The organism is Streptomyces sp. NPDC002092 (assembly GCF_053593775.1).
This window is the reverse complement of record NZ_JBSFDG010000013.1, coordinates 57,672-115,342: the sequence shown is the minus strand read 5'-3', so window position 1 is coordinate 115,342 and position 57,671 is coordinate 57,672. Positions and strand designations below refer to the sequence as shown.

The window sequence follows — 57,671 nt, the reverse complement described above, 5'->3', positions numbered from 1 at the left end:
CCTGCCCCGGTGCGCGGACCCCCCATCCTTGCACGGGTGGGCCCCCATGACGCCACCTGCCCGACGCGCGCATGTCACCAATGCCCCTTCTGTTCCCCGCAGATCACCCGGATCGGGGAGATTGCGTGTTCACGGGTGTACAGCCCCGCCGGAGCAGAGATCCTTGTGCCCGCACGGTGACAAGAAGACGGCGCGTCACGGGGGAAGTGCGAACAGTGGAACGTGTCCCGACCAGCGGTCCCGTCCCGGGACCCGAGAGATCCGCAATCGCCCTGGAACTCCTGGTCCACGGCGTGGGCGGCACCACGCCCCAGGAGATGCTCGGTGATCCGCGCACGGTGCGGATCACCGGCGACGACACGGCTGCCGTCTTCCGGCGCGCCGAGGACGTCGACGCGGAGAGCAGACCCGAGGCCTACCGCGGCAGACCGGTGCCGGAGGCCTACGTCTGGTGCAATCTCACCTCCGGCAACAGCGCGCGGGCCCTGTGGCTGCTGCTCCTGCCGTTCATGGTGGTCAACCTCGCCCACTGGATGCGGCCCACCGCGCGCGGCCACCGACGCACGGTCCGCCTGTACGGCCTGCTCGTACGCCTGGCGGGCCTGACACTGACGGTGCTGCTGGTCGCGGCCGCCTGCGAGGTCGCCCTTGACCTGGCGGTCTGGCAGTGCGCGGGCACGCGCGCGTGCGCCGAGCGGCACTCCTGGCTGGGCTTCCTCTCGCCCGAGGCGTCGCAGAACGGCTGGTGGAGCAGGCCCGGACGGCGACTCGCCGTCGCGGCCCTGGTGCCCGCAGCGCTCACCGCCCTGCTCTGGTACCTCTCCCACCGCACCTGGAGCGCGTACGAGTCCCAGCAGCCCATCGACCGCCGGCCCGAACCCGACGAGGACACCGGCCACACCGCGCTGGGCCGGCCCGGCTTCTGGTACGGCCGCCGGCTGGTCGCCCGGCTGCGTGCCGCGCACACTGCGGCGGGCCTGCTGACGGTGGCCGCGGCGGTCGCATCCTCCGCGGCCCGCTTCGACCGCAGGCCCGGCGGCCCGGCGGCACTCGACACCGTGGGCCGGCTCCTGGAGACCGCGCTCGTCGCCACCGCCGTGGTCGTGGTGTGGGTGGTCTGCCGCCGGGGACGCACCGAGAACCGCGTCGACCAGGAACTCGACGAGCATCTCGTACGACGCCTGCCGCTGACCGCGCTCCTCCTGCTGCTGCTGTGCGCGGTGTACGCCGGCTGGGAGCGCCCGGGCTGGCGGTCGGCCGGTCTGCTCCCCGGCGGCGGCACCACCTTCGGCGCCCTCGCCCTGGTCCAGGGGTTACTGGTGATCGCCCTCGCGCTGGTCGCCCACCTGCTGTACCGCAGCCACCCCGATGCCCGGACCGTGCTGCGCGGCCAGGGCGGACCCGCCGTCGCCATGCTGGCCTGCGCCCTGGGCGGGGTGATGTCCGGTGGTGTCTCCCAGCGGGTGTCCGACTGGCTGGACGGCACCGGCACCTCCATCGACGGCCCGCCGGTCCTGCTGACCTGGCAGGCGTCCGTGATCCCCGTGCTGCTCCTCGTCCTGTTCGTGTTCTGCGCCGGGCTGGGCCGGCGGGCCTGGCTGCTGCGCCGCACCGAACTGGGCACCGTCGAGCTCGACTACCCCGGCGAACCCAAGGACACGGCGCGCACCCGACGCATCGCGACCACCCGCGCGCTGGCCGCACTCACCGACCGCGGACCCCTCGTCGTCGCCGTCACCTCCGCCACGACCCTGCTGCTGGGCGCCGGAGCCCTCCTGGGTGCGAAGATCACCGAACAGGCGCCCGGTGAGGCCGCCCAGCACGCCTTCGCCTTCGTGCACGGCGCCGCACAGACCGCCCAGGCGCTGGGCTCCTGGCTGATCGGCCTGGGTTTCATACTCTTCGTCACCTGGGGCAGGCGCGCCTACAAGGACGCCTCCGCCCGGCGCACCATCGGCATCCTGTGGGACGTCGGCACCTTCTGGCCGCGCGCCGCCCACCCCTTCGCCCCGCCCTGCTACGCGGAGCGCGCGGTGCCGGACCTGACCTGGCGGATGGCGACCTGGACGCGCGCCACCGGCGGCCGCCTCGTCCTCTCCGGGCACTCCCAGGGCAGCGTGCTCGCGGCCGCCGCGGCCTGGCAGCTGAAGCCGTCCGTCCGCAGTCGGGTCGCCCTGCTGACCTACGGCTCCCCGCTCGAGCGCCTCTACGGCCGCTGGTTCCCGGCCCACTTCGGCCCCGCCGCCCTCAGCTCCCTGCACCACGACGTCGACTGCTGGCGCAACCTCTACCGGCTCACCGACCCGATCGGTGGCCCGGTCCGGCTGTCCGGGGACTGCGGCCCCGAAGTGGACCGCGCACCCCTGAAGGACCCCCTCGCCTACGGCCGCACCGCACAGCACCCGCTGCCCGCCCCGATCCTCGGTCACGGCGACTACCAGGCCGATCCGGCCTTCGCCGAGGAGCGGGAACGGCTCCTGTCCCGCCTGCGCTCGGAGCTACCCGGGCCACGCCCCGGGCCGGTACCTCAGGGGGACTCGGGCAGATCCTCGGCGTAGAGCAGGGTCAGATCGTCCGTGCTCGGCTCGTCGACCTGGGCGACCCGGCCCGCATGCCGCTCCACCATCGCCTCGAAGGTCTGGCGTGCGGTCCGGCCGTTGCCGAACGCCGGGCCCTTCGGGAGTGCCGTGAAGTACTTCAGCAGCGCCTGAGCGGTGCCCGGCGCCAGCCGGTACTCGTGCTCGTCGGCCTGCTGCTCGACGATCCTGAGCAGTTCGTCGGGCTCGTAGTCGCTGAAGGTGATGGTCCGTGAGAAACGGGACGCCACACCGGGGTTGACCGAGAGGAACCGCTCCATCTCGGCCGTGTAGCCCGCGACGATCACCACGACTGCGTCCCGGTGGTCCTCCATCAGTTTCACCAGCGTGTCGATGGCCTCCTTGCCGAAGTCCCGGCCCGAGTCCTCCGGTGACAGCGCGTACGCCTCGTCGATGAACAGCACACCGCCGCGCGCCCTGTCGAAGGCCTCCTGGGTTCGGATCGCCGTCGAGCCGATGTGCTCGCCGACCAGGTCGACCCGTGACACCTCGACGAGATGCCCCTTCTCCAGCACACCGAGCGAGGCGAGGATCTCGCCGTACAGCCGGGCCACGGTCGTCTTGCCGGTGCCGGGGGAGCCGGTGAAGACCAGATGCCGCTTGACGGAGGCCGCCTTGAGGCCGGCCTGCTGCCGGCGCCGGCCCACCTCGATCATGTCGGTGAGCGCCCGCACCTCGCGCTTGACGCTCTCCAGACCCACCAGCGCGTCCAGTTCACCCAGCACGGCCTTCGGCGTCCGTGCCGACTGCTCGGGCTGCGCGGCGGCCAGCAGGGGCTCCTGCTCGGTGCTGCGCTGCCCCGGGATCGCGCCCAGCAGGCCCGGTGACTGAGCGGTCTGCTGTACGGCGGTCTCACGGGCCGCGGGCGACCTGAGGCCTGCGCTCTCGTCGCTGGTGCAGTCCTCGACGACCGGGCCCGAACCGGGGGCCGTTTCGCCGCCGTCCGCGAACTCGTAGCCGCCGCGCGCGCACCGCTCCGTGCGGCACTTGCGCAGCGTCGTACGGCTGCCGTCGATGACATGGAAGCCGTAGCCGCCGCTGCCGGTCACCCGGCAGCCCACGAAGCTGCCCCGGCCGCCCGCCGACACGTAGAAGCCCGCCTCGGCGGGGGAGTCGATCGTGCAGCGCTCGATGGTGGGATCCGCGCCCTTGGTGACGATCACGCCGGTCTGGGTGGCGTCGATGGTGCAGTTGCTCAGGGTGCCGCCGCTGCCGTGGTCTCGGAACCAGGCGCCGGTCGCGGCGTCCCGGATGCGGCAGTCGTCGAGCTGCGCGGTCGCGCCGTCGCTCACCGACACCGCCGTGTTGCGGACCTGGGTCAGGTCGCTGTCGACGACGTCCGCGCGCGAGCCGCGGTCCAGGACGAACAGGGCGTCCGGCACGTCGTGCACCCGGCAGGACTCCAGCACGGCGGTGGCGCCGTCGCTGACCCACACCGCCGGGTAGTCACCCGTGCTGTCGAAGATCTCGCACTGGTTGGCGTCCACGCGCGTGCCCGGATCCCACACCGACAGGCCGTTGCGCCCGAACTGACGCACCGTCGTGCGAGTCAGGGTGAGCACGGAGCGCGAGCGCAGATCGACCGCGTTCTCCGGGATGTCGTGGATGCGGCAGTCGGCGAGGGTGAGCACCGCGTCCGTGTCCAGCGTGACACCGTCCGCGGTGGTGCGGTGCACATCGCAGTCCGTCAGGTGCGCGGTGGCCCGGCCGGTGACCTGGACGCCGCTGCCCCGCACCTCGTACACCTCGCAACCCACCGCTTCCAACGCGGAGTTCTCCCCGGTCGCCGACAACCCCGCGCCCGAGGCGTGATGGATCCGGCACCGCTCCAGGCGCGGGTGCGCACCGCCGCGGACGGCGACCCCCGACTGACCGGCGGCGACGACCTCGCATTCCTCGAACACCCCGCCCCCGCCGTCGAGTACGGCGATGCCGATGCCGGCCGGGTTGTCCACGGTGCACCGTCGCACGGTGGGACGCGCGCCTGCGCGCACCTCTATTCCGGCCGCGGAGCGGGTGATGATCCGAACGTCCAGCAGTTCCGGAGTGCCCTCCTCGACCAGCAGGGCGGGCACCGAGGCGTCCTGCCCCTCCACATGCAGGTCCTGGACCACCGCCGAGGCACGCACGGTCAGCGGCACCCCGTCCACCGGTGCGATCCGCACCGAACCGGGGGAGCCCTCGGGCCCCCGCAACGTCACCGACCGCTGGACCACGAGGTTCTCCCGGTAGGTACCGGGCGCGACGGTGAGGACGTCACCGTCGGCTGCGGCCTCCAGGGCGGCGGCGAGCGATGCGTACTCACCCGTGCGGCGTCGCCACCGCGATGTGCCGGTGTGCGTCACCTGGACCGTGCCCTGTGCCATGGCGTTGCTGTGCCCCCACCTCGTGGTACGCGGGTTGATGCCGATTGCGTTCGGCCGGTCCACCGTAGCGTGCGCGCGGGCGGTGGGTTGACCAGAGCCGTAAGGCCGTCAGCTGCCCGTGCCGGTCCTGCCCCAGTCCGGGCCCGCGCGGTCCCAGGCCTGGTCCCAACGGGCGTACCGGCGACGGACCATGCGCCAGACGATCAGCCGCCGGGCGCCCTCGATGGCACCCGCGGAGAATATGGCGGCACCGAACCCGGCGAGCACCGCATGGGTCGTCGCCGTCGTGGAGTCCAGGGGACGGGCCACCATCTGGCCGTGCTGGTCCGTCCATATCTTGAAGTGGTCGCCGTGGTGCGGGGACTTGAGCTGGGCCAGGGCCGCGCCGTGGTGGCGGGAGCCGTCCGGTGCGGTCCAGTCGGCGACGACGCGGCTGCGCAGGTCCCGCGCCGAGGCCGTTTCCGGGTCGGTGTCCAGGGGGGAGCGGTCCAGTTTGCGCACCACGGTGGCCGTCACCAGGTGGCGGGCCGTGCGCTGGTCGCGGACCGACTGCTGCAGGGCGTCCTCGGCGATGCCGCCGACGAGGGAACCGACCACGGGCGCGACGGCCAGGATCAGCAGCAGCGCCAGCAGCGCCACCCACGCCTCGATCAGATCGCTCGTGCGCCGCAGCGGATTGTGCCGCCAGCGCCAGAGTCCGCCGATTGCTCGCACTGTCCTGCACCCCCTTCCCGCTCCGTGATAACCCCCGATGGAGCCGTTCACCCGCGGGCCCGGTCAAAGAGAGATCGAAATCACCTGTCTCCGGGGCCTCTCATGAACTTCTCACGAAAACTCAACGCCCAGGCCCCCGACGGGGGTTCCCGCGCACCGGTCCTCGTCCGGATCTTTCTCCACGGGCCGCCGCGCAGCCGTCCGAGAGTCGTCTGCTGGAGAGTCGGCTAGGCGAGGACGGTCACCGGATCGCCGACCCGGATCGTGCCGGGGGAGAGGGGAACCAGGTTCTGGCCGAAGGCCAGCTTGCCGTCGATGCGGCGGTGGCGTCCCAGCGTGGCCAGGGGCTCCTTGCCCTGCACAGCGCTGTTCTGGTCGGTGGTGGTCACCACACAGCGCCCGCAGATCTTGGCGACGCGGAAGGTGACCTCGCCGATCGCGATGCGGGACCAGTCGTCCTCGGCCCAGGCGGCGGTGCCGGCCACCACCACGTTCGGCCGGAAGCGGTTCATCGGCAGAGGCCCCTCGGCCGAACGGGCACCTTGGGCGATCAGGGAGTTGAGAGCCTCGAGCGAGGCGACGGTGGTGAGCAGCAGCGGGTAGCCGTCGGCGAAGCTGACGGTCTCGCCCGGCTGTGCGTACTCCGGGTCGAGCGGCCGGCGCGTGGCCGGGTCGTCCATGTGCACCAGGCGCGCACCAATGCCGAGATACGCGCTGCACCAGGCGTGCGCGGCCGCCTCCGCGGCGGGCACTCCCTCGACCTTGTCGCCGAAGATCTCCACCGGAACCGTGCCCACCGCACGGGGTACCGGCACGGTCAGCGGGTCCATGCCTGGCGCGGACAGACGAACACCGCCGCCGGGCAGGAGCTCGGCGGCGGCCAGCGCGAGGCGCGGCTGCTGACGTTGTGTGACGACCTTTCCCCCGTCGTCGATCAGCACCCAGCGCCGGTCTCCGGCCAGCCCCCAGGGCTCCACGACGGCTTCCCGGGGCGCCAGGCCCCGGAACGCCTTCACCGGATGGACGTGAATCGACTGCAGCAGCGCGTTCCCCATCAGGCCATCCTGCCAGGTGGCAGTGACGACCGGGGAGGAGCGGTCAGTAGCCGCGGTACTGCTGCTGGTTGTTGTACGGGTCCTGATACGGAGCCGGGGCGGGCCGGGCGGCCGCGGGGCGCATCGCCTCGTAGCCCGTGCCGGCCGCCATCGGCCGTTGTGGCTGCGGCGGCTGCGGGCCGGGATAGCCGCGCGCCGCCGTGGCCTGCTGGGGGATGTAGGCCGCGGGCGCCTGTTGCAGCGGAGCCGGCTGCTGCGCCTGCGGATAGCCGTAGGAGGGCTGGGAGGGGCCCGCCGGAAGGGCGGGCAGGGCCGACGGCAGGGCCGGCAGGTAGCTGCCCGGCGCGTCGTACGCGGCGGGGACCCGGATCGGAGCGATCTGCGGGGTGCCCCGCTCGGCGACGAGTCGGTCGTAGATCGGGGTGTCCGGGAAGGCGGAGTAGTAACCGCCGCCGAAGGTGGAGCGGGGGGAGGTCATGGCTCATAAGTTAAGCCCTCGATGTGCTAGTTGGGGAGACCGATAAGAGGGTTGTTTTGAGTGTTCGCAGTGACGCGGGATCCCCAATGCGAGCGAACTTGGCAAAAAAGGGCGTCGAACGAGGTACAGGTCCTGTAAAGGCCAAGCTCCGAGCGGGTTACCGGCGGGTCGGTCTCCGCTCTTCCTGTGCTCCTCGTGGCAGTTCGCCGCCCCCGGGGGAATAGGTTGTGCGGGTAGAGAACCGGAAGAGCCGCCGGGGCCACGGACTGGCGCAGTGACACGTGATGGGGGCGGACATGTCAATGCCGAAAGGATCGAATACCCCGGTGCCGACGACGGCGCTGCGGGTGGAATTGGGCTGGGGTTCCGGCCCTGGTGTGCCGGACGCGGACGCCTCGGCCCTTCTGCTGGTGGGCGGCAAGGTCCGCTCCGACGGCGACTTCGTCTTCTACAACCAGCCCGCGCACGCCTCCGGGGCGGTCCGGCACGAGGGCAAGCGGGACGGCGGCGGCCGCATCGTCGACACCCTCCTCGTCGACCTCGCGCGCGTGGAGCCCGCCGTCGAGACGATCGTCCTCGCCGCCTCCGCGGACGGCGGCACGTTCGGGCAGGTCCCCGACCTGTACATCGAGGTCCGCGATGCCGCCCAGGGTGGTGTGGTGGCCCGCTTCGACAGTACGGGTGCGAGCGTGGAAACCGCTTTCGTACTCGGGGAGTTCTACCGCCGCCAGGGCGCCTGGAAGTTCCGCGCAGTGGGCCAGGGATACAGCAGTGGACTGGAGGGCCTGGCGACGGACTTCGGGATCACGGTGGACGAACCGCAGCACACCGCCCCAGCGCCCCAGGTCGCGGCGCCGATGACCGCGCCGCCCGTCGCGCCGCCGGCGACCATGCCGCCGCCCACCGCGCCGCCGGTCTCCATGCCGCGGCCGGTCGCACCCCCGACGCAGCCGGTCCGTTTGAGCAAGGTGACGCTCACCAAGGCGGCCCCGGCGGTCTCGCTGGCCAAACAGGGCGGCACCTCGGGCGCCATGCGCGTGAACCTCAACTGGCAGGTGCGCAAGCAGTTCTCGGGATGGGGCAGCAAGCGCGGCCACGCGGTGGCCATGCATGCGGACCTCGACCTCGACCTGTGCGCTCTGTACGAACTCACCGACGGCAGCAAGGGCGTCGTCCAGGCCCTGGGCAACGCCTTCGGCTCCCTGCAGCGGCCGCCGTACATCCATCTCGACGGCGACGACCGCACCGGTGCCCTCGCGAGCGGCGAGAACCTCACGATCAACCTGGACCACAAAGAGTCCTTCAGGCGGATTCTGGTCTTCGTGACCATCTACGAGGGCGCTCGTTCCTTCGCCGACCTGCACGCCACGGTCACCCTCCAGCCCCAGCACGGCGCCGCGATCGACTTCTCGCTCGACGAGTGCACGGTCCCCTCGACGGTGTGCGCCCTCGCCCTGATCACCAACACGGGCAGCGACCTGGTCGTCCAGCGCGAGGCCCGCTACCTGGTGCCCGAACGCGGGGTGAGCCCCCAGCGGACCGTCGACTACGCCTACGGCTGGGGCATGAACTGGACTCCCGGCAGGAAGTGAGCGCCCTGGCGATCAGTGAGCGCAGGACGGTTTGTCCGGTGGCGTGCTTGTGCCAGATCGCGGCGGTCAGCGCGAGGACGCGTTGTCTGACGCGGGCTGTGGCCCCTACGGGTGTGTGCCGTTCGAGGTCAAGCTGTCCCTGAGGGTCGCGTTGATCGATCGATGACCTGCCGCAGCGCCTTGAACAGGACTGCGCCAGGTCGTTCCCCTTCACCTTTACGGGCCGGTCGCAGCAGCTCCTTCGAACTAGTCTCCGCGGGCACCCCTTGGACCACACCGCCTGGAGGAATCAGTGTCATACCCGCAACCGCTCACCCCCGAGGAGAAGCTCGCCGACGCGAAGAAGCTGCTGAACCTCCCGCGTATCGTCGTGATCTGCGGCTCCACCCGGTTCATGACCGAGATGACCGAGGCCGATCTGCGGGAGACCGAAGCCGGCAGGGTCGTCGTCAAGCCCGGTTGCGACATGAAGTCGCCGCATGAACTTTGGCCCGATCCTGTCGAGTCCGCGGCGCTGAAGGTTCGACTCGACGATCTGCACCGCGCGAAGATCCGGCTCGCTGATGAGGTGCTCGTAGTCGGCGACTACATAGGAGACAGCACCCGAGCCGAAATCGCCTACGCCCGGTCGCTGGGCAAGCCCGTGCGGTTCACGCACCCCGAAGTCGATCCCGACGCCTGACCCCACCCCCGTACCCTCCGCAGGCACCGTTTGGAATTGATCATCTAGAGAGAGCGCTCGTCCGCGACGGCGTCCGGGCGGGCGTACGTGCGGCCCTTCCAGGCCGCGCCGCGTCCCTTGTAGTGCTGCACCGCGGAGTCGACCGTCATGAGGAGATAGAGGAACGCGGTGAACGGCAGCAGCGGAGCCAGCCACAGCGGCTGGCAGTAATAACGGAGCATCGGAAGGTACGTCCCCGTCATCACCAGCCAGGCGGCGCCGCCGACCAGTTCGGCTGTCCCATTCCCGGCGGCCAGACCTGCGGCGAGAGCCGCGGGGGGCACCAGATAGACCAGAACCAGTCCGGCGACCGTCCCGAGCAGCAACAGCGGGTTGTGCCGCAACTGCGCGTACGCGCTGCGTGAGACCATCCGCCACAGGTCGTGCAGCCGCGCATAGGGCCGCACGCTGTCCACCCGCCCGGCCAGCCCGAGCCAGATGCGTCCACCGCTGCCCTTGACCGCACGCGCGAGCGCCACGTCGTCGATGACGGCGTGCCGGATCGCGTCCGGGATCCGCGCCCGCTCGGCCGCCTCGGTGCGCAGCAGCACGCAGCCGCCCGCGGCGGCCGCCGTCCGCGTCCCCTTCCTGCCGATCCGGCGGAACGGGTACAGCTGCGCGAAGAAATAGACGAAGGCCGGCACCACGACGCGCTCCCACAGGCTCTCCACCCGCAGCCGGGCCATCTGCGACACGACGTCGAAGCCGCCGCTGCGCGCGGCGGCGACCAGCTCACGCAGGCTGTCCGGCGCGTGCGCGATGTCCGCGTCCGTCAGCAGCAGATATTCGGGCCCACGCGCGCGTGCCAGGTCGATGCCGTGCCGCACGGCCCACAGCTTGCCCGTCCAGCCCGCGGGCGGTTCGCCGGGCGAGGCGACGGTCAGCGGCAGCCCGCCGTGCATGTCCGCCAGTTCCCGGGCCAGCTCCCCGGTGCCGTCCGAGCTGCCGTCGTCGACCAGGAAGATCTCCGCCCGCCCCGGATACTCCTGGGCGAGCAGCGACGGCAGGCTCGCGGGCAGCACGGTGGCCTCGTCACGCGCGGGGACGACGACGCACACGGACGGCCACTCGTCGAGTTCACGGCGGGGCGGCAGCCTGACGTCCGTGCGCCAGAAGAACCCCTGACAGAGCAGCAGCCACAGCCAGGCGGCGAGTGATACGGCGGCGATCCACACGATGGCGCTCACCCGCGCAGTCTGCCCCACCCGACCTGACCGTAAGGGCCCATCGTCTATCGTGGCCGGGTGAAGATCGCGCTCATGGACTCCGGAATCGGTCTGCTTCCCGCCGCCGCCGTTGCGCGCCGTCTGCGGCCCGACGCGGATCTCGTCCTGTCGTGGGACCCCGACGGGATGCCCTGGGGGCCGCGCACACCGCAGGACATCACGGAGCGCGCCCTGGACGTCGCCGGGGCTGCTGCGGCGCACAAGCCCGACGTTCTGATCGTCGCCTGCAACACCGCGTCCGTGCATTCCCTTCCGGCGCTGCGCGCCCGTTTCGAGCCGGAGCTGCCGATCATCGGCACCGTGCCCGCGATCAAGCCCGCCGCCGCGGGCGGCGGCCCCGTCGCCATCTGGGCGACCCCCGCCACCACGGGCAGCCCCTACCAGCGAGGTCTCATCACCGAGTTCGCTGCGGGTGTGGACGTCACCGAAGTGCCCTGTCCCGGACTTGCGGACGCAGTGCACCACGCTGACGAGGCAGCCATCGAGGCCGCCGTCGCCGGGGCCGCCGCACGCACCCCGGACGACATCACGACCCTCGTCCTCGGCTGCACCAACTACGAACTGGTCGCCGAGCGCATTCGCGCCGCCGTGCAGCAGCCCGGCCGGCCACCGCTCATCCTGCACGGCACCGCCGGCGCGGTCGTCGCCCAGGGCCTGCGCCGGATCGGCGAGCAGCCCGCCCCCGAGGCCCCCGCCGTCGGCACCCTCACGGTGCTGCTCAGCGGCCGCGAGGCCGAACTGCCGGAGACCGCGCTGACGTATGAAGAGGGACGTTTCCTCAAGGCGGTCAGTCCCGCGCGGTGACCGAAAGCCGCGAAACGGACGGCCGCGGCCCGCGATCAGTCCTGTCGCCATGGTCACAGTCCGCGACTCGGTGCCCGCGCAGCGAAACCTGAGTAACCTCGTAGCCATGAGGGACCACCCCCACGGCGAGAAGGCCAAGCACCCCGACGTCTGGACCGGGCACGCCACCAAGCGGGTCCAGTGGCTGCCGGCGCTGGCCGGTGCGGCCGTCATGGCGCTCGGCGTCGAGCTGGCCGTCGACTCCGCCTGGACGTCGGGCACCGCCCCGCTCGTCATGGCCGTCGTCGGCTGCATCGCCGCCGGGCTGCTCGTCCTCTTCGGCACGCTCGCGTTCCTGCACGTCGATCTGAAGCTCGACACGGAGTGCCTCGAGGTGCGCTGCGGCCACATCGGGGTGCCGCGCCGCCGCATTCCGCTCTCCCATGTCGCCGGCGCCGAGTTCGCGGAGCATGTCACCCCGCGCCACTGGGGCGGCTGGGGCTACCGCTGGCGGCCCGAGAAGGGCACTGCGGTGGTCGTGCGGCGCGGCGAGGGTGTCGTGCTGCGCCTGTGGGACGGCCACACGTTCACGGTCACCGTGGACAACGCCGAGACCGCAGTACGGGTCATCAAGGACCGGCTGCGTCCGGGCACGACCGGCGCACTGCACTGAGCAGTTCCGTCACGGTGTGAGCCGGTCGCGGCGCGGGCGTACGCCAACCGCCTGCTGAGGTGGCTCGTCGGCGAGCGGCCGGGCCGTGGCCAGCCCCGCGAGAAGACCCGCGCCGACCGACACGGCGGTGAAGCTGAGCGCGTTGCCGACCGCGGCGATCGCCGCGAGTCCCGTCAGGGCCGCTCCCGCAGTGAGCACCACCGGCGTGGGCCGCGGAGAGCGCCACAGCCCATGCAGCACCCAGCAGAACGACGCCCCCAGCAGGACCACCCCGACGACGCCCTGCTCCGACGCCTGCTGCAGCAGCGCCGAGTGCGGCTTGCCGCCCGAGAGCAGGGTCCCGCTCGCCGTCGTGCTCAGTTCACCGAAACGCTCCGGGCCCACGCCCAGCGCCGCGTTGCGGTGCACCATGTGCAGGGCGTCCTGCCACAACTGGACCCGGTGCTGGGTGAGCGGGCCGTCCAGAGACGTGGTCAGTCCCGCGGGCAGCGAATTTCCGGCGACGGCCCAGGTCAGGCCGGTGACCAGGGCCGCGGTCAGGGCGAGTCCGGCGATGCCCGCACCGCGGCTGTGCATACGGCCGGCCGCCAGCGAGCACAGCAACACGGCGCTGCAGACGACGAAACCGCTGATCGAGCCCAGGAAGGCCGCGGTCACGGTGATGCCGGCCGCCAGCGCACCCATGGCGAACCGCCCGGCGGGCGAGCCGGCGGCCCAGGCCGCGCAGCACGCAGCACCCACGCACAAGGTCAGCAGAGCGGCAGTGGCACCCGCGTGTCCGAGCGGCGCCACGATCTGCGGCCCGGGGGCAAGGTGCGGCACGGCGACCGCCAGCCCCAGCCCGGCCAGCGCCCCGGCACACGGCGCGGCCACCGGCAACAAGGCTCCGCAGATCCGCCCGGCGGCATACCCGGCCGCCACGGCCAGCACCGCGAGCAGCACACCCTCCGGGCGGCCGTCATGCACGGTCGCCGTGAGCAGCGACCAGGTGGCGCACGCCCCGAGCACCGCCACACCCACCGCGTCGGAAACGTTTCGTCTCTCGCCGGCCTCCCCTGGACCGGCTTCAGACGTCATCCCTGTGGAACCCACCCCGCCCCCCGAACCGGACCGAAGCCCCCCGACCTCGAACGACCCAGGCCGCCGAGGCCGTGACCGGCCGCGCGACTGTGGCTGGGCACACCGTAACTGCTGATGGACGTTTTGTGGATGAGTTGGACCGAGTTGCGCAGGAACGATACGGCTCCCGCTCGGACCGGCGCCCCGTGCCGCCCCCTGGACCGTGCTGTCCGTGTCAAAGTCACGCGCCGTACACTCCCGGAGTGACCGTCACCGCAACCTCCGTGGACGAGTCGGACCAGTTGCAGCCGCAGGGCGCCCCCGCATCGCGCGCGGCGCGCCTCGTACGCTTCGTTCCGGCCCTCGCCGCGGCGCTCTCCGGAGTGCTGCTCTACGTCAGTTTCCCGCCCCGCACCTTGTGGTGGCTGGCCGTTCCGGCCTTCGCCGTCTTCGGCTGGGTGCTGCGCGGCCGCACCTGGAAGGCGGGCCTGGGCCTCGGCTACCTCTTCGGCCTCGGCTTCCTGCTGCCGCTGCTGGTGTGGACCGGCGTGGAGGTCGGCCCCGTGCCCTGGCTGGCGCTGGTGGCGATCGAGGCGATCTTCGTCGCGCTGGTCGGCGCGGGTATCGCAGCGGTGTCCAAGCTGCCCGCCTGGCCGGTATGGGCGGCAGCGCTCTGGATAGCCGGCGAGGCGGCACGCGCGCGCGTGCCGTTCAACGGCTTCCCCTGGGGCAAGATCGCATTCGGTCAGGCCGACGGCGTCTTCCTGCCGCTGGCGGCGCTCGGAGGCACCCCGGTCCTCGGTTTCGCGGTCGTCCTGTGCGGCTTCGGCCTCTATGAGGTCGTACGCCTGGCCCTGGATACGCGGCGCACCCGGGCCGTCCAGCGGTCGGCCGCGGCCGTCGCCCTGCTGAGCGTGGCCGTCCCGGTGGTCGGCGCGGTCGCCGCCCGCTCGCTGGTCAGCGACAAGGCCGAGGACGGCTATGCGACCGTCGCCCTCATCCAGGGGAATGTGCCGCGCTCCGGGCTGGAGTTCAACGCCCAGCGGCGCGCCGTGCTCGACAACCACGCGCGCGAGACGATGCGCCTGGCCGCCGAGGTCAAGGCCGGCAAGACGCCCAAGCCCGACTTCGTGCTGTGGCCGGAGAACTCCTCCGACGTCGACCCCTTCGCCAACGCCGACGCGTACGCCGTCATCGACGGCGCGGCCAAGGCGATCGGCGTGCCCATCTCGGTCGGCGGCGTGGTCGGGCGGGACGGCAAACTGTGGAACGAGCAGATCCTGTGGGACCCCAAGAAGGGCCCCACCGACAGGTACGACAAGCGGCAGATCCAGCCGTTCGGCGAGTACCTGCCGTTGCGCTCCCTCATCGGCGCGATCAACAGCAACTGGACCTCGATGGTCCGCCAGGACTTCAGCCGGGGTACCAAGCCGGGTGTGTTCAGCATGGACCACGCCAAGGTCGGCCTGGTCACCTGCTACGAGGCCGCCTTCGACTGGGCCGTACGCTCCGAGGTCACCGACGGGGCGCAGCTGATCTCCGTGCCGAGCAACAACGCGACCTTCGACCGCAGCGAGATGACCTACCAGCAGCTCGCGATGTCGCGCGTGCGCGCCGTCGAACACAGCCGGACCGTGACCGTGCCGGTCACCAGCGGCGTCAGCGCGGTCATCATGCCGGACGGGAAGATCACCCAGAAGACCGGCATGTTCGTCCACGCCCACCTGGTGCAGAAGGTGCCGCTGCGCTCCTCGGAGACGCCCGCCACCCGGGTCGGAATCCTGCCGGAGATCGCCCTCGTGCTGGTCGCCGCGGGCGGCCTCGGCTGGGCGATCGGCGCCGGTCTGCGCGGGCGGCGCGCCCGGAACGTGTAGCCGTACGCCCGGCGCACGCTCCCTGAAGTGCGCCGGGACCGGGGCACCGGCCCCTTAGGGTCGGTGTCATGCCTACTCCTGACTTCATCCGCGAGATCCGGGCCTCCGCAGGCCACCAGCTGCTCTGGCTTCCCGGCGTGAGCGCCGTCGTCTTCGACGACGAGGGCAGAGTGCTGCTCGGGCAGCGTGCGGACAACCACCGGTGGGCGCTCATCTCCGGCATCCCGGAGCCTGGTGAGCAGCCCGCCGCGGCACTCGCGCGGGAGGTGGAGGAGGAGACCGGCGTCCGGGTCGCCGTCGAGCGGCTGATCACGGTCCGGACCGGACAGCAGGTCACCTACCCCAACGGCGACATCTGCCAGTTCATGGACCTGTGCTTTCGCTGCCGCGTCATTGACGGCGAGGCCCGGGTCAACGACGACGAGTCCCTGGCGGTCGGCTGGTTCGCGCTGGACGAGCTCCCCGCCATGACCGACTACCACTACTTCCGTATCAAGCAGGCCCTGTCCGACGAACCCACATGGTTCGAGCCCATGAGTTCCGAGTGAAGTATGGGCGCTGAGCACATGTGGGGAGGCGTGGCTGCTGCTTAGGGTCGAGACATGACCCCGCCCAGCGCCCTCCCGGCCCCGCACGCCCCCTCCCTCGACCTCGGCGGCCGCACCGCCCTCGTCACCGGCGCCGCCGGCGGCATCGGACGCGCCTGTGCGCTGCGTCTCGCGGCCGCCGGGGCGAAGGTGAGAGCGGTCGACCGGGACGCCGAGGGCCTGGACACGCTGGCCGAGCAGGCCCGGGGCCTCGCGGGCACGGTCGAAGCACACGTCCTGGACCTCACCGACCTCGACGCCGCCGAACTGGCCGCCGCGGGCACCGACGTGCTGGTCAACAACGCCGGGCTGCAGCTGGTGCGCCCCCTGGAGGAGTTTCCACCCGAGGTCTTCCACACGGTGCTCACCGTGATGCTGGAGGCACCGTTCCGGCTCATCCGCGGAGCGCTGCCCCACATGTACGGCCAGGGGTGGGGCCGCATCGTCAACGTGTCCTCCGTCCACGGACTGCGCGCCTCGGCCTACAAGTCGGCCTATGTGGCCGCCAAACACGGTCTCGAGGGCCTGTCAAAGACAGCCGCCCTCGAAGGAGCACCCCACGGCGTCACCTCGAACTGTGTGAACCCCGCCTATGTGCGCACCCCCCTGGTCGAGAAGCAGCTCGCCGACCAGGCGCAGGCCCACGGCATCCCTGCGGAGCGCGTCCTGGCAGAGGTGCTGCTGCAGGACAGCGCCGTCAAACGGCTCATCGAACCGGAGGAGGTCGCTGAGGCCGTGGCCTACCTGTGCAGCCCACAGGCCTCCTTCATCACCGGCACCTCGCTCGTCCTCGACGGCGGCTGGACCGCGCACTGACCGGGCAGGCACCAGTGCATCGGCAAGTTATCCACAGGGCTGACCAGGCGGCCTCGCAATGAGTGATCCTGTGGGCATGTCCCGCGATCACGCGCAGTCCGCCGAACGCACCGACGCCGAAGCCGCAGCCGGCGCCCTCGCCGGCGCCGAGACGCCGTTCCTTCAGCTGCTGGCCAGAGGCGCTTCCGCCGACGCCTACGAGCAGCCGGTGCTGCTGGCCCGCGCCGAGGGACGGCCCGCCGAGGAGATCGCCGCGCTCGAGCACGCCAAGCTGCTCGCGCTGCGCGTGCGCGCTGAACTGGAGGGGCGTCGCCGCCGGGAGGCCGAGCTGTCCGCGCTCTTCGAGACCGCCCACGACCTCGCGGGCCTACGGGACCTGGACGCCGTACTGCAAGCGATCGTGCAGCGCGCCCGCTCCCTGCTCGGCACCGACGTCGCCTACCTCAGCCTGAACGACCCGGAGCGCGGCGACACCTACATGCGGGTGACCGAGGGCTCGGTCGCCGCCCGCTTCCAGCAGCTGCGCCTGGGCATGGGGGAGGGGCTCGGCGGGCTCGTGGCCCAGACGGCCCGACCGTACGTCACGGACGACTACTTCAAGGACGACCGTTTCCAGCACACGATCGCGATCGATTCCGGTGTGCGCGATGAGGGCCTGGTCGCCATCCTCGGCGTGCCCCTGATGCTGGGCCACCACGTCATCGGTGTCCTGTTCGCGGCCGACCGGCGCGCCCGGGTCTTCGAACGGGAACAGATCGCGCTGCTCGGCTCGTTCGCCGCACTGGCCGCGGCCGCCATCGACACCGCCAACCTCCTCACCGAGACCCGCTCGGCCCTGGCCGGCCTGGAGCGCGCCAACGAGATCATCCGGGACCGCAGCGCCGTCATCGAGCGTGCCTCCGACATCCACGACCGGCTCGCGGAGCTGGTACTGCGCGGCGGCGGGGTCCACGACGTGGCCGCAGCCGTCTCCCAAGTCCTCGACGGCACGGTCGAGTTCACCGAGGCGGGCGATGCGCCGGAAACACCCCTGGAGGCGTCCCGGGCCGAAGGGCACGCCGTCCGGCACGAGGACGACTGGATCGCCGCCGTGGCCGCCGGCGGCGAACTGCTCGGTGCGCTCGTCCTGCGCGGCCACCCCGGCCTCGACCCCGTCGACCAACTCACCCTGGAACGGGCCGCGATGGTCACCTCGCTGCTGCTGCTCGCCAGACGCTCGGCCGCCGAGGCCGAACAGCGCGTGCGCGGCGAGCTGTTGGACGACCTCCTCGATGCCCGCGACCGCGACCCACGCCTGCTGCGTGAGCGCGCGTCCCGGGTGCACGCCGACCTCGACGCCACCCACGTGGTGCTCGCCGCGCGTCTCGACGGCGCCGCACCCGACGCCGACCAGGAGGCTGCCGCCCGCCGCCGCCTGTGGTCCGCCGCCTCGCATCTCGCCGCGACCCGGCACGGTCTGGCCGCCGCCCGCGACGGCGGCACCGTCCTGCTGTTGCCGCTGGCCCCCGGTGACACTGCCACCGACCTGGCCCGCCGCACCGCCCGCCAGCTGGGCACGGCGGTCCACGAGGCGGTCACGGTCGGCGCCTCCGCCGCCGTCCGGGACCTCGCCGCCCACCCCGACACCGCGGCCGCCGCCTACGCCGAGGGCCGACGCTGCCTGGACGCCCTGCGCCTGCTCGGCCGCCCCGGCGACGGGGCCGCGGCCGAGGACTTCGGCTTCCTCGGCCTGCTGCTCGCCGGGGACCGGGACATCGCCGGCTTCGTGGAGCGCACCATCGGCCAGGTCGTCGCCTACGACGAACGGCGCGGCACCGACCTCGTGCACACCCTCGACGCCTACTTCACGTGCGGCATGAGTCCGGCCCGCACCAAGGACGAACTGCACGTCCACGTCAACACGGTGGCGCAGCGTCTGGAGCGTGTCGGCCGCCTCCTGGGCGACGACTGGCAGGACCCCGCCCGCGCCCTGGAGATCCAACTCGCCCTGCGGCTGCACCGGTTGTCGGCACGCGCACAGCACTGACCCCCGTACGCGAGGCGTACGGGGGCGGGCTGACGGCAGGTCACACGGTGCGTGCGTCCGCCGCCGCTGTCGGCGCGGTCTCCGCGCCCGCGGACGCTTCGACGTCGGCCAGGTCCCGCTGACGGGTCTCCTTGGCGAGCCCCACCGCGAGGACCGTCAGAACGGCCGCGGCGATCACGTACAGGGCGATCGGGGTGGAGTTGCCGTAGTCCTCCAGCAGTGCAGTGGCGATCAGGGGCGCCGGGGCGCCCGCCGCGACCGAGGCGAACTGGGAGCCGATCGAGGCGCCCGAGTAGCGCATCCGGGTCGCGAACATCTCGGAGAAGAAGGCGGCTTGGGGGGCGTACATCGCACCGTGCAGCACCAGGCCCACGGTGACCGCGAGGATCAGATTGCCGAAACCGCCGGTGTCGATGAGCGAGAAGAACGGGAACATCCACACTCCGACCCCGACAGCGCCCAGCAGATACACCGGACGCCGTCCGACCCGGTCCGACAGCGCGCCCCAGGCCGGGATGACCGCGAAGTGCACCGCCGATGCGATCAGTACGGCGTTGAGCGCGGTCTGCTTCGAGACGCCGGCCGAAGTGGTGGCGTAGACGAGGATGAACGCGGTGATGACGTAGTAGCTGATGTTCTCGGCCATGCGCGCACCCATCGCGACCAGCACGTCCCGCCAGTGGTGGCGCAACACGGACACCAGCGGCAGCTTCTCCGCCTCCGCACTCCGGTCGGCCTTGCGGGCCTCGGCCTGCGCCAACGCCTGCTGGAAGACAGGCGATTCATCGACTGACAGACGAATCCACAAACCGACGATTACCAGCACCCCGGAAAGCAGGAACGGAATCCGCCAGCCCCAGGTCCCGAAGGCGTCGTCCGAAAGCACGGCCGTCAGCAGGGACAGCACACCGGTGGCCAGCAACTGCCCGGCGGGCGCTCCGGTCTGCGGCCACGAGGCCCAGAAACCGCGCCGCCGGGCATCCCCGTGCTCGGACACCAGCAACACGGCCCCGCCCCACTCGCCGCCCAGTGCAAAGCCCTGAATCAGACGCAGAGTTGTCAGCAGCACGGGCGCAGCGGCTCCGACCGTCGCGTGCGTCGGCAGCAACCCGATCGCGAACGTCGCCCCGCCCATCAGCAGCAGACTCAGTACCAGCAGTTTCTTGCGCCCGATCCGGTCGCCGTAGTGGCCGAAGACGAGTGCACCCAGTGGGCGGGCGGCGAACCCGACGGCGTACGTCAGGAAGGACAGCAGCGTGCCGACCAGGGGGTCGGAGTCCGGGAAGAACAGCTTGTTGAAGACGAGCGCGGCGGCGGAACCGTAGAGGAAGAAGTCGTACCACTCGATGGTCGTGCCGATGAGGCTGGCGGCGACGATGCGACGGAGGTTCGCGGGTGGTGGGGGAGCGGTGGTTGCGGAGGCCATGTGCGCCACTTCCTCGTGTGCGGTGGGGACGGGTACGTGTTCGCACACCGTAGAAACCTGCAGGTCAGGCGCACATGTGGTGGGGCAACATAGTTCGGGGCACGGCTATGCGTCGGACCACCATGCCCGTTCGCGGAGCGGCGGCTATCAAGCTTGGTGAGGGGCGAAATAGGTGCTGTCCGGGAAGCGTAGTTGGCGACCGGGTCGCGCTCTGAACCTATACGCGGCTCTCGGCCTGTCGTCTTGTAGCAGTTCCACACGGCGTGAGTGCCCGTAGCGATGAGCCTCTTGGTGCTGCTCCCCAGAGTGGGATGCGGTCCAGTGCTGCTTTGCCGCAGGCATCTCGGATTCTGATGCACTCGGAAGTACATGTACGAGGTGTCGCTTTGTCGGTCTGCTCTGGCTGAACCTGAGCACCGGTGTTCTGTCCCAGTGAGCCGTGCCCGGGTGACATTACGTGTGGCATGTCGCATACCACGTCAGTCGGCTCGCAGCACATCGAGTGCGGTGAGTGCCACGTGGAGCTCGGTGCGCTGGTCGCCCGATTCGAGGTCACGGTCGAGGAGACGCTCGATGGTGCGCAGGCGTTGGTACATGGTCTCGCGGGAGAGGCCGCTTTGGCGGGCGGCAGTCGTCTTGTTGCCAGCTGCGTCTAGGTAGTGGCGCAGGGTCCTCAGTAGATCGGTGCCGTGTTGAGTGTCGTGGTCGATGAGGCGCCGGAGCTGCCGTTCGGTGTAGTCCTGGATCCGGGCATCCTCACGGAGGGCGTACAGCAGGCGGCGCAGGCCGATGTCGGACAGCTCGTGGAAGGAGCGGTCCGGGGGGAGGGGCTGGTGGGGTGGGGTGGCCTCGGCGACGCGGGCGGCCTCGCGGAAGGACCGGGCGCTGTCGGTGAGGTCCGCGACCTCGGAGCCGACACTCACCACTGCTCCCGGGATCAGATCCAGTACCGTGCCGGACAGGCGGTTGACGACGGGACGCCAGGTCTGGGACGTGCGCAGGGCCAGCAGAATGCCGAAGCGGTCGGGGGCCAGTTGGCCGACGAGGGCCCGCACGCCTGCCGTCCTGAGCTCCTGCAGCAGACGGGACTCGGTCTCGGCTTTCCCCTTCCCGGCGCGCAGGTCCACCAAGACAGCGATGAAGTGGCTTCGATCCGTCGGCAGGCCCAGTGCGGAGCAGCGGGCGCGGGCGTCCTCCGCGGAGCGGTGGCGCTGTTCCACGAGGTCGAGCAGGGCGTTCCGGTGCGCCGTGCGTTCCCATGGAGTGGGGTGGATGAGGCGAGCGACGGTCAGTGCCATCGCGGTCCTCTCCAGCAGAGTGATGTCCTCCGGTCCGAACGCCGGTCCTTCGGTGCGCGGTGGGAGCATGGCCACGCGACCCCAGCGCTCGCCCTGGTACTCGATGGACGCCGTGAGCCAGCTCTCCGGGCCGCGTATCGCTGTGTTGTCGCCGGGCCCGGTCGCCCTGGAGCGCTCTTCCCAGTCGGTGAGTGCCTCCTCGACAGTCAGCCCGGACGGTTCGCAGATCAGGGCCTGGTGCACCAGGTTCTCCAGTACGACCGTGCGGCCGCTCATCTCCGCCGCCGCCCGCACCACGTCCTCCGGCCCGGCACCGCGGAGGGTCAGGGTGGTGAACGCCTCGTGGATGCGCTGAGTGCGGCGCATCGCCTCGGCCTGGTTGCCGAGCAGGAGGGCGTGCACGACCTGGGTGACCTCGAGGAAGTTGACATCCTTGGCGAGGGTGACGAGGGGCAGGCCGCGGCGGCGGCAGGCGTCGATGAGCGTGTCCGGCGGGCGGTGGAAGCGGCGTACGAGTTCGATGACCAGGGCCGCCGCCCCGATGTCGGCGAGTTCGTCGACGTACCGGCGCACGCCGGCCGCGTCCTGTGGCAGGGGCATGCCGGTGGTGAGGACGAGTTCGCCGCCCTTGAGGAAGGACGCGGGGTCGGTGAGTTCTGTGATGTGTACCCACCGGACCGGCCGGTCCAGGTGCGGCACGCCGGTGACGACCTGGGGCCGTCCGGCAGCCAGGACGGGAAGCGCGAGGACGTCGGCCACTGTGAGCGGACGGGTGGGCCTTTGGCCGGCCGGGTGGTTGTCACTCACGGTCCCTCCAAGGGGTCCTGCGCGAACTCGGCCCGGAGCCCGGGGGAATGCCCGGACACTGTGACAAGCGTCTCTGACCTGCGCAAGACCGGACCATGGGTGAGCGGTACCCAGTGTGCCACCGACGAGGCTGACACAACGTCCGGATGTCGCGTCCCGGCCGGACAGATCGAGTGTTGGCGTGGCCCTGCGCCGCCGAGATGCTCGGGGGGACTGCAGCAGAGCGAACACCGAGGCCGGGAGACGAACATGACCGCACTGTCGCCGCACCTTCGCCAGGCCACGCCCGTGGTGGCAGCCCGGGGCGAGGGCGTTCACCTGTACGACCAGGACGGCCGCCGCTATCTGGACTTCACTGCCGGCATCGGCGTCACCAGCACCGGGCACTGCCACCCCAAGGTCGTGGCGGCCGCCCAGGAGCAGGTGGGCACGCTGATCCACGGCCAGTACACGACGGTCCTGCACGAGCCGCTGCGGCGCCTGGTCGACAAGCTAGGCGAGGTGCTGCCGGCCGGTCTGGACAGCCTGTTCTTCACCAACTCCGGCAGCGAGGCGGTGGAAGCTGCGCTTCGGCTGGCCCGCCAGGCCACCGGCCGCCCCAACGTCATCGTCTGCCACGGCGGCTTCCACGGCCGTACGGTGGCCGCCGCCTCCATGACCACCTCCGGCACTCGCTTCCGCTCCGGGTTCTCTCCACTGATGAGCGGTGTGGTCGTCACCCCGTTCCCCACGGCCTACCGCTATGGCTGGGACGAGGACACCGCCACCCGCTTCGCCCTGCAGGAACTGGACTACACCCTCCAGACGATCTCCTCGCCCGCCGACACCGCCGCAATCATCGTCGAACCGGTGCTCGGCGAGGGAGGCTACGTCCCCGCGACTCGCGCCTTCATGGAGGGCCTGCGCGAGCGCGCGGACCGCCACGGCTTCCTCCTCATCCACGACGAGGTGCAGACCGGTGTCGGCCGCACCGGCCGCTTCTGGGGCCACGACCACTTCGGGGTCACCCCGGACATCGTCGTCACCGCCAAGGGCCTGGCCAGCGGCTTCCCACTGTCGGGCATCGCCGCCTCCGAGGAGCTGATGAGCAGGGCGTGGCCCGGCTCGCAGGGTGGCACGTACGGCGCCAACGCCGTCGCCTGCGCCGCGGCCTGCGCCACCCTGGACGTCGTACGCGACGAGAAGCTGGTCGAGAACGCCGAGGCCATGGGCAAGCGGCTGCGCCAGGGCTTGGAAGCGGTCGCCGACCGGACGCCGGGCATCGGCGACGTGCGCGGCCTCGGACTCATGCTGGCCACCGAGTTCGTCACCGAGGACGGCAGTCCCGACCCCGAGACCGCCGCCCGCGTGCAGCGCGCGGCGGTGGACCAGGGGCTGCTCCTGCTGCTGTGCGGCGCCTGGAACCAGGTCGTGCGCATGATCCCGGCACTGGTGATCGACGAGGCCGCCGTGGACGAGGGCCTGCAGGCGTGGGCCACCGCGGTCGAGGCCGGCACCTCGGGAGCGGCACGGCGATGACGGACACCGCCACGGCCCTGGAGCCGCTGGTCGCGCGGCTCGCCGAGAGCGCGCCCGGCCTGCGGGTGGAGACCGGCCCGGGTTCCATCGGCCTCTACGCCTACGACGCGTCCAACTACCGGGTCCCGCCGAGGGCCGTGGTCTTTCCCCGCAGCGCCGACGATGTCGTCGCGGTGCTGCGGGCCTGCCGCGACGCGCACGTCCCCGTCACCGCGCGGGGCGGCGGCACGAGCATGGCCGGCAACGCGGTCGGCCCTGGCGTCGTCCTGGACTTCTCCCGCTACATGAACCGGATCCTGGACATCGACCCGGTGGCGCGGACCGCGCGCGTCGAGGCCGGAGTGATCCTTGACGCGCTGCGGTCCGCGACCGCCCTGCACGGGCTCACCTTCGGCCCGGACCCGTCATCGCACAGCCGCTGCACCGTCGGTGGCATGATCGGCAACGACGCCTGCGGCAACCGGTCGGTGCGGCACGGACGCACCAGCATGCACATCGAGGCGCTGGAGATCGTGACGGCCGACAGCGTGCGCGCCGTCGCCGACCGCACCGGCCTGCGCGCCGTCGACCCGAACGACACGGAAGCCGTCCAGCGAGTCGCCCGCCTAGAAGCGGACGTACGCCGTCTGATCGAGGCCAACCTGGCGCCGATCCGCACCGAACTGGGCCGCATCCCGCGTCAGGTCTCCGGCTACCAGCTGCACCACTTGCTGCCCGAGCACGGCTTCGACATGGCTCGCGCGCTGGTGGGCACCGAGGGCTCCTGTGCGGTCGTCACCGCGGCGACGGTCCGCCTGGTGGCGACCGCACAGGCCTCCACGCTGCTCACCCTCGGGTACGACGACGTCGTCGATGCCGCCGAGGACGTCCCGGAGATCCTGTGCTGGAATCCCACCGCTGTGGAGGGTATGGACGAGGCGATCGTCGCCACCATGCGGGCCCGGCGTGGTCCGGACTCCGTCACCGGGCTGCCCGACGGGCGGGCCTGGCTGTACGTGGAGCTCGACGGCGAAGACCAGGGCGCGGTCGACGCCCGTGCGGGCGAACTGCTGGACGTGCTCAAAGCGCATGACCGGATGACCGGTGGTCGCGTCGTGCACAGCCCGGCCGAGCGGCGCTCGCTGTGGCGGGTCCGCGAGGACGGGGCCGGGCTCGCCGCCCGGCTCGTCGACGGCGGGGAGTCCTGGCCCGGCTGGGAGGATTCGGCCGTCGCGCCGGAGAATCTGGCCGCCTACCTGCGCGACTTCCGCAAGCTGCTGGCCGCGCACGGCTTGACCGGCGTGCTGTACGGGCACTTCGGCGCGGGTTGCGTGCACGTGCGCATCGACTTCGACCTCGCCACGGACACGGGCCGGACTGCCACCCGCCGCTTCCTCGCCGAAGCCGCCGCCCTCGTCGTCGAACACGGTGGAACCCTCTCGGGCGAACACGGCGACGGGCGGGCCCGCGGCGAGTTGCTGGAGGTCATGTACAGCCACCGGCTGATCCGGGCGTTCGCCGCCTTCAAGGAGATCTTCGACCCCGAGGGGCTGCTCAACCCGGGCGTCGTCGTGGCACCGGCCCGCCTCGACGCCGACCTCGCGCTGCACACGCCCTCGGACGTGGTGCCTGTCGAGACCCTCTTCTCCTTCCCGCACGACGACGAGGGCTTCGCGGGTGCGGTACGCCGCTGTGTCGGCGTCGGCCGCTGCCGCAGCGACGCGGGTGGCGTGATGTGTCCCAGCTACCGGGCCACGGGGGAGGAGAACGACTCGACCCGGGGCAGGGCCCGCCTCCTCCAGGAGATGGTGCGGGGCGGAACCGTCCAGGACGGCTGGCGCTCCACGGACGTACGGGACGCCCTCGACCTGTGCCTGTCCTGCAAGGCCTGCTCCAGAGACTGTCCCGTCGGCGTCGACATGGCCACGTACAAGGCGGAGTTCCTGCACCAGCACTACAAAGGCAGAGTCAGACCCCGTTCCCACTACTCCCTGGGCTGGCTGCCTCTCACATCGAGGCTCGTCGGATATGCGGCCCGCCCGGTGAACGCGCTGCTGCGCGGCCCCGCCGGCAAGCTGCTCGCGCGCCTCGGCGGCGTCACCACGAAGCGCCGGATCCCGGCCTTCGCCTCCCGGCACGCGCTGCGCCGTGCGCTGCGCACGGCGAGCACCGGCGAACCGGCGAAGACGCTTCTCTTCGTGGACAGCTTCACCCGCGCCTTCCGCCCTGAAGTGGCCGGGGCCGCAAGCCGCGTACTCGCCGACGCCGGCATTCCCTGCACGGCACAGGACGACCTCTGCTGCGGCCTGACCTGGGTCAGCACCGGACAGCTGTCCACCGCGCGCCGCATCATGGCCCGCACCGTAGCCCGCCTGGACAACGGCGACGAACGGCCCATCGTCGTGGCCGAACCCAGCTGCGCCGCGGCACTCAAGCGCGACGTGCCCGAACTCCTCGGCACCGACGCCGCCCGGCGCGTCGCGGTCCGGGTCCACACCCTCACCGGGGCCCTGACCGACCTCGCCGCACCCGGCTGGGCGCCACCGGAGCTGCCGGACAACGTCGTGCTGCAGACCCACTGCCACGAGTACGCCACCTTCAAGAGCCGCCACCCCCGCGACCTGCTCGGCCGCCTCGGCGTACGGAACGTAGACGAGGCCGAGGGTTGCTGCGGACTCGCCGGGAACTTCGGCTTCGAGGCGCAGCACTACGACACCTCGATGGCCGTCGCCGACCTGGCCCTGAAGCCACGCCTCGACGACCTCACTCAGCACACGCCGACGGTCGTCGTGGCCGACGGCTTCAGCTGCGCCACCCAGATCGACCACCTCGCCGGTCACCGAGGCATCCGCGCCCTGCACCTCGCGGAACTGCTCGACCCCGCCGCCGATCGACCCGGACAACCAGGAGAGAACTCATGACCGACACGCCCACGCAGTTGTTCATCGGCGGAGCCTGGGTGGACGCCGCGGACGGTGCCACCATGCCCGTCGACGACCCTGCCACCGGCGAGGTCCTCTGCCACGTGGCCGACGCCGGCCCGAAGGATGCCAAGCTGGCCGAGGAAGCTGCCGTGCAGGCGCAGGAGGAGTGGGCCCGTACGGCACCCCGCGTGCGCAGTGAGATCCTGCGCCGTGCCTACGAGATCATCGTCGAGCGCACCGACGAGCTCGCCCACCTGATGACGTCCGAGATGGGCAAGCCGTTGGCCGAGGCCAGGGGAGAGGTGGCGTACGCGGCGGAGTTCTTCCGCTGGTTCTCCGAGGAGGCGGTCCGTATCGACGGCGGCTGCGGAACTCTGCCGGACGGCCGCAACCGCATGCTGCTCTCCCGCCGTCCCGTCGGCCCGTGCCTGCTGATCACCCCGTGGAACTTCCCGCTGGCCATGGGCACCCGCAAGATCGGTCCGGCCGTCGCGGCCGGCTGCACGATGGTGCTCAAGCCGGCCCCGCAGACCCCTCTGTCCAGCCTGGCCCTCGCCGCGATCCTCAAGGAGGCCGGGCTGCCGGACGGCGTGCTGAACGTCGTCACCACCTCCCGTGCGGGGGAGGTGTGCGAACCGATGCTTCGTGGCGGGCGGATTCGCAAGCTGTCCTTCACCGGCTCCACGGCCGTCGGGCAGCTGCTCCTCGCCCAGAGTGCGCAGGCGGTCGTACGGACCTCGATGGAGCTGGGCGGGAACGCGCCGTTCGTCGTCTTCGAGGACGCCGACCTGGACAAGGCCGTGGACGGGGCGATGGTCGCCAAGATGCGCAACATGGGCGAGGCGTGCACGGCCGCGAACCGCTTCTTCGTACACCGTTCGGTGGCCGAGGAGTTCGGGCGTCGTCTTGCCGAGCGGATGGGCGCGCTGGTCGTCGGCCCCGGCACCCGGGACGGCGTCGACGTCGGCCCGCTCATCGACAGGACGGGACGCGCCAAGGTGGAGGAGCTCGTCGCCGACGCGGTCGAGCGCGGGGCGCGGCTGCTGGTGGGTGGCCGTACGCCGGAGGGCCCCGGCTGCTTCTACCCGCCGACCGTGCTGGCCGACGTCGATCCCGGCAGCCGCCTGATGGGCACGGAGATCTTCGGCCCGGTCGCCGCGATCCTCACCTTCGACGACGAGGACGAGGTGGTCCGCCGGGCCAACGACACCCCCTGGGGCCTGGTCGGCTACGTCTTCACCGAGGGCCTTGACCGTGCTCTGCGGGTGAGTGAGCGGCTGGAGGTGGGCATGGTCGGGCTGAACACGGGCCTCGTGTCCAACCCGGCTGCCCCCTTCGGCGGCGTCAAGCAGTCCGGGCTGGGCCGTGAGGGTGGCCGGGTGGGGATCGACGAGTTCCTGGAGTACCAGTACCTCGCGGTGCCCGTGAGCTGACGGCGGTCATGCCCTGACCGTGCCGCAGCACGCACCGCGACGGCCCTCTCCCGTGCCCGGTTTCCACGCCGCCGGGCACGGGGGGACGGCCGTCAGTCTCTCGAGCCCAAGGAAAGGAAGAACATGTCGTTCCTGAAGACCATCGACACCCATCCCTCCTTCGCGCCGCAGGCGTCCGGCCCGCTCCCGGAGCGTCTGGTCTCCGGCGACCCCGCGTTTTTGACCTGGCCCCAGGACATCGCCCGCGGGGAGATGATCCATACGGGAGTCTGGGAGGCGACCCCGGGCGCGACACGCTCGGTCAAGGGTGCGACGTTCGAGTTCTGCCACATCCTCGCCGGCGTCGTCGAACTCACCCCGGAAGGCGGCGAGCCGGTGGTCTACAAGGCGGGCGACAGCTTCGTCATGAAGCCGGGCTTCGTCGGCGTGTGGAAGACCATCGAAACCGTGCGCAAGATCTACGTGATCGTGAAGTGATGCCGACGCCCGAGGCCCGAGTCGCCGGGACCGTCGTCAGGCCAGGTGTCGGGCGGTGATCTCCGCCGCCGTCTCGGCGACCAGCCGGCCCAGCTCGGGCAGCCGGCCGGGCTCGAAGCGGGATTCGGGCAGGGATACGGCCACGGCGGCCAGCGGGGTGCCGTGCTCGTCGAGCACGGGTGCCGCGATCGCGCAGATGCCCTGCAGGTACTGGTTGTGGTTGACGGCGTAGCCACGCTCTCTCACAAGGCAGAGCTCGGAGCGCAGTTGCCCCGGGTCGGTGATGGTCTCCTCGCCGTAGCCCTCCAGCGTCCCCGCGGTGACCTCTGCGACCTCGGACTTGCCCAGATGGGCCAGGACGGCGTTCCCGGCGGCGGTGGCGTGCAGGGGTGAGGTGTCGCCGATGGTGTGGAAGGTGCGTACGGCGTGGTCGCAGTCGACGCGGTCGACGACGACCATGCACTGCAGGGCGTCCGGCACGGACAGGTGGATGGTTTCGTTCACCGCGTCCCGAAGGCGAACCATGGGTTCGCGGGCCGCGGCGAACAGGCTGGAGCCCTGGAGGGCGGCGGGGCGTACGGCCAGGACGCGGACGCCGATCTCCCAGCGGGTGGTGTCCTTGCGGTTCGCGCGCAGCCAACCCGCCTCGTTGAGGGTGACCAGGGTGCGCTGCAGGGTGGACTTCGGCAGTCCGAAGATCTTCGTCAACTCCCCGACGGTAACGGGCTGATGGCGGGCGACCGCCTCCAGAACCCGCAGCGACCTGGTGACGCTCTTCATCTCCATTCGATGCCCCTCAGACCTGTGGACGCCTGGTTCTCATGTCTCGGCTCCAGTACGGAGTCACGGCCATGAGTCGTGCCGGATATCAGCATAGCGTGCCATTATGTGGCACGCACTGGGTTTGGCCGATCAGTTGACCGGATGTGAGTACGTCGGGAGTCCCGATTCCCCGCGGCGATGGACAGCGGCAAGGTCGTGACCAGATCTGCCGTGCCGCGTGGTGCGGCTGCCCTGCGCCCGGCCTTCCCCGACCGGGCGCAGGGCGGTTGCTGCCCGGACACAAGGCTGAGGGCCGGTCCCCGCGCGCTGACGCGTGCGAGGCCGGTCCTCGGTCGACGGCGTGTGGGTCGTCGTCTGTCCCTTCAGGTGCCCAGCCGGCGCCGTGAAATCTCCGCGGCCGTGTCGGCGACGAGGTGGCCCCACTTGGGTGCGCTTGCGTCGTCGTAGCGCGCCTCGGGCATGGAGACGGCCACCGCCGCCAGCGGGGTGCCGTCCTCGTCGAGCACGGCGGCGGCGACGGCGCAGACGCCCGGCCGGAACTGGTTGCGGTTGATCGCGTAGCCGTCGGTGCGGATCCGGTCCAGCTCGGCGCGCAGCTCGTCGGGCTCGGTGGGGGTCGCGTCGCTGAACCGCTCCAGCCCGGCGGCGATGAGGTCGTCGACGTCCCGCCTCGGAAGGTGGGCGAGGATGGCGCGCCCCACGGCGGTGGCGTGCAGGGGTGAGGTGTCGCCGATGGTGTGGAAGGTGCGTACGGCGTGGTCGCAGTCGACGCGGTCGACGACGACCATGCAGTGCAGGGCGTCCGGCACGGAGAGGTGGATGGTCTCGTTCAGTGCGTCCCGGAGCCGGATCATGGGTTCGCGTGCGGCGGCGAACAGGCTGGAGCCCTGGAGTGCGGCGGGTCGTACGGCCAGGACGCGGGTGCCGATCTCCCAGCGGGTGGTGTCCTTGCGGTTGGCGCGCAGCCAGCCGGCCTCGGCCAGGGTGACCAGGGTGCGCTGGACGGTGGACTTCGGCAGCCCGAAGAGCTTCGTCAACTCCCCTACGGTCACGGGCTGATGCTGGGCAACCGCCTCCAGGACGCGCAGCGACCTGGTGACGCTCTTCATTTCCATCCGGTTTCCCCCTGTTAATCCTCGAAATTTCTGCTGGACACCCTCTTGACTCCCCTCCGAAGCCACTGTCATTCTCTGTGCCAGATTCTAGCACAGCATTCCACATAGTGGCACAGCCTTCGGAGAGATCCCCCGGAAGTGGGCCGGACTGCGAGACACGGCGGTTGCGAGCCGCAGGTCCACAAGGAGGATCTGGCTCCCGCCCAAACCATCTCGAATCGAACAGCCTCACGTCGAAGGCCCAGCATGCGCCTCGGCGATACGAAAGGAAAGTTCTGTGTCAGCTGCCAGGAAGCGCGTCGCGGTGGTCGGCGTCGGAACGATGGGCAGCCAGGCCGCCTGGCGGCTGGCGGCCCGCGGCGCCGAGGTCGTCGGCTACGACCGCTTCGCCCCCGGCCACGACCGCAGCGCCGCCGGCGGCGAGACCCGCATCTTCCGCAGCGCCCACTTCGAGGACTCCCGGTACGTTCCGCTGCTCAAGCACGCCGACTCCCTCTGGGAGGAGCTCCAGCAGGAGACCGGCCGCGAGCTGCGGCGCCTGACCGGATGCCTGCTCATGGGGCCGACCGACCACCAGCAGATGGCCACCGTCCTTCAGTCGATCGCCGACCACGACCTCGACCACGAGGTGCTGGACGCCGAGACGCTCGCCAAGCGATTCCCGCAGTACCGCATCGAGGACGGCGACGCTGCCGTACTCGACCGCCGCGCCGGCTTCATCCGCCCCGAACTGACGATCCAGACCGCTGCCCGCCGCGCCGAGCAGCTGGGTGCCGTCATCCACCGCTACACCACGGTCCGCGAGATCGTCCCCGTCGCGGGCGGCGTGGAGATCCGCACCGACGCCGGCAGCGAGCGCTTCGACACCGCCGTCGTCACCCCCGGCCCCTGGGTCAACGACCTGCTTCCCGACCTGCCGTGGGAGGTGGAAGTCCGCCGCCTCGTCAGCGCCTGGTACGTGCCCACCGCCCCCGACGCCTGGTTCGGCGAGGAGCGCCCGGCGTTCATCCGCACGGCACCCACCCACTGCTACGGCCTGCCCTCCCCGGACGGCATCTCGGTCAAGCTCGGACTCTCCCGCGCGCTGCACCGGCTCGCCGACGACCCCAACCAACTGGACCGCACCGTGCGTCCGGACGAACTGGAGGTCTTCTCCGAGCTGATCAGGCGTTACCTGCCCGACCTGCACCCGGACCCCACCCGCCTCTCCGTCTACATGGAGGGCTACACCGAGAGCAGCCGCCCGCTGGTCGGTCCGCTGCTCGGGGCCGACAACGTCATCCTGCTCGCCGGCTTCTCCGGTCACGGCTTCAAGCTTTCGCCCGCCTTCGGCGACATCGCCGCGGACCTCGCGCTGGACGGCGCCTCGCCCCAGCCCATCGACTTCCTCTCCACCGTGGGCCGTACGGAGGCATGACCATGCAGGACGCCACCCTCTCCGTCGGCTTCTTCCCGCCGTGGGCGGTATTGCCGTGGGCCTCGCTCGCCCTTCAGGCCCATGCCTCCCAGCCGATCGACTTCATCACCGCCAACGGCCGCACCCCGGCCTGAGCCCGAACGAGGAAAGCCATGACCCTGACCATCGGCCCGCTGCGCGCCGAGCCCGGCCAGAAGACCCGCGGGAGCCTGCCCGCCGACCTCGGCACCACGACGGTGGACGTTCCCCTGATCCTCGTCAACGGCGCCCGCCCCGGCCCCAGGGTCGTGATCACCGGTGGCGTCCACGGCGGCGAGTTCATCCCCGTCGACGCCACCACCCGCCTGGCCGGGCTGCTGGAACCGGACGAGGTCGCCGGCCAGCTGGTGATCTGCCCCGTGGCCAACCCCCCGGCCGTCTACGGAGGCCGGCTCAACATCTCCCCGCTGGACGGCGTGAACATCAACCGCGTCTTTCCCGGCGACAAGGACGGCGGTCCCACCGACCGGATGGCAGCCTGGCTGTTCGAGCATCTGATCGACGGCGCCGACGCCTACATCGACCTGCACAGCGGCGGCATCGACCAGCACCTGCTCGACTTCGTCGGCTACCGCCTGACGTCCGACGACGAACTGACCGCCAAGAACAAGGCGATGGCCCACGCGGTCGGATACGAGCGGGTCATCTTCGGCACCACCCCGGAGGGCGGCAACAGCCACGCCGCGGCGAACCGGCAGGGCATCCCCGCCATCCTCGTCGAGACCGGAAAGCTCGGCGACCGCAACCCCGCCACCGTGCACAGACTTCTCGACGCCCTGTACCGGCTCCTGCACCACCTCGGGCTCCTCGAGGCGCCGCAGCACTTGGCGTCGGTGACCGCGCAGCCACGCGACTGGATGTGGACGGGCGAGGTCGAGTCCGAGGTCGCAGGCCTCTGGTACCCGGACGCGGTCACCGGCGACGAGGTGACCGAGGGACAGACCATCGGCCGCATCATCGACCCGGTCGACGGAGCCGAGCACAAGATCGCCGCCGTCTCCAGCGGAACGATCATCTACCACATGAACGGGCTGTCCGTCCGCCCCGGCACGCACCTCGCCGCCATCGCCGCCCCGCACGACTGACGGGCCTCGTGCCCGCCCACTGAACCGCCCCCCATCCCACTGAGCTGGTCCCCCATCCGAGCGGCTCCCAGCACGCTTTCCCCTTTGAGTAAGGAGCAGTCCCATGCGAGTCAGCAGATACTTCAGCGTTCCGATGGTCACGACGGCTTTGGCCCTGGCGCTTGCCGCGTGCGGGGCCAGTGGCAGCCCGCAGAGTGTGGGGGCGAAGAGCACGGCGCAGGGCGGGGGTTCGGGTTCGTCGGCGGAGCACACCGATGACATCTCGGTGGGTGTGAAGCCGGACGCTGCGGCGGTGAAGCTGCTGCCCGCGGCGGTGAAGGCCAAGGGCACGCTCTCAGTGCCCATGGACCTGACCAGCCCGCCCACCACGTTCATGGCGTCGGACAACAAGACCCCGATCGGGTTCAACCCGGACATGGCACGGCTGATCGCTGCCAAGCTCGGGTTGAAGCTGCAGATCAACAACGTCAAGTTCGACACCATCATCACGGGTCTGCAGGCCGACCGGTACGACTTCACCGCGTCCACCATGGGTGCGACCACGGAGCGGCTGAAGGTGCTGGACATGGTCGACTACTTCAAGGCCGGCACCGGAGTGTCCGTCCCCTACGGCAATCCGCAGAAGCTGGGCACCCACACACTGTGCGGCCACCGCGTCGGTGTCCAGTCCGGCAGTACCGCGGAGCTGCAGTGGCTGCCCCAGCTGTCCAGGCAGGACTGTACGGGCAAGGGCAAGCCCGCCATCAAGGCGGTGACCCTGCCCAGCCTGAACGACGCTCTGACCCAGCTGGTCTCCAAGCGGATCGACGCGGTGATGAACGACTTCACCGGCCTTCAGTGGGCGGCCACGCAGCAGCCCAAGACGTTCCAGGTCCTCAACCCCCTGGTGGCCACGAAGACCGTGGCCGTCGCGCTGAAGAAGGACTCTGCGCTGACCCCCGCGGTGAAGGCCGCCATCCAGTCCATCGTCGACAGTCCCAAGTACGCCCAGGCGCTGGGCCGGTGGGGCTTCCAGGGTCTCGGGATCAAGACCGCGGCCATGGCCGTCCCGCAGGACTGACATGTCGACGGAAATGATCGAGACGACGACCAGGAGCCGACCGGTGTCACCACTGCTGGCCGAGGAGAAGAAGCGGATCACGCCGAAGCGTCCGCGCGACTACGTCGCCTGGGCCGTCGCGATCGTGATCGTCGCCGGCCTGGTGTGGACCGCGGTGACCAACGAGAACTACCACTGGCCGGTGGTGTTCAGCTACTTCACCACCCAGACCATCCTCAACGGCCTGCTGGTCACGCTCCTTCTGACCGTGGCCAGCATGGGTCTGGGCACGCTGCTGGGGCTGGTGCTGGCGGTGATGCGCATGTCGCCCCAGCGGCCCGTCGCCGGGCTGGCCCAGCTCTACATCACCTTCTTCCGCGGCACCCCGGTGCTCGTGCAGCTGGTCTTCTGGTTCAACATCGCGGCCCTGTACCCGCACCTGTCGGTCGGTATCCCGTTCACCGGCATCTCCACGCCGGTGGACGTGAACGCGATCATGACCCCGATGACCGCGGCCATCGTGGGCCTCACCCTGAACCAGGCCGCCTACATGTCGGAGATCATCCGCGGCGGGTTCGCCTCGGTTCCCCGCGGGCAGCACGAGGCCGCGGAGTCCCTGGGCATGTCGGGGCTCACCAAGCTCCGCCATGTGATCATCCCGCAGACCATGCCGGCGATCATCCCGGCCACCGGCAACCAGGTGATCGGCATGCTCAAGGAGACCTCGCTGGTGAGCGTGCTCGGCGTCGCCGACCTGCTGCAGAGCGCCCAGGCCATCTACGCCCGCAACTTCCAGACCATTCCGCTGCTGATCGTGGCCAGCTGCTGGTACCTGATCATGACGCTGGTGCTGAGCGTGCCGCAGTCCATGATCGAGCGCCGCTTCTCCCGCTCCACCCGCACGCGGCTCACCCCCGCCGCCACCCCGGCCGGCCCCGGGCCCGGGGCCGGGGGCGGGCAGCCCGTTCCCACCACGAGGGAGTCCCTGCTGTGAACCCGGACGGAACGATCGTCGCACGCAAGCTGTGCAAGAGCTTCGGACGTCACCAGGTCCTGCATGACATCGACCTGACCGTCAAGGCCGGGGAGATCTCCTGCATCATCGGACCCAGCGGATCCGGCAAATCCACCCTGCTGCGCTGTGTCAACGGCCTGGAGACCGTCGACCGCGGCGTCCTCAAAGTCAACGGAGAGGACTTCGGCTACGTCGAGAAAAACGACGCCTACCACGCCGTCCGCCCCAAACAGCTGGCCCAGCAGCGCGCCCGCATCGGCATGGTCTTCCAGCAGTTCAACCTCTTCCCCAACATGACCGCCGAAAGCAACGTCATGTCCGGACCCGTCCTGGTGCAGAAGAAGAACCGCGCCGCCTGCCGGGAACAGGCACAGGAACTGCTGGCCAGGGTCGGTCTGGAGGGGTGCGGGCACAAGTACCCCGCCCAGCTCTCCGGCGGCCAGCAGCAGCGCGTGGCCATCGCCCGCGCGCTCGCGATGGAACCCACCATCATGCTGTTCGACGAACCCACCAGCGCGCTGGACCCCGAACGCGTCGGCGAAGTCCTCGCCGTCATGCGCGACCTCGCCGGCAACGGAATGACCATGCTCCTGGTCACCCACGAGATGGCCTTCGCCCGCGAGGTCGCCGACGAGATCCTGTTCATGGACGACGGCATCGCCGTCGAACGCGGCGACGCCCGCGAACTACTGGCCAACCCACGCGAAAAACGAACCCAGGCGTTCCTCGAAAGAGTCCTCTAAACAGCCCCACAGACGGCAACGGATCCGGCAACTCGCCCGGCCCAGCCTCTCGCGCAGGCCAAAACCCCCGCCGACCCGGATCGCGCCGCAGTCCATCAGGGACCGCGCCGTCCTCGAGCGTATCGCCGCGATCGTCGCGGGCGTCCCGGCCCGCATTCGATCCACGTTTGAAAGGATCCCCATGTATTCCATCGGTCCGCTGACCGTCGTCCCCGGCGAGCGTGCCCACGGCCTCATCCCCGTCGGCACCAGCAGCTACGGCGTGGAACTCGGCATCCCGCTCATCGTCGTCAACGGTGCCCAGGACGGCCCCGTCCTGTGCGTGGACGCGGGCGTGCACGGCGACGAGTACGACGGGCAGGAGGCCATCCGCCGTGTGCTCGCCGAGACGGAGCCGGCCACGCTGCGCGGCACGATCGTCGGCATCCCCTGCCTGAACACCCCGGCCTTCGAGGCGGCCGCCCGCGCCGGCGGCATCGACCACCTCAACCTCAACCGGATCTTCCCCGGCGATGCCGAGGGCTCGTACTCGCAGCGCCTGGCCGCCACCTTCGTCGAGCAGGTCGTGCCGGCCGTCGACGCCGTGGTCGACCTGCACACCGGCGGTGCCTACGGCGAGATCGCCCCTCTCGTCATCCTCCAGGGTGGTTACGAGGACCTGGCGACGGACCTGGCCCTCGCCGCCGGGCACGAGCTGGTCTGGAAGGGCGGCAAGTGGGGCGGCACGGTCCGCCACCCCGTCCTCGAGGCCGGCAAGCCCGCCATCACCATCGAGTGCGGCGGCGCCACCTACCGAGAGGCCAACGTCGAGCGCCACATGCACTCGATCCGCAACATCCTGCGCAGCCTCGGCATGATCGACGGCGAGGCAGAGCTGCGGGACACCTACACGACCGTCTCCGGCACCTTCGCCCGCTCCGCCTCCGGCGGCTTCTTCGTCGCCCGCGCCGAGCCGGGGGAGACCTGCAAGGAAGGCGATCTGATCGCCACCATCTCCGACCACTACGGCAACACGCTGGAAGAGGTCACTGCACCGCAGGACGGCATCGTGCTCTGGGTCCGCCGGATCCGCACGGTCCGCCCCGGCGACGAGGTCGTCATCTTCGGTGAGGTGCTGGGGGAGATCCAGCCATGAGCGACGAACTGCAGCTGATCGAGTTGCTGATCGACGGCAAGCAGGTCCCGGCCGCCGACGGACGCTCCTTCACCGTGCTCGACCCGTCGAACGACACGGCCATCGCCCAGGTGGCGCTGGCCGGCAAGGCGGACGTGGACCAGGCGGTGGCAGCCGCGCGCGCGGCCTTCACCGCTCCCGAGTGGGCCCGGATGCGTGCCGCCGACCGGGGGCGCATCCTGTACCGGATCGCGGAGGCCATCCGCTACCGGGGCGAACGTCTGGCCCGTCTGGAGAGCCAGGATGTCGGCAAGCCGCTGCGCCAGGCGAAGGCCGATGTCGAGGCGGCCGCCCGCTACTTCGAGTTCTACGCGGGCGTCGCCGACAAGCTCGGCGGCTCGACGATCCCCCTCGGCCCCGGCCTGCTCGACTACACCGTCCGCGAGCCGATCGGCGTCTCCGGGCACATCATCCCCTTCAACTACCCTCTCCAGAACACCGCGAGGGGCTCCGCCCCGGCTCTGGCCGCCGGCTGCACGGTGGTCCTCAAGCCGTCCCCCGAGGCACCGCTCACCCCGCTGGAGATCGGCAGGATCGCCCTGGAGTGCGGCCTCCCACCGGGCGTTCTGAACGTCGTCCCCGGTGACGGCGAGACCGGCGCGGCCCTCGCCGGCCACCCGGACATCGACCAGGTCACCTTTACCGGGTCGGTGCCCACCGGCATCAAGGTCGCCCAGGCGGCCGCCGCCAACGTGGTGCCCTCCGTCACCGAACTGGGCGGCAAGTCGCCGGTCGTCGTCTTCGCCGACGCCGACTTCGACCTGGCGCTCGGCGCGGTAGCCGCCTCCGCGTTCGGAAACGCCGGGCAGACCTGCTCGGCCGGCACCAGGCTGCTGCTCCAGCGCGGCGCCGAGGAGTTCCTGGACAAGCTCGTCGCGCACGTCGCGTCCCTGCGCCTCGGCCCGGGGCTCACCGACCCGGACGTCGGTCCCCTCGTCGCCGCACGGCAACGGGACCGGGTGCTCGGCTACCTGGAGCTGGCGCGGCAGGAGGGCGCCGTGGCACGCGTCGGCGGAGGCGCCCCCGCGGACCCCGAGCTGGCCGACGGCTACTTCGTCGAGCCGACCGTCCTGACCGGCCTGGACAACCAGGCCCGTTGCGCCCGCGAGGAGATCTTCGGCCCCGTTGTCTCGGTCATCGAGTTCGACGACGCGGACGAGGCCCTGGAGATCGCCAACGACAGCCCGTACGGCCTCGCCTCCTACGTCTGGACCCGTGACATCGACAGGGCGATGCGCCTGGCCGAGGGCATCCGGGCCGGCCAGGTCTATGTCAACGCCACCGGCATCGGCACCGGCGTGGAGCTGCCCTTCGGCGGCTACAAGCACAGCGGCTGGGGCCGGGAGAAGGGTCTCGAAGGCCTGGCCAGCTACCTGCAGACCAAGAACGTCTGCATCGGGTTCGGGAACCGGTCATGAGATACCGGACGCTCGGCCAGCGCGGCCCGACCGTCTCGGTGGTCGGCGTGGGCGGCAACAACTTCGGCGCCCGCCTCGACGAGGACGGCACGAAGGCCGTCGTCCACGCCGCGCTGGACGCGGGGGTCACCCTGTTCGACACCGCCGACATGTACGGCGGGGCCGGCGAACGGGGCGGCTCCCGCGGCGACGGTGAACGGCTTCTCGGTGCCGCGCTCAAGGGCAGCCGTGACGACGTGGTGCTGGCCACCAAGTTCGGCATGGAGATGAGCCGGGACGCCGACCTGTACGGTCCGCGTGGATCCCGCGCCTACATCCGCTACGCGGTGGAGGCGTCGCTGAGCCGGCTCGGCACGGACCGGATCGACCTGTACCAGTACCACGAACCGGACGGTGTCACGCCGCTGGAGGAGACGGTCGCCGCGCTCCTGGAGCAGGTCGACGCGGGCAAGGTCCGGTACATCGGTTGTTCCAACCTCCCGGCCGAGCAGCTCACGGACGCGTTCGTGTCCACCCAGAACCGCTACCACCTGCTCGACCGCGGCGTGGAGCAGGACCTGATCCCGGCCTGCCTGCGCCACGGCGTAGGGCTGCTGCCGTACTACCCACTTGCCAACGGCCTGCTCAGCGGCAAGTACCGGCGAGGTGAGGAGCCGCCGCCCGGCAGCCGGCTGTCCTGGCGGCAGGGCTGGCTCACCGATGCGGCCCTCGACAAGGTCGAGGCACTGACGGAGTACGGCGCCGATCGCGGCCTGAGCCTCCTGCAGGTCGCGGTCGGCGCACTGGCGGCCCTCCCTGCCGTCGGCTCCGTCATCTGCGGAGCCATGACCCCCGAACAGGTCGCCGCCGACGCGGCGGCGGCCGACTGGACACCGAGCCCGGCCGACCTGGCCGTTCTCGACGCGATCGTCACCCCCGGCGAACGCGTCGTCTGAAGCCCCCATCCCTGTTGAGAGAACCTCGAGAGCAAGGCTGGACACCATGCGAGAGATCGTCACCTTCGACGCTTATGCGACCCTGATCAACTTCGAGCTCGGTCCCACGACCCTGAAGGTCCTGGAGGACCGGCTCGATCTGGACAACCTGGATGTCGACGAGTTCCTCGACGACTTCCGCGTCATGCGTTTCCAGGCCGTCCTGGAGGCCTACCGCCCCTACCACGAGGTCCTGCGCTCCAGCCTGCGCAACGCCATGCGCCTGCACGGACTGGAGTACCGCGAGACCGACGGCGAGGCCCTCGTGGACGCCGTCCCCACCTTCGGTCCCTGGCCGGAAGTCCCGGAGGCCCTGCGGAAGCTGAAGACCAAGTACGAGATCGCCATCATCTCCAACTCCGACGACAACCTGATCGCGCGGAACGTCGAGAACATCGGCGTCGAGTTCGACTACGTCATCACCGCCCAGCAGGCCGGCGCCTACAAGCCGGACCGCCAGACCTTCAAGCACGCCTTCCGGACCATGGGCGTCGAGTCGTCGCAGGTCATCCACGTCGCCCAGGGCTGGGAGTACGACCACATCCCGACCCGCGACCTCGGCCTGAAGCGCCGGGTGTGGATCAACCGCTACGGCCGCAAGGGCAGCGCCGACTACCAGCCCTACGACGAGCTGCCCGACCTGTCGGGCCTGCCGAAGCTCCTCGGCTGCTGACCACGGCACACCGGCGAAACAGACCGAGAACACAGAGGACGCACGCCATGAAGCAGATCCCCTACTGGATGGACACAGCCCCCGCCCTGCCCGACCGTTCCGGGAAGGACCTGCCCGACGAGGCGGATGTGGTGGTGATCGGCGGCGGCCTCACCGGCCTGTCCACCGCTTACCACGCCGCCCGCAAGGGTGCCCGGGTCGTCCTGGTCGAGAAGGACCAGGTCGGTTCGGGAGCCTCCGGGCGCAACGGCAGCCACTGCAACCCCGGCATCACCATCAGCCCGGCCCAGGCCCGCCAGCGCTACGGGCAGGAACGTGCGCGCGAGCTCTACGACGCGTTCCGCGTCGCCGTGGACCTCGTCGAGGAGATCGCGGTCAAGGAGAAGATCGACTGCGACTTCCACCGTGCCGGGCGCCTCGGCCTGGTCTGCAAGCCCAAGCACCTCGAGGGCATGCACGCCAAGCAACGCGACCTGGCCGAGAACTTCGGCCACGAGACTGTCGTCCTGAGCAGGAGCGAGCTGCGCGCCGAGCTGGGCTCGGACTATTACCACGGCGCCCTGCTCGACCCGCTCGGCGCGGCCCTGCACGTGGGCAAGTTCGTCGTCGGCCTGGCAGACGCCGCCGAGCGTGCCGGCGCCGAGATCCACGAGCGCAACGCCGCCACCGGCCTCACCCGCCTCCCCGGCGGTGGCTTCGTGGTGGAGACCATGCACGGCACCATCCGTGCCAAGCAGGTCATGGCGGCGACGGATGCCTACACCGACCAGTCGATGCCGTGGTTCCGCAAGCGGCTGATCAACGTCGGCAGCTTCATCATCGTCACCGAGCCGCTGGGGGAGGCGCGCGCCAAGGAGCTCATCCCCAACGGCCGCCTGCTGGTCGCCCACAAGAACGTCGGCAACTACATCCGTCTCACGCCGGACAACCGCCTCGCCTTCGGCGGCCGGGCCCGCTTCGCCCCCTCCAACCCGGCCTCCGACGTCAAGAGCGGTGACATCCTCAAGCGGGAGATGACCGAGATCTTCCCGCAGCTGTCAGGGGTGAAGATCGACTATGTGTGGGGCGGCATGGTCGGCTTCTCCTGGGACCGCATCCCGCACGCGGGCGAGGTCAACGGCCTGTACTACTCCATGGGTTACTGCGGCCACGGCGTCCAGATGGCCACGTACATGGGCCGCGCGGTCGCCGAGATGATGGACGGCAAGCCCGAGGCGAACCCGATGCGCGGCTTCGGCTTCCCGAAGGTGCCCGTTCCCTTCTACAACGGCACCCCCTGGTTCCTGCCGTTCGGCGGCGCCTACTACAAGGCGAAGGACCGCCTGCTCTGAGCAGGTACCGACACCGGTGACACAGAGGGGGTCTTCCGCGCAGCGGCGCGGAAGGCCCTCCACCATGCTTCCCGAGAGAGGGCCCCAGCTTCATGACCGCCGTCACCCGCATTGAGCATGATCTTCTGGGCGATCGGGACGTCCCCGCCGATGCGTACTGGGGTATCCACACCCTGCGTGCCACGGAGAACTTCCCGATCACCGGGACGCCGATCTCTACGTACCCGCACCTGATGGACGCTCTGGCCGCCGTCAAGGAGGCCGCTGCCCTCGCCAACGAGGAACTCGGCCTGCTGGAGCCGAAGAAGGCCGCCGCCATCGTCGAGGCCTGCCGCGAGATCCGCGAAGGCAAGCTGCACGACCAGTTCGTCGTCGACGTCATCCAGGGCGGCGCGGGCACCTCGACCAACATGAACGCCAACGAGGTCGTCGCCAACCGGGCGCTGGAGCTGCTGGGCTTCGAGAAGGGCCAGTACCAGCACCTGCACCCCAATGAGGACGTCAACCTCGGCCAGTCGACGAACGACGTCTACCCGACCGCCGTCAAGATAGCGACGGTCTTCGCGGTGCGTGGACTGCTCAAGGCGATGTCCGTACTGCAGGATGCTTTCGCCCGCAAGGCCGTCGAGTTCCGCAAGGTGCTCAAGATGGGCCGTACACAGTTGCAGGACGCGGTGCCGATGACGCTCGGTCAAGAGTTCTCCGCGTATGCCGTCATGATTGACGAGGACCGCAACCGTCTTGACGAGGCAGTCCAGTTGATCCATGAGATCAACCTGGGTGCCACGGCCATCGGCACCGGACTCAATGCCCCCGCCGGGTACGCCGAGTCGGCCCGCCGCCATCTCGCCGACATCACCGGACTGCCCCTGGTCACCGCGGCCAACCTGGTGGAGGCCACGCAGGACTGCGGCGCGTTCGTGCAGATGTCCGGCGTGCTCAAGCGGATCGCCGTCAAGCTCTCCAAGAGCTGCAACGACCTGCGGCTGCTGTCCTCGGGGCCGCGCGCGGGCCTCGGTGAGATCAACCTGCCGCCGGTGCAGGCCGGTTCGTCCATCATGCCCGGCAAGGTCAACCCGGTGATCCCCGAGGTCGTCAACCAGGTCGCCTTCGAGGTCATCGGCAACGACGTCACCATCACCATGGCCGCCGAGGCCGGACAGCTCCAGCTCAACGCCTTCGAGCCGATCATCCTGCACTCCCTGTCGGAGTCCATCACCCACCTGCAGAGCGCCTGCCTCACGCTCGCCGAGCGCTGCGTGGAAGGCATCACCGCCAACACCGAGGTGCTGCGCCGGACCGTCGAGAACTCCATCGGCCTGGTCACCGCCCTCAACCCGCACATCGGCTACACGGCCGCCACCGACATCGCCAAGGAGGCCCTCGCCACCGGCCGCGGTGTCGCCGAACTCGTTCTGGACAAGGGCCTGTTGCCCGCCGAGACCCTCGCCGACCTGCTCCGTCCGGAGGCCGTCGCCGGCAGCGGCCAGGCCTTGGCCTGAGGTGCGCACCGTCCGATGGCCACAGCCGTCACCAGTCCGCGTCGTTCCATTGGTCCAGCAGAGCGTCGGCCATGTCCGCGGCAGGCTCGGTCACCGAACTGTTGAGTGACTGCTCGGTCCAGATCACTTTGCCGCGAGGCACGTAACGGGTGCCCCATCGCTGCGTGAACTGGGCCACGAGGAACAAACCCCGCCCGCCCTCGTCGGTGTCGGCCGCCCGGCGCAGGTGCGGTGAGGTGCTGCTTCCGTCGGCGACCTCACAGATCAGGCTGGGGCCGTCCCGCAGAATCCGCAGCCGCCTCGGCTCGGTACCGTAGCGGATGGCATTGGTCACCAGCTCGCTGATCACGAGTTCGGTGGAGAAAGCGAGCTCCTCCAGTCCCCACTCTTCCAATCGGTGGGCGACCTGGGCTCGGATTCCGGCGACGGCGGCGGGATCTCCGGGGACGTCCCAGTCGGCGACCTGGGATGGATCCAGCAGGCGGGACCGGGCGACGAGCAGGGCGATGTCGTCGCTCGGGCGGGCAGGCAGCAGGGCGTCGAGGACGGCCTGACATGTCTCCTCCGGGGTCCGACCGGGGCTCTGCAGGGCGTCGCGCAGCATGTCGAGGCCGGTGTCGATGTCCCGGTTCCGGTCCTCGATGAGACCGTCGGTGTAAAGGACCAGCTGAGAGCCCTCGGCCAGCGTGAACTCGGCGCTCTCGAAGGGCAGGCCGCCGCCCAGCCCCAGCGGCGGGGAGACCGGCACCTGCAACTGGTCAACCGTGCCGTCCGGGTGTACCAGGGCCGGTCCCGGGTGCCCTGACCTGGCCAGCGAGCACAGCCCGGCCACCGGGTCGTAGACGGCGTACAGGCAGGTCGCTCCCGTGATTCCTTCGCTGTCGTTCCCCTCGCTGTCGACCCGGGCGACCAACTCGTCCAGGTGCCTGATCAGCTCGTCCGGAGACAGATCGAGAGAAGAGAAGGTGCGCACCGCTGTACGGAGTCGGCCCATGGTGGCCGCGGCGTGCAGGCCGTGGCCGACCACGTCGCCGACCACCAGCGCGACCCGGGCCCCGGGCAGCGGGATGACGTCGAACCAGTCACCGCCCACGCCCGCCCGGGCGGGCAGATAGCGGTGGGCGACCTCGACGGCGGACTGGTCGGGCACGGAGCGAGGCAGCAGGCTGCGCTGCAGGGTTACGGCGAGGGCGTGCTCGCGGGTGTAGCGGCGGGCGTTGTCGATGGCCACCGCGGCCCGGGCGGCGAGTTCCTCGGCGAAGGCCCGGTCTTCTTCCTCGAAGGCGTTCTGTTCCGCGCGCCAGAAGTTGACCATGCCCAGCACCACACCGCGGGCCTGGAGCGGCACTGTGATCAAGGAGTGGAGGCCGGAATCCAGGATGCGCCGAGCGCGTTCGAGGTCCTGGGCTCGCCAGCCGTGGGAGGCTCTCAGGTCGGCATCGAGGACGGTGCTGCCGCGCTGGACGCTCAAGGCCACGGGGTTGCTCGGCATGAAGTGGATCAGCTCGCCCACCGGGAACAGGGGCCAGGCCCCCTTGATGCCGTGAACCGCCGTGCGGCGCATCTCGAGGTTCGGGCTGGTTGGCTCATCACCCTCCAGGACCGGATTCTGCAGGTCGACGGTGGCGACGTCGGCGAATCGGGGGACCGCCACCTCGGCCAGTTCTTGGGCGGTGCGGGCCACATCCAGCGTAGTGCCGATCCGCACCCCTGCCTCGTACAACAGGCGCAGCCGCTCCCTGGCCACCTCTGCCCGGCCCGCCAATGCCCGCAGCTCCGTGGTGTCGCGCAGCGTGGCGACACTGCCTTGCCTGCCGCCGTGGTGGTCGACCGGCCGTATGTTGACCGACAGCAGATGGTCGCCGGCCAGGTGGACCTCGTCGGTCACCGGCCGGCCCGAGAGCAGCAGTTCGGCGGAGCCGTCCTCCAGACCCAGATCGGTGACGCGGCGCTGCTCGGCATCCGCGGGAAGATCCAACAGTCGCCGCGCCTCGTCGTTGGCCAGCAGCAGCCGCCCATCACCTCCGATGATCAGGACCCCTTCCCGCACCGCGTGCAGCACCGCGTCATGGTGCTCGTACATACGGGTCATCTCGGACGGATCCAGGCCGCGGGTCTGCCGCCGCAACCGCCAGGTGACCAATGCCGTCCCACCCGCGGCGACCGCCAGAGCTCCGCCGGCGAGCCCGAGCAGCTTGGGAAGCTGCTCCCGCACCACGTCGTTCAGAGTGTGCACGGTGATCCCGACGGCCACGAACCCCACGATGGTCTTGCCGCCGGTGTCGTAGACGGGGATCGTCGAGTCCACGGAGAGGCCGAGACTGCCCTCGAAGGTCTGGGTGAAGGGTCTGTCGACGGTTTGGCCCTCGCGGAGGGCGAAGATCTGCTTCCCGATCAGCTTCGGGTCGGGATGGGTCCAGCGGAAGCCCTGGGGATCGAACGCGACGACGTAGTCGACCCCGGTCCTTTTCCGGGCTTCCTCCGCCCGCGGCTGCAGCAGGGCGCTGGGGTTCTTGGATTTCATGGCGTCCAGCGTTCCCGGAGCGTGGGCAAAGCCCTCGGCGACTCCGAACGTCAGATGCCGGGCCTCCTGCATGGTCGAGTTCCGGGCCTGCACCACGAGTGCCACGCTCGCGGCTGCGGCGAAGAGCACCATGATCACCAGCTGTAGCAGGAACACCTGGGCCGCGACGCTACGTACCTTGAGGGAGCTCAGGCGCGGCCCTGAACGTCGGCCTCTGGACCCCTCGTGCCGAGGAGCGGCATCGGCTGAACGGCGACGCAAGCCGCTGCGTGTACGGCGTCGGGAAACCGGGGAGCGACCAAAATACCTGGTCATATCTCTTTATCTCACACAGCCACATCCGGGCATAGGATTGGGGAATAGCAGCGGTCGATCTTGACTCCCGCCTCCTGTCATGAGGTCGCATGGCCGCTCGGGGCGCCGCGCGCGGCAGCCGTGTGAGTCCAAGCGGCCCGGGAGTGGCGTCGTGTGCTGCTCCTGGGCCCGCTGACCCGGCAACATCAGCCACTTCCCGTGCCCGGCGAAAACAACCGCCAGGCCTCATGGCTCAGAGTCGCGAACGCGCGTCGAGTTCAGGTGCGCACCCACTCCTGCCAGCGCTCCGCCACGGAGTCCCGGTTCTTGATCCACCACTCGATGTCCAGGTCGAAGCCGGACAGCAGGTGCCCGGGAGTGCTCGGCAGGTTCTTGGCCGTGGCCTCGGAGAGATGTCCGTAGGCGGCCGGCACAACAGGGCCCGAGGGGTAGATCCGGGCGAAGCCGGCCTGCACCTCGGGCCGCAGGGCGAAATCGATGAGCCGGTAGGCCGCGTCGGGATTGGCGGCACTTTTCGGAATTCCGTAGCCGTTGGCCTGCCTGCGGGCGCCGTTCCACGCGTACGCGAGTGGGACGCCGCGCTCGATCGGATCGCCGAGGCGGCCGTTCCAGACGCTGGAGGCAACGACCTCCTTGCGTTCCAGCAGTTCGCCCGGTACGGCGCCGCTGTCCCAGAACGTTCGCACAGAGCCCTTGATCTCGTTGAGGGCTCTGAAGGCACGGTCCACGTCGAGGGGATACAGCTTGTCGAGCGGTACGCCGTCGGCGATGAGAGCGAACTCCAGTTCCGGATAATCCATCGAACTCTGCAGCGCGCGGCTGCCCGGGAATGCCCTGGTGTCCCAGAAGTCCGCCCAGGTTTCGGGCCTCTTCCCGTCGAAGGCATCAGTGCGGTACGCCAAGACGCTGGCCCAGTAGTTCTTGCCGACGCCGTGCGAGGCGAGCAAGAGCTTGGCGATTCCCACATTCCTGGCGTTCTGCAGCCGGTCGTAGTCCAGCTCCTCGGAAGCGCCCTCCTGTTGGAATGACCTCAAGAGAACCATGTCGATGTCCATGGCGTCGAACAGCGGGCGGCCCGCCTTCATCTGGGTGAGCATCTGCGCGTGCAGGATGTTGACCACATTGATCTGGATGCCGGTTTCTTTTGTGAACGGGTCGTAGATGGCCTTCCGGTTCGCCTCGCCGTAAGAGCCGCCGCTGTCGCGGACGACGAGCAGCCTTGGGTTCTTGGTCCTGGAGGCATTTCGGCCGGCGCGGGTCTCGCATGCGGTGAGCGAGGTCGCGGCGACGCCTGCCGCAATCCCGCCCACTCCACGCAGGAACGCTCTGCGGTCGACTCGGACGTCGGTCACCGTCTGCCTCCTGTGCGGCTGCGTGCGGGGGGTGGCGTGGTGCTCGTTCGCATGAATGCGACGAATGCCTCCGTCATCGCTTGACCAGGTCGGTGTCCCCTGCGCTTTCGGCCTGCTGAGGCCGGGTGACGATATGGCGGTCAACCTGTTCGAGTCTGATCTGTGGTGCCGAAACCTCGACATTGCGGACGCGATGATCGGTTACGGAAAGTGCTTCCATGTTTCACTCTGGTCACATTCGCGGTGCGGCACCACCGTGGGGGATCTTTCCTTTGCGCCCTTATACATGTCTACCAGGAAATAACATCGCATTATAGCTTCCGTATGGAAGAAGTGTCGTTATTCCGGGGAGCTTTGCCGTGCCCGTCTGCTGCCGCCCGCCTTCCGTACCCGCTGCTGCAGATCGTCCGGGTGTGGCATACAGTTCCCTGTCTGGCGAACGGCTACGTGGAGCGTCGTTCCTGCCCGGACGGCAGTTGTCGACCGGACGACTTCAACACCCGGCAGCAGGCAAGGCTGAAGGTCGCCAACCGGCGTGTCCACCGCACTCTCGGGGCCCGTCCGGCCGACCGGTGGGAAGCCGGACCGGGCCCAGATGCTCATCCGGCCCGCGGTCGACCCGGCGACCTGGTGGCGGTTTTCGACCCGGCTGGGCCGGGACCACCATGTCCGCGTCGACACTTGCGACTACTCCGTCGATCCCGCCGCGATCGGCCACGAGGTCACCGCGCTGACCGACGACGAGCAGGTCGTCGTGCTCACCTCAGGCGGCGAGATCGTCGACCGGCACGCCCGATGCTGGGCTCGCCACCAGACCCTGACTTGATCCCGACCACGCCGAAGTCGGCCAGGCGATGCGTCGGGAAGTGCGCTGGTTGGGCTTGGGTTCCGTAGTAGGTGATGAGGCAACCTTTTCCACTTTTTGCGACCGCGTTCTCGTTCCTCATGCTCTTGGTCCGGATCAGAATGCCGGCGCAACCTGCTCCTGCCGCGCTCCCTGACTGCGTGCCTTGAGCAGCGCGTGCCGTAGGCGGTTGTGGGCCATGGCCAGGCAGGCGTGCACCGCGCCGCGTGCTACCGAGAGTCCCAGAACCTGAGAGACGGTCGTGATCCGGGGGACGGCCGGCAAGTTCTGTGTGAGTCGCTTGCGTACTTCGGGGAGCACCTCGTCCACCAACGGACGCAACCGGCCGACGAAGTAGACGGACTCGGGATCGAGTGTCACGGCGACGATGCTCACGGCGGTTGTGACCGCTGTCGTGAACGTCTTGAGTATCTCCGCGCGGCCTCGATGGTCCTGGGACGTCAGCCACAGGTCCTCGACGCGTTCGATGTCCAGTCCGTGTTCTCGAGCGAGATTCACAAGCCCTGTGGTGCTCAGCAGCCCGTTGAGGGTGCGGTCGTCGATGCCCGAGGACAGGGAACCGATGTCGCCGAAGGCAGGAGTACGTCCCCGAGCCAGTTCCTGGTCCCTGCAGGCGGCGAAACTCAGGGTGCTGCTGACGCTGAACAGGGCAGCGTTACGGATGCTCGCGTCGTCCGTGAGTACCTGGAGCAAGGACGCGTTCGCGTCACTTTCCAAGGTCACTGGAGCGTCGACGAGCTTTTCGACGGTTCGCTGGAGGTCCCTGCCGGAGAAGATCTTCATCGGATCGGCAGGCCGGAAGACCTCAACACCGTCACGGACATGGGCGGGCAGTGCCACGACGACCTGGCGCAGTGGCCCTCGCGCGGATGCGCTGGTCTGCGCGATCAGATCGACCAGCCACCGGCCGGCGGCGGGAACGTCGTGGTGCTCGACCGTCGGAACGATCACGTGTCCGATCTCACGGCCGCGTAGATCGGTGACCAGCACGCCGGTGGTCACGGCGCCGAAGCCGACGCCCACGACGTGTCCGGCCGTCTCGGGCACATCGAGGTACGTCGACGGACGGCCACGCCCGGCGACGGCGTCGACTCCCCGGTCCACGAGGAACCCGTCAACGCGCAGTTCCTCGACGGCCCGCGACACCGTCGCCTTGCTCAACCCTGTGAGCTCGATGAGCTTGTTCCGGGTCAATGGCGCATGGGAGAGAACCACGTCAAGGACACTTGCCTTGTTGTAGTCGCGCGGTGTGGGGTTGATGCTGCTCACCTCATGACCCTAGCGAGACCATACGCAGCTCGACCCTGCGGTCTCTACTGGACTTGCGGTGCGTCGGCGAAGACGCTGATCCTTCACTCGCCCGCGCTTGTGTTGAAATCCGCCTGCTCCTCTCAGCGGAGAACCTCGTGGCCATCTCGTGCTGGAGGCGTATTCGCAGCGCTCGGCTCTGTGTTCCCCGTCCTGCATGGGCCTGGGTCAGCAGCCGAGGACCTTGGGCAGGCCCGACAGGTCGGGCAGTTCGTCGTGGGGCCGGTAGTCGTAGGGCTGGTAGTCGGTGCTGCCCAGGCGGCCGTAGCAGTTGATCCACACGCGGTGCTTCAGCTCAAGGCATGCCATGGCGGGTGCTCAGCAAGCGGGCCACGACCTCCTCCAGATCGACGGCCATGGCCCGCTCCACGTTGACCCAGTCGTCTCTGGCGTGTTCGAGCAGGTAGTCGCGACGCTCCGGCACTCGTTCCGCGCGCCAATGGGTGACCAGCGCGCGAAGTGTCAGACGTGCCAGCGCGGCAACGGGCAGGAGCGGGAGTTCGGTGTCCTTGATCGGCCGGGCCCGCTCGTATCCCGCGACGAAGCTGCATGCCTCACGCCAGGGATCCAACGGTGTCCGGCCGAGAAGGTTCGCGAGAGACACTGCAGGATCGAAGATCAAAGCACTACGCATGCTGTCACCGAAGTCGATTACTCCTGTGACGAAGCTGTCCGTCTGCGGATCCACCAGGACGTTGTAGGGGCTGTAGTCACCATGGATCACTTGCGTCTCGAGATCACCCAGCCTCGGAACAACGGCCTCGTGGAAAAGGCGGAACACTTCTTGTGCCAGCCGACGGTGCGCGGCACTGGGCGTGTACTCGATGAGTTCCCGGAGCTGGTCGAAGTGTCGAAGGTCCCACACAAGGCGCCGCTCGTCCGCGGGATGGCCGAATGACCGCAGAGCCAGATCCACTCGCCCGAGCATCTGCCCGACCTGGGCAAGCTGGTGGGGATCGGGGTTCGTCCGCGCCAGGACGGCACCTTCGACGAAGTCGAAGACGCGCAGGACTCGAACCCCGCCGTCCTTCGTCTCGATCGGTACGTTGTCGTTGCCTTCGGTGGTCTGCGTGACCCGCTGGACGGGGAGATGGGGAGCTTCGCTTTCGAGGTGGCGCATCGCAGCCGTCTGCAGAGCTACGACACTTACCTCCTCGTCGGGCGGGGAAACCTTGACGAGATGGTCGGCCAAGCCGGTCCGCAGCCGGAACGTGTCGTCCTTCTCGGTTGCCAGCCGCTCGAGATGTCCGCTGAGCTGGTAGTGCCGGGCGAGGAGGGTGTCCACCACTTTCGTCTCGATGGGCTGGTGGGACGATGCCAGGCCGCTCTCCTTGAACAACTGCTGGGCGATACGTGCGGGGGGTGAGGTGTTCACCGTTCGGTCCCTTCGGGCTACTACAAGCGAATTTCGGCGATCTCAGCGAAGGTCTCGAGGAATCGCGTGACGTCGGCCGAGTCGAAGGCCAGCGGCGGTCGGATCTTGAGCACGTTGACTGCTTCCCCGGTGCCGCTGATGAGGACTCGACGGTCGCGCATGTCGTTGATGACGTGGTCAGCGAGGACACGATCGGGCTCCAGCGACTCCCGGTCCTTCACGAGTTCGATGCCCACGTACAGACCACTCCCTCGGACCTCCGCGACGTGCGGAGACTCGCGGGTGATCTCCTCAAGGCCGGCTCGAAGCGCGCTGCCGTTGTCGAGAACTCGCTGCTGCACGTTCTCGGCGTCGAAGACGTCCAGAACGGCGGCACCGGCGGCAACCGCGATCGAACTGCCGGCAAAGGTGTTGAAGTAACGGACGTTCCGTCCGAACTCTTCGCACACCTCGGGCCTGAACACCACGCCGGAGATCGGCATGCCGTTGCCCATGGGCTTGCCCATCGTGACGATGTCGGGAAGCACTCCATGGCGGCTGAACCCCCACATCGACTCTCCGAGCCGGGCGAATCCCGACTGGACCTCGTCGGCGATGTACACGCCGCCCGCGGCGTGCACCTCCTCGACCATGTCACGCAGGTAACCGACAGGACCGGTGAAGAGGCCATCGCTGGAGTGCGCGCAGTCGGTGATCAGCGCCGCAAGCCTGTAGCCATGGCGCTCGAGGTCGTTGATCGCGCCGCGCACCTGGCTTCGCATGTAGTCGGGAAGCGATGAGCCCGGCGGGACGAGTCGCGGATCAGGAGCATCGATGAGCCGCACATTCGGCCCGAGCGGTGACCCCGCGCCGAGCGTCGGCGAGAAGCTCGCAACCTCGCGAGTGAGACCGTGGTAAGCCCAGCGAGTCACTACGATTCCCTCGCCGCCCGTGTGGAAGCGGGCCACGCGCATGGCCAGGTCGTTCGCCTCCGAGCCGCTGCACGCGAAGCTCACCCTCGACAGCGCTTCGGGCATGGTCGCAAGAAGGCGCTCGGCGTAGTCGACGAGTGACTCCTGCACATAGCGCGTGTTGGTGTTGACCGCCGCCATCTGGCGGGACACGGCCTCGACAACGTGCGGGTGTGCGTGGCCGACGCACGGCACGTTGTTGTAGGCGTCAAGGTAGTCGTTGCCGTCCCGGTCGAACAGGTGAGCACCTCGACCGGAGACGAACTCGACCGGCTCCCGGTAGTTCAGCGCGTATCCAGGGCCCAGCACGTTGTTCCGCCGCTTGACGGTGGACTGCAACCGTTCGGGCAGTTCACCGAGCGCTGCGGGGTCGAACCTGTTGGGGTAGTTGGCCAACGCTCGACTCGGCGTGGAAGTCATCAGCAGGTCCCCTTCCTTCGTAGCTTGCATCTCGTCGCGGCTGCTTGAGCGGCAGCTATCTTTTTGTTTCAGTTCCAGCCTGGAACTTACTTGCCGCGGACGGGTGTGGCAACCCCGTGACGGCAGGGAGTGCCCCATGCAGCTAGCCAGGGGAACGACCGCCGCCTGGATTGCGAAGGAGCTCCTCGCGACGGGGACGAACGTGCCGGGGCGTAGTGGCCCAGGGCGGATTGTTCGAACCAGGAGGACGCCACCGCTCAGCTCACCCCGCTTCCGTGGGCTCCTGACCTCCTCGCGGGCGGTTGACGACGCTGGACGAGGTGAGCGCGGTGACCGTGTCCCGTACGCCGGGCATCTCGGGTGGTGCCGCGAGGCGGCCGTTGGTGGTGATGAATCGATCGGCTGGGAGGTGCGGCCCTGAAGGGCGAGGCCCGCGGCGACACCGCCCATGGCGGGGGAGACCTTGAAGTCCTGGCCGGAGAAGCCGGCCCCCGGGGCACTTCTCGCTTTCGCGGGCCACTCTCGTTCCCTGCCTCAGTGGACGGTTGCCCGTCTCAGGACTGAACGGCCGAGCGCAGTTCGGGCAGGGACAGGACCTCGTCCAGCACGTCGACGTAGAGATCCACGTGCTCGCGGCGAAAGGTCATGGGCGGTTTGATCTTCAGTACGTTGTCGTGCACGCCATTGGGGAAGACGATGACGCCTCGCTCCTTCATGAGCTCGGTGACCATGAAGGCCTGCTCAGTGGCCGGCATCCTGGTGGTGCGGTTGCGGACCAGTTCGACGCCGAGGTAGAGCCCTGCGGCCCGTACGTCACCGATGAGCGGTTGGCGCTGCTGGAGCTCGCGCAGCGACTGGGCGAAGTACCCGCCCACGCTCACGGCGTTCTCCCTCAGCCCATCGTGCTCGACGATGTCCAGCACGGCCTCACCGATCGCGCAGGAGACCGGGTTGCCGCCGAAGGTGTTGAAGTACTTCATGCCCGTGTCGAACGCGTCGGCGATCTCCCGAGTCGTGACCACCGCCGCGAGGGGATGCCCGTTCCCGAGCGGCTTGCCCATCGTGACGATGTCCGGGACCACCCCCTGGAGCTCGAAACCCCACCAGGGCCCGAGCCGTCCGACGCCGACCTGGACCTCGTCGGAGATGCACAGGGCGCCCGCCCGCCTGGCAGCGGTGAACACGCCGTCGAGGTAGCCGTCGGGGAACACGATGTTCCCACCCGATCCCATCAGGGACTCGGCGATGAAGGCGGCCGGGGGGCGGCCGTCGGCCGTGATCCGCCCGATGACAGCCGCGGCGTCGCGCGCGTACTTGACTCCGGCGTCCGCGTCGTCGTACCCGTAGGTGCTGCGGTAGCGGTCCGGGATGACGACCTCGTGGGTGGTCGCGGGTGCACCGGCGCCGCCGGGGCCCTTGTAACGGTTCGGGCTGATCCCGGTCACCACACCGGTGTTGCCGTGGTACGCGCCGTCGATGTTGACGATGTGCTGACGACCTGTCACCTGGCGGGCGATCCGCAGCGCCAGGTCGTTCGCCTCGCTGCCGGTGCACACGAGGAAGACGACCTCGAGCGGGTCGGGCAGGGTGGCCACCAGCTTCTGTACGTAACTGGCGATCTGCGGGTAGACGAAACGGCTGTTGGTGTTGAGCTTGCGCAGCTGTCGGGTGGCGGCGGCCGTCACCCGTGGCTCGGCATGGCCGACGTGGCTGACGTTGTTCAGCGAGTCCAGATAGGCCAGGCCGTCCTCGTCGTGGAACCACACATCCCGCCCACGCACGAGGTTCATCGGGGTGCGGTAGTAGTTGCGCTGGGAGCGAGCGATGTGGCGACGGCGCACTGAGACGACGTCGTCGATGGTGGGGACCGCGGCGGGCGATTCGGTGAACCCGAGGAGCCGGGCGGGGTCGGGTGACAGGTGGCTCCACACCTGCCGTGCGGAAGGCGGCACGACACGAGGCGGCGGCCAGGTGGCCATCCGCGCGGTGCGGTGGACCTGCACCTGTACGCAGGGCCCGCGCGGGTCCGTCTCCTCGCTCGGGCAGGCGCGTCCCAACGGCGCCCCGGCCGGGACTGTCGCCGCGAAGGGCGGCGTGTCGTCGAGTCCCCACCAGCACGTCCAGAACTCCAGCCCGTCGACCGCATGTCGCAGTACCAACGGCATCCCTGCGCCCCCGCGGGCTTCGACGACGCCGGACAGCGGGCTGGCAACCTCTTCAGCGTCGGCCACGATCAGCGAGCCGCCGACCTGGACCGTCGCGGGCTCGCCGGCTCCCGGGCGGCGCCGGCGCCCCAGGAGCAGCGATGCGCTGAGGTGGGGCACGTAGCCGCGTCGCCGTCGTCCGTCGAGGACGTCGTCGATGCTCGCGCGCACCGCCCTCGCGTCGTGCCAGTCGACTTCGTCGAAGAGATCACTTGCCGGTCGCAGGTCGAGCAGTTGCGGGGCCGGTGCCTGCGGGGCACCGTCTCGGGCCGCCTCTGCCAGCACCTCTTCCAGACCCCGCTGCTCCCGCGTCGGGGGGAGCCCACACGCGACCCGGAACGTCGCCTCGGCGACCTCGGGGCAAACCTCGGCCACCTGCGCGATCGCCGGCCAGGTGTGTTGCATGCGAGTCTGCCCGTACGGCGTGTCCCTCTCGGCGACCCGGCGCGTCCACGTCACGGCGTTCATGCACAGCCGGGCGGCCGCCAACGGATAGACAGCCGCCAGTTCCTCTGCCGTGAGGGGGAGCACCGAGTGGAAGCCGGCCACGACTTCGGCTGCAGCGGCGAGCGGGTCGGCCTTGCGGACCATGGCGTAGCCCGCCGCGACCGCCACCTCCGCCGCGCGCACACTGTGGAGCGAGTCGCCCAGGTCGACGATGCCCGAGATCCGCAGCACCCCGTCCTCGTCGGCATCGGCCAGGACGTTGGCGTCATTGAGATCCTGGTGTACGACGCTCCGCGGCAGCCGGCCCAATGCCGGCAGCAGTTCGTCGTACCAGCCCATGATCGTGCGCACCGACTCCCGCCGGTCCGCGTCGTGCACAGCGTGCAGCGACGCCTCGACGATCTCAGCCGCCCGGCGCATGTCCCAGTCGTGCGGTTCCAGGCCCACCGGTGGCTCCACGCTGGAGAGTCCGAGGCTCAGCCGCCCAGCGGCTTCTCCCAGTTGACGCAGAAGTGCCGCGGGGTGGTCGTCGAGTTCCGACAGAACCCGGCCCTTGAGCCAGCTCATCACGCGAACCACGTGCGTTCGGCCCTCGTGGACGACGACGGCAAGGAACTTCCCCTCGGGTGTCGGGACCAGCCGTGGCACCGGAAGGTCGGGAACGGTGGCGGCCAGGTGGTGGAGGAGCGAGTTCTGCCAGAGAACGTCGGCCGAGTCCGGCTCCGCGCGGGTGACCCGTACGAAGTAGCGCATGCCGTCGTCGCCGGTGATCCGTACGTTCTGGTCGATCTCCCCTCCCAGTGGGTGCTGGAGGTATCCCTCGAGTCCGAAGGACTGCCGGAGCACGTGATCGAGGAGTGGGCCCGGCAGTTGGCCGGTGTGACCGGGGATGGTCGTTCCGTCCTGGCCGGTGGTGGTCACTGAGGTCATCGGTGCGTTCTCTCTCTCGTCGTCAGGTCGCTCATCGCTCACCGCGGGCGGCCTGTGTCACGACGCTCAGGTCGTGGCCAGTCCCTCGCCGCCACCCGTGTCGGACCTTTGCCCGACGCTGTCAGCCAGCTCCCGGACGTCCGATCGATTGCGGTTACCGGGGGCGGCGGGCAGGGCTGACGCGGCTGTGTCTCGATCGCTTCATGGGCTGCGCAGACCTCGGCCGAGCCGACGACCAACAGGTCCAGGGACACCGGGACCAGTCGGCGATCAGGTCCGAGGCGGGCCGTCCGTCAAAGGCGGAGCGCTCATCGAGACCGGTCATCAGCTCACGCGGCGGCGGTTGTGACGTCCCAGGTGACGTTGGCGGCGAGCACCCCGCGCAGCGCCTCGGCGAGGTCCACCGGTGTTCTCATGGCCTCGACCCTCGCCTTGAGCTCGGCGTAGTGTCTGGGGGAGTCCTGGGTGATCTCGATCCTGCTCTGTCTGGCGAACCGCTGACACTGACCCGAGGAACGCGGCGTGCCTCAGCAGCGCCTGCTCAAGGTGACGGACTGGGGATCAGGTGCTGCGGAAGTGCCATAGCTGCTCCAAGTACGTGGTCATGTCATGAGCTCTCTCCAGCCCGAGGTGATGCGTCAGATGAAACACCGCGGAGAATCGGGCAACAAGGGACGCGAGGCCGCGACATCGACCCCGTGTTTTGTGCCTGTGCACAATTTCTGTCAGGGAGTCCCGGCGGCATGTCAGCGGCACTACCCGGAGACGGCCCCGGATTTGTTCGGTGACGGCTGTCGTCGGGAGAGGCGGGTCTCATGAGCGGCCCGGGACGCCGTCACGGCGGGGCTCGCCACGACGCCGTGCGGGCGATCGCGCGCAGGCTCCTCGAGGAACGACTCGACGAACTGACCTCTCGTGCTCTCGAACAACTGGAAGCCGAGGAGCCTGCCTACGCGTCGGCGGACTGGGATCCGGTCCAGAAACGGGAAGGGATGCGACGAACCCTCGAACTCGCCCTGACCCGGCTGGCCGGCGGTCCCGTGCCCCGGACGGTCTCGCGCGCCACCGAGGACGTGGGACGCGAGCGAGCGGAGCAGGCGTTCCCCCTGACCGCTCTGATGCACTCCTTCCAGCTGGACCTCAGGACTCTTTGGGAGGCCGTGCTCGCAGAGGGGCGAGCACGTGGCATCAGCGCCGATCCCGACTTCCTCGACGGGCTGATCCGCGTCTGGGAGGTGACGGACGCCAACAGCGTCGAGGTCGTCGACGCGTACCGCCGCACCGAGCGCGACCTGGCGAGCCGTCGCACGGAGGTGCGCAACCGCGCCTTCAGCCGCCTGGTCCTGGAAGGGGAGCAGGATCCCTCCACCGTGGCCGAGGCCTCGACGTTGCTGGGCTTTTCCGAGAACGCCGCCCTGACCGTGCTCGTGGTCGAATCCGTTCCCACCGGGGACCCGGCTGTGTCCCAGGTCGACGATGCGCTGCGTCGGGGTGGCCTGGTACGCCACTTCGGATGGATGGGCGACGAGCTTCTCGGCATCATCGGTCACGGACGGTGCGATGAAGAGGCCATGCTTGCCATGCTCCGGCCGTTCGCCCCGTGGCGCTGCGGCGTCGCGGAAGTCCCCGGGCTGGCGCTGACGGCGCGGGGCATCCGGTTCGCACGTGCCGCGATCCGCAGCTCCGCGCAGCCCGGAGTGCGGCACGTGGAGCGCCACTGGATCGGGGCGATCATGTCGGCGCAGGAGGAGCTGACCGGTGCGATGGCCGCCGGCGTGCTGCGCCCACTGCTCGAGCTGCGCGACAGCGACAGCATCGTCGAGACCCTGCGCTGGTACCTCGACCTGGGCTCGGTCGCCGAGGTGGCCGCACGTACCTACCGGCACCGGAACACGGTGGGCAATCGCCTGCAGGCTGCGGAAGAGGCGACCGGGCTGAAGCTGTCCCGACCGAACGACGCCGCCCGGCTGGTCCTCGCCCTGGCTTGGCTGGAGACGGACGCGGGCGCCCGCTTCCAGGCGACGATGCCCTGATCCACCGATCGCTGGACGGGTCGAGGCGACCGGCCCGGGGCCGCGACCTAAAGAGCTGGAGCCAAAGCGGGTCAGTCAGCGTCCGCATGCCCTTCATGAGGACGGCCGCCTTGGCGGCCGACAGCCCGGTCACGCCGCCGGGCAGCGGCGCCAAGCGGCCGCAGCTCACGCCGGAGCCGCAGAACTGCATCGGATCCCCGACGGGAAATTG

General features: G+C 69.9%; 44 protein-coding genes and 1 pseudogene. 27 read left to right on the top strand and 18 right to left on the bottom strand.

Annotation, left to right across the window (positions count from 1 at the left end):
• Positions 1-206: 206 nt before the first annotated feature.
• Complete coding sequence (locus ACWCRD_RS28695) at positions 207-2,558, top strand: hypothetical protein (protein ID WP_450968658.1); 2,352 nt, start codon at positions 207-209, stop codon at positions 2,556-2,558.
• On the opposite strand, the gene ACWCRD_RS28690 is transcribed toward ACWCRD_RS28695, so the two are convergent.
• The 4 genes from ACWCRD_RS28690 to ACWCRD_RS28675 all read right to left on the bottom strand — a co-directional run bounded on the left by ACWCRD_RS28690 (position 2,528) and on the right by ACWCRD_RS28675 (position 7,210).
• On the bottom strand, positions 2,528-4,963 hold the full coding sequence (locus ACWCRD_RS28690; RefSeq protein ID WP_450968657.1) for a right-handed parallel beta-helix repeat-containing protein: 2,436 nt from the start codon (positions 4,961-4,963) through the stop codon (positions 2,528-2,530). The two genes, ACWCRD_RS28695 and ACWCRD_RS28690, sit on opposite strands and share 31 nt — an antisense overlap.
• Before the next feature lie 108 nt (positions 4,964-5,071).
• Positions 5,072-5,677, bottom strand: coding sequence for an Rv1733c family protein (locus tag ACWCRD_RS28685; RefSeq protein ID WP_450968656.1), 606 nt, complete (start codon positions 5,675-5,677; stop codon positions 5,072-5,074).
• A 227-nt stretch (positions 5,678-5,904) separates the two neighbouring features.
• Positions 5,905-6,732, bottom strand: a complete 828-nt coding sequence (locus ACWCRD_RS28680; protein WP_450968655.1) for an MOSC domain-containing protein — start codon at positions 6,730-6,732, stop codon at positions 5,905-5,907.
• A gap of 43 nt (positions 6,733-6,775) precedes the next feature.
• Entirely contained in the window at positions 6,776-7,210 is a 435-nt protein-coding gene (locus ACWCRD_RS28675) for a DUF6643 family protein (RefSeq protein WP_390695622.1), read from the bottom strand.
• A gap of 302 nt (positions 7,211-7,512) precedes the next feature.
• Between ACWCRD_RS28675 and ACWCRD_RS28670 the strand changes: the two genes are divergently transcribed.
• Positions 7,513-8,802: a TerD family protein gene (locus ACWCRD_RS28670; protein WP_450968820.1), complete on the top strand. Its 1,290-nt coding sequence runs from the start codon at positions 7,513-7,515 to the stop codon at positions 8,800-8,802.
• A 7-nt stretch (positions 8,803-8,809) separates the two neighbouring features.
• Here ACWCRD_RS28670 and ACWCRD_RS28665 read toward each other — a convergent pair.
• Positions 8,810-9,038, bottom strand: a pseudogene (locus ACWCRD_RS28665) (IS982 family transposase); the annotation flags it as partial.
• Between the two features lie 56 nt (positions 9,039-9,094).
• Between ACWCRD_RS28665 and ACWCRD_RS28660 the strand changes: the two are divergent.
• Complete coding sequence (locus ACWCRD_RS28660; protein WP_450968654.1) at positions 9,095-9,484, top strand: hypothetical protein; 390 nt, start codon at positions 9,095-9,097, stop codon at positions 9,482-9,484.
• A 44-nt stretch (positions 9,485-9,528) separates the two neighbouring features.
• On the opposite strand, the gene ACWCRD_RS28655 is transcribed toward ACWCRD_RS28660, so the two are convergent.
• Entirely contained in the window at positions 9,529-10,728 is a 1,200-nt protein-coding gene (locus tag ACWCRD_RS28655) for a glycosyltransferase (protein ID WP_450968653.1), read from the bottom strand.
• 39 nt (positions 10,729-10,767) lie between these two features.
• Here ACWCRD_RS28655 and ACWCRD_RS28650 point away from each other — a divergent pair, with 39 nt between their 5' ends.
• Both ACWCRD_RS28650 and ACWCRD_RS28645 read left to right on the top strand, forming a co-directional pair.
• Positions 10,768-11,553, top strand: coding sequence for a glutamate racemase (locus ACWCRD_RS28650; RefSeq protein WP_450968652.1), 786 nt, complete (start codon positions 10,768-10,770; stop codon positions 11,551-11,553).
• A gap of 106 nt (positions 11,554-11,659) precedes the next feature.
• The gene (locus ACWCRD_RS28645) at positions 11,660-12,205 is read left to right on the top strand and encodes a hypothetical protein (RefSeq protein ID WP_450968651.1); all 546 of its coding nucleotides are present in this window, start codon (positions 11,660-11,662) and stop codon (positions 12,203-12,205) included.
• A gap of 9 nt (positions 12,206-12,214) precedes the next feature.
• Here ACWCRD_RS28645 and ACWCRD_RS28640 read toward each other — a convergent pair whose 3' ends face one another.
• Positions 12,215-13,282: an O-antigen ligase family protein gene (locus ACWCRD_RS28640; RefSeq protein ID WP_450968650.1), complete on the bottom strand. Its 1,068-nt coding sequence runs from the start codon at positions 13,280-13,282 to the stop codon at positions 12,215-12,217.
• A 245-nt stretch (positions 13,283-13,527) separates the two neighbouring features.
• On the opposite strand from ACWCRD_RS28640, the gene lnt reads away from it, so the two are divergent.
• The 4 genes from lnt (at position 13,528) to ACWCRD_RS28620 (ending at position 18,567) form a co-directional block, all read left to right on the top strand.
• Positions 13,528-15,138, top strand: a complete 1,611-nt coding sequence (gene lnt, locus ACWCRD_RS28635; RefSeq protein ID WP_450968649.1) for an apolipoprotein N-acyltransferase — start codon at positions 13,528-13,530, stop codon at positions 15,136-15,138.
• 68 nt (positions 15,139-15,206) lie between these two features.
• Entirely contained in the window at positions 15,207-15,686 is a 480-nt protein-coding gene (locus tag ACWCRD_RS28630; RefSeq protein ID WP_450968648.1) for an NUDIX hydrolase, read from the top strand.
• 54 nt (positions 15,687-15,740) lie between these two features.
• Positions 15,741-16,541, top strand: coding sequence for a 3-hydroxybutyrate dehydrogenase (locus tag ACWCRD_RS28625; protein ID WP_450968647.1), 801 nt, complete (start codon positions 15,741-15,743; stop codon positions 16,539-16,541).
• A 76-nt stretch (positions 16,542-16,617) separates the two neighbouring features.
• Positions 16,618-18,567: a helix-turn-helix domain-containing protein gene (locus ACWCRD_RS28620; protein ID WP_450968646.1), complete on the top strand. Its 1,950-nt coding sequence runs from the start codon at positions 16,618-16,620 to the stop codon at positions 18,565-18,567.
• A 40-nt stretch (positions 18,568-18,607) separates the two neighbouring features.
• Here ACWCRD_RS28620 and ACWCRD_RS28615 read toward each other — a convergent pair whose 3' ends face one another.
• Both ACWCRD_RS28615 and ACWCRD_RS28610 read right to left on the bottom strand, forming a co-directional pair.
• Positions 18,608-19,993, bottom strand: a complete 1,386-nt coding sequence (locus ACWCRD_RS28615) for an MFS transporter (RefSeq protein ID WP_450968645.1) — start codon at positions 19,991-19,993, stop codon at positions 18,608-18,610.
• Between the two features lie 479 nt (positions 19,994-20,472).
• A complete protein-coding gene (locus ACWCRD_RS28610) occupies positions 20,473-22,098 on the bottom strand; it encodes a PucR family transcriptional regulator (RefSeq protein ID WP_450968644.1) in 1,626 nt (541 codons plus the stop codon).
• A 249-nt stretch (positions 22,099-22,347) separates the two neighbouring features.
• Here ACWCRD_RS28610 and ACWCRD_RS28605 point away from each other — a divergent pair, with 249 nt between their 5' ends.
• The 4 genes from ACWCRD_RS28605 (at position 22,348) to ACWCRD_RS28590 (ending at position 28,429) form a co-directional block, all read left to right on the top strand.
• Positions 22,348-23,616, top strand: coding sequence for an aspartate aminotransferase family protein (locus tag ACWCRD_RS28605; protein ID WP_450968643.1), 1,269 nt, complete (start codon positions 22,348-22,350; stop codon positions 23,614-23,616).
• Positions 23,613-26,516 carry an FAD-binding and (Fe-S)-binding domain-containing protein gene (locus ACWCRD_RS28600; RefSeq protein ID WP_450968642.1) on the top strand — a complete coding sequence of 968 codons (2,904 nt, stop codon included), beginning with the start codon at positions 23,613-23,615 and terminating at the stop codon, positions 26,514-26,516. The genes ACWCRD_RS28605 and ACWCRD_RS28600 overlap by 4 nt, the downstream gene beginning before the upstream one ends.
• Positions 26,513-27,952 carry an NAD-dependent succinate-semialdehyde dehydrogenase gene (locus ACWCRD_RS28595; RefSeq protein WP_450968641.1) on the top strand — a complete coding sequence of 480 codons (1,440 nt, stop codon included), beginning with the start codon at positions 26,513-26,515 and terminating at the stop codon, positions 27,950-27,952. Before ACWCRD_RS28600 ends, ACWCRD_RS28595 begins: the two co-directional genes overlap by 4 nt.
• A gap of 123 nt (positions 27,953-28,075) precedes the next feature.
• Entirely contained in the window at positions 28,076-28,429 is a 354-nt protein-coding gene (locus ACWCRD_RS28590; protein ID WP_450968640.1) for a cupin domain-containing protein, read from the top strand.
• A gap of 36 nt (positions 28,430-28,465) precedes the next feature.
• Here ACWCRD_RS28590 and ACWCRD_RS28585 read toward each other — a convergent pair whose 3' ends face one another.
• Complete coding sequence (locus ACWCRD_RS28585) at positions 28,466-29,209, bottom strand: IclR family transcriptional regulator (RefSeq protein WP_450968819.1); 744 nt, start codon at positions 29,207-29,209, stop codon at positions 28,466-28,468.
• Positions 29,210-29,574: 365 nt separating this feature from the next.
• On the bottom strand, positions 29,575-30,321 hold the full coding sequence (locus tag ACWCRD_RS28580) for an IclR family transcriptional regulator (protein ID WP_450968818.1): 747 nt from the start codon (positions 30,319-30,321) through the stop codon (positions 29,575-29,577).
• Between the two features lie 283 nt (positions 30,322-30,604).
• Here ACWCRD_RS28580 and solA point away from each other — a divergent pair, with 283 nt between their 5' ends.
• The 12 genes from solA to aspA all read left to right on the top strand — a co-directional run bounded on the left by solA (position 30,605) and on the right by aspA (position 42,737).
• Positions 30,605-31,744: an N-methyl-L-tryptophan oxidase gene (gene solA, locus ACWCRD_RS28575; protein WP_450968639.1), complete on the top strand. Its 1,140-nt coding sequence runs from the start codon at positions 30,605-30,607 to the stop codon at positions 31,742-31,744.
• The gene (locus ACWCRD_RS28570; protein ID WP_450968638.1) at positions 31,741-31,878 is read left to right on the top strand and encodes a hypothetical protein; all 138 of its coding nucleotides are present in this window, start codon (positions 31,741-31,743) and stop codon (positions 31,876-31,878) included. Before solA ends, ACWCRD_RS28570 begins: the two co-directional genes overlap by 4 nt.
• An 18-nt stretch (positions 31,879-31,896) precedes the next feature.
• Positions 31,897-32,868, top strand: coding sequence for a succinylglutamate desuccinylase/aspartoacylase family protein (locus ACWCRD_RS28565; RefSeq protein WP_450968637.1), 972 nt, complete (start codon positions 31,897-31,899; stop codon positions 32,866-32,868).
• Positions 32,869-32,971: 103 nt separating this feature from the next.
• Positions 32,972-33,928 (top strand): ABC transporter substrate-binding protein, encoded by a 957-nt coding sequence (locus tag ACWCRD_RS28560; protein ID WP_450968636.1) that lies wholly within the window; start codon positions 32,972-32,974, stop codon positions 33,926-33,928.
• Positions 33,929-33,971: 43 nt separating this feature from the next.
• The gene (locus ACWCRD_RS28555; RefSeq protein WP_450968635.1) at positions 33,972-34,901 is read left to right on the top strand and encodes an amino acid ABC transporter permease; all 930 of its coding nucleotides are present in this window, start codon (positions 33,972-33,974) and stop codon (positions 34,899-34,901) included.
• On the top strand, positions 34,898-35,665 hold the full coding sequence (locus ACWCRD_RS28550; protein WP_450968634.1) for an amino acid ABC transporter ATP-binding protein: 768 nt from the start codon (positions 34,898-34,900) through the stop codon (positions 35,663-35,665). The genes ACWCRD_RS28555 and ACWCRD_RS28550 overlap by 4 nt, the downstream gene beginning before the upstream one ends.
• Before the next feature lie 181 nt (positions 35,666-35,846).
• A complete protein-coding gene (locus tag ACWCRD_RS28545) occupies positions 35,847-36,800 on the top strand; it encodes a succinylglutamate desuccinylase/aspartoacylase family protein (RefSeq protein ID WP_450968633.1) in 954 nt (317 codons plus the stop codon).
• Entirely contained in the window at positions 36,797-38,257 is a 1,461-nt protein-coding gene (locus ACWCRD_RS28540; protein WP_450968632.1) for an aldehyde dehydrogenase family protein, read from the top strand. Before ACWCRD_RS28545 ends, ACWCRD_RS28540 begins: the two co-directional genes overlap by 4 nt.
• Positions 38,254-39,192, top strand: a complete 939-nt coding sequence (locus ACWCRD_RS28535; RefSeq protein WP_450968631.1) for an aldo/keto reductase — start codon at positions 38,254-38,256, stop codon at positions 39,190-39,192. Before ACWCRD_RS28540 ends, ACWCRD_RS28535 begins: the two co-directional genes overlap by 4 nt.
• 46 nt (positions 39,193-39,238) lie before the next feature.
• Positions 39,239-39,904 carry a haloacid dehalogenase type II gene (locus tag ACWCRD_RS28530; protein WP_450968630.1) on the top strand — a complete coding sequence of 222 codons (666 nt, stop codon included), beginning with the start codon at positions 39,239-39,241 and terminating at the stop codon, positions 39,902-39,904.
• A gap of 47 nt (positions 39,905-39,951) precedes the next feature.
• Positions 39,952-41,235, top strand: coding sequence for an NAD(P)/FAD-dependent oxidoreductase (locus ACWCRD_RS28525; protein ID WP_450968629.1), 1,284 nt, complete (start codon positions 39,952-39,954; stop codon positions 41,233-41,235).
• A gap of 92 nt (positions 41,236-41,327) precedes the next feature.
• The gene (gene aspA, locus ACWCRD_RS28520) at positions 41,328-42,737 is read left to right on the top strand and encodes an aspartate ammonia-lyase (protein ID WP_450968628.1); all 1,410 of its coding nucleotides are present in this window, start codon (positions 41,328-41,330) and stop codon (positions 42,735-42,737) included.
• Between the two features lie 28 nt (positions 42,738-42,765).
• Here aspA and ACWCRD_RS28515 read toward each other — a convergent pair whose 3' ends face one another.
• Both ACWCRD_RS28515 and ACWCRD_RS28510 read right to left on the bottom strand, forming a co-directional pair.
• The gene (locus tag ACWCRD_RS28515) at positions 42,766-45,576 is read right to left on the bottom strand and encodes a SpoIIE family protein phosphatase (protein ID WP_450968627.1); all 2,811 of its coding nucleotides are present in this window, start codon (positions 45,574-45,576) and stop codon (positions 42,766-42,768) included.
• A 257-nt stretch (positions 45,577-45,833) separates the two neighbouring features.
• Positions 45,834-46,928 carry an ABC transporter substrate-binding protein gene (locus ACWCRD_RS28510; protein ID WP_450968626.1) on the bottom strand — a complete coding sequence of 365 codons (1,095 nt, stop codon included), beginning with the start codon at positions 46,926-46,928 and terminating at the stop codon, positions 45,834-45,836.
• Between the two features lie 535 nt (positions 46,929-47,463).
• Between ACWCRD_RS28510 and ACWCRD_RS28505 the strand changes: the two genes are divergently transcribed.
• Positions 47,464-47,754: a Mu transposase domain-containing protein gene (locus ACWCRD_RS28505; RefSeq protein WP_450968625.1), complete on the top strand. Its 291-nt coding sequence runs from the start codon at positions 47,464-47,466 to the stop codon at positions 47,752-47,754.
• A 135-nt stretch (positions 47,755-47,889) separates the two neighbouring features.
• Here ACWCRD_RS28505 and ACWCRD_RS28500 read toward each other — a convergent pair whose 3' ends face one another.
• From ACWCRD_RS28500 to ACWCRD_RS28480, 5 genes are all read right to left on the bottom strand, one after another.
• Positions 47,890-49,062 carry an ROK family transcriptional regulator gene (locus ACWCRD_RS28500; protein WP_450968624.1) on the bottom strand — a complete coding sequence of 391 codons (1,173 nt, stop codon included), beginning with the start codon at positions 49,060-49,062 and terminating at the stop codon, positions 47,890-47,892.
• A 207-nt stretch (positions 49,063-49,269) separates the two neighbouring features.
• Positions 49,270-49,410 carry a hypothetical protein gene (locus ACWCRD_RS28495; RefSeq protein WP_450968623.1) on the bottom strand — a complete coding sequence of 47 codons (141 nt, stop codon included), beginning with the start codon at positions 49,408-49,410 and terminating at the stop codon, positions 49,270-49,272.
• Positions 49,397-50,476, bottom strand: coding sequence for a phosphotransferase (locus ACWCRD_RS28490; RefSeq protein WP_450968622.1), 1,080 nt, complete (start codon positions 50,474-50,476; stop codon positions 49,397-49,399). Before ACWCRD_RS28490 ends, ACWCRD_RS28495 begins: the two co-directional genes overlap by 14 nt.
• Positions 50,477-50,496: 20 nt before the next feature.
• Positions 50,497-51,846: an aspartate aminotransferase family protein gene (locus ACWCRD_RS28485; RefSeq protein ID WP_450968621.1), complete on the bottom strand. Its 1,350-nt coding sequence runs from the start codon at positions 51,844-51,846 to the stop codon at positions 50,497-50,499.
• Between the two features lie 554 nt (positions 51,847-52,400).
• The gene (locus ACWCRD_RS28480; RefSeq protein WP_450968620.1) at positions 52,401-55,427 is read right to left on the bottom strand and encodes an aminotransferase class III-fold pyridoxal phosphate-dependent enzyme; all 3,027 of its coding nucleotides are present in this window, start codon (positions 55,425-55,427) and stop codon (positions 52,401-52,403) included.
• 815 nt (positions 55,428-56,242) lie between these two features.
• Between ACWCRD_RS28480 and ACWCRD_RS28475 the strand changes: the two genes are divergently transcribed.
• Positions 56,243-57,460, top strand: a complete 1,218-nt coding sequence (locus ACWCRD_RS28475; protein WP_450968619.1) for a PucR family transcriptional regulator — start codon at positions 56,243-56,245, stop codon at positions 57,458-57,460.
• The last annotated feature ends 211 nt before the right edge of the window (positions 57,461-57,671 follow it).

Bases quoted from the DNA above. Each gene is read 5' to 3' on its own strand.
- ACWCRD_RS28620 (WP_450968646.1), top strand. From the start codon at position 16,618: ATGTCCCGCGATCACGCGCAGTCCGCCGAACGCACCGACGCCGAAGCC.
- ACWCRD_RS28540 (WP_450968632.1), top strand. From the start codon at position 36,797: ATGAGCGACGAACTGCAGCTGATCGAGTTGCTGATCGACGGCAAGCAG.
- ACWCRD_RS28480 (WP_450968620.1), bottom strand. From the start codon at position 55,427: ATGACCTCAGTGACCACCACCGGCCAGGACGGAACGACCATCCCCGGT.
- ACWCRD_RS28640 (WP_450968650.1), bottom strand. From the start codon at position 13,282: ATGACGTCTGAAGCCGGTCCAGGGGAGGCCGGCGAGAGACGAAACGTT.
- ACWCRD_RS28680 (WP_450968655.1), bottom strand. From the start codon at position 6,732: ATGGGGAACGCGCTGCTGCAGTCGATTCACGTCCATCCGGTGAAGGCG.
- ACWCRD_RS28545 (WP_450968633.1), top strand. From the start codon at position 35,847: ATGTATTCCATCGGTCCGCTGACCGTCGTCCCCGGCGAGCGTGCCCAC.
- ACWCRD_RS28605 (WP_450968643.1), top strand. From the start codon at position 22,348: ATGACCGCACTGTCGCCGCACCTTCGCCAGGCCACGCCCGTGGTGGCA.
- ACWCRD_RS28690 (WP_450968657.1), bottom strand. From the start codon at position 4,963: ATGGCACAGGGCACGGTCCAGGTGACGCACACCGGCACATCGCGGTGG.
- aspA (WP_450968628.1), top strand. From the start codon at position 41,328: ATGACCGCCGTCACCCGCATTGAGCATGATCTTCTGGGCGATCGGGAC.
- ACWCRD_RS28615 (WP_450968645.1), bottom strand. From the start codon at position 19,993: ATGGCCTCCGCAACCACCGCTCCCCCACCACCCGCGAACCTCCGTCGC.
- ACWCRD_RS28515 (WP_450968627.1), bottom strand. From the start codon at position 45,576: ATGACCAGGTATTTTGGTCGCTCCCCGGTTTCCCGACGCCGTACACGC.
- ACWCRD_RS28645 (WP_450968651.1), top strand. From the start codon at position 11,660: ATGAGGGACCACCCCCACGGCGAGAAGGCCAAGCACCCCGACGTCTGG.
- ACWCRD_RS28485 (WP_450968621.1), bottom strand. From the start codon at position 51,846: ATGACTTCCACGCCGAGTCGAGCGTTGGCCAACTACCCCAACAGGTTC.
- ACWCRD_RS28625 (WP_450968647.1), top strand. From the start codon at position 15,741: ATGACCCCGCCCAGCGCCCTCCCGGCCCCGCACGCCCCCTCCCTCGAC.
- ACWCRD_RS28585 (WP_450968819.1), bottom strand. From the start codon at position 29,209: ATGAAGAGCGTCACCAGGTCGCTGCGGGTTCTGGAGGCGGTCGCCCGC.
- ACWCRD_RS28600 (WP_450968642.1), top strand. From the start codon at position 23,613: ATGACGGACACCGCCACGGCCCTGGAGCCGCTGGTCGCGCGGCTCGCC.
- ACWCRD_RS28475 (WP_450968619.1), top strand. From the start codon at position 56,243: ATGAGCGGCCCGGGACGCCGTCACGGCGGGGCTCGCCACGACGCCGTG.
- ACWCRD_RS28580 (WP_450968818.1), bottom strand. From the start codon at position 30,321: ATGAAGAGCGTCACCAGGTCGCTGCGCGTCCTGGAGGCGGTTGCCCAG.
- ACWCRD_RS28670 (WP_450968820.1), top strand. From the start codon at position 7,513: ATGCCGAAAGGATCGAATACCCCGGTGCCGACGACGGCGCTGCGGGTG.
- ACWCRD_RS28590 (WP_450968640.1), top strand. From the start codon at position 28,076: ATGTCGTTCCTGAAGACCATCGACACCCATCCCTCCTTCGCGCCGCAG.
- ACWCRD_RS28565 (WP_450968637.1), top strand. From the start codon at position 31,897: ATGACCCTGACCATCGGCCCGCTGCGCGCCGAGCCCGGCCAGAAGACC.
- ACWCRD_RS28595 (WP_450968641.1), top strand. From the start codon at position 26,513: ATGACCGACACGCCCACGCAGTTGTTCATCGGCGGAGCCTGGGTGGAC.
- ACWCRD_RS28525 (WP_450968629.1), top strand. From the start codon at position 39,952: ATGAAGCAGATCCCCTACTGGATGGACACAGCCCCCGCCCTGCCCGAC.
- ACWCRD_RS28630 (WP_450968648.1), top strand. From the start codon at position 15,207: ATGCCTACTCCTGACTTCATCCGCGAGATCCGGGCCTCCGCAGGCCAC.
- ACWCRD_RS28570 (WP_450968638.1), top strand. From the start codon at position 31,741: ATGACCATGCAGGACGCCACCCTCTCCGTCGGCTTCTTCCCGCCGTGG.
- ACWCRD_RS28560 (WP_450968636.1), top strand. From the start codon at position 32,972: ATGCGAGTCAGCAGATACTTCAGCGTTCCGATGGTCACGACGGCTTTG.
- ACWCRD_RS28530 (WP_450968630.1), top strand. From the start codon at position 39,239: ATGCGAGAGATCGTCACCTTCGACGCTTATGCGACCCTGATCAACTTC.
- ACWCRD_RS28675 (WP_390695622.1), bottom strand. From the start codon at position 7,210: ATGACCTCCCCCCGCTCCACCTTCGGCGGCGGTTACTACTCCGCCTTC.
- ACWCRD_RS28495 (WP_450968623.1), bottom strand. From the start codon at position 49,410: ATGGCATGCCTTGAGCTGAAGCACCGCGTGTGGATCAACTGCTACGGC.
- ACWCRD_RS28535 (WP_450968631.1), top strand. From the start codon at position 38,254: ATGAGATACCGGACGCTCGGCCAGCGCGGCCCGACCGTCTCGGTGGTC.